Origin of the sequence: Serratia sp. NGAS9, from assembly GCF_009905295.1 — a bacterium.
Lineage (GTDB): Bacteria > Pseudomonadota > Gammaproteobacteria > Enterobacterales > Enterobacteriaceae > Serratia > Serratia bockelmannii.
In genome coordinates this window covers 2,055,552-2,109,482 of record NZ_CP047605.1, presented here as the reverse complement: position 1 = coordinate 2,109,482, position 53,931 = coordinate 2,055,552, and the positions used below count along the sequence as shown (strand labels likewise).

59 protein-coding genes and 1 pseudogene (2 of these 60 running past the window's edge) are annotated in these 53,931 nt (G+C 59.3%); 31 read left to right on the top strand and 29 right to left on the bottom strand.

Features of this window, described 5'->3' with window-relative positions; all coding sequences use genetic code 11:
- From GUC32_RS10225 to GUC32_RS10210, 4 genes are all read right to left on the bottom strand, one after another.
- A protein-coding gene (locus GUC32_RS10225) for a hypothetical protein (RefSeq protein WP_025302556.1) crosses the window boundary here: on the bottom strand, window positions 1-6 show its 5' portion. 267 nt of this gene lie to the left of the window's left edge; 6 of the gene's 273 nt are visible here — the first part of the coding sequence; it begins with the start codon at window positions 4-6; its stop codon lies off the left edge, out of view.
- Window positions 7-79: 73 nt separating this feature from the next.
- Window positions 80-973, bottom strand: coding sequence for an aromatic amino acid DMT transporter YddG (yddG, locus tag GUC32_RS10220; protein WP_369435709.1), 894 nt, complete (start codon window positions 971-973; stop codon window positions 80-82).
- Between the two features lie 91 nt (window positions 974-1,064).
- Complete coding sequence (locus GUC32_RS10215; protein WP_025302554.1) at window positions 1,065-2,435, bottom strand: APC family permease; 1,371 nt, start codon at window positions 2,433-2,435, stop codon at window positions 1,065-1,067.
- A 308-nt stretch (window positions 2,436-2,743) separates the two neighbouring features.
- Complete coding sequence (locus GUC32_RS10210) at window positions 2,744-4,162, bottom strand: glutamine synthetase family protein (protein WP_025302553.1); 1,419 nt, start codon at window positions 4,160-4,162, stop codon at window positions 2,744-2,746.
- Between the two features lie 219 nt (window positions 4,163-4,381).
- On the opposite strand from GUC32_RS10210, the gene puuD reads away from it, so the two are divergent.
- From puuD to GUC32_RS10190, 4 genes are read left to right on the top strand one after another with little or no spacing between them, the layout of a single operon-like run.
- Complete coding sequence (gene puuD, locus GUC32_RS10205; protein WP_025302552.1) at window positions 4,382-5,143, top strand: gamma-glutamyl-gamma-aminobutyrate hydrolase; 762 nt, start codon at window positions 4,382-4,384, stop codon at window positions 5,141-5,143.
- Window positions 5,140-5,697, top strand: a complete 558-nt coding sequence (puuR, locus tag GUC32_RS10200) for an HTH-type transcriptional regulator PuuR (protein ID WP_016928041.1) — start codon at window positions 5,140-5,142, stop codon at window positions 5,695-5,697. Before puuD ends, puuR begins: the two co-directional genes overlap by 4 nt.
- Before the next feature lie 15 nt (window positions 5,698-5,712).
- On the top strand, window positions 5,713-7,209 hold the full coding sequence (puuC, locus tag GUC32_RS10195; RefSeq protein ID WP_060447267.1) for an aldehyde dehydrogenase PuuC: 1,497 nt from the start codon (window positions 5,713-5,715) through the stop codon (window positions 7,207-7,209).
- 11 nt (window positions 7,210-7,220) lie between these two features.
- A complete protein-coding gene (locus GUC32_RS10190) occupies window positions 7,221-8,501 on the top strand; it encodes an FAD-binding oxidoreductase (protein WP_025302550.1) in 1,281 nt (426 codons plus the stop codon).
- 44 nt (window positions 8,502-8,545) lie between these two features.
- Here GUC32_RS10190 and GUC32_RS10185 read toward each other — a convergent pair whose 3' ends face one another.
- Window positions 8,546-9,301, bottom strand: a complete 756-nt coding sequence (locus tag GUC32_RS10185) for an SDR family NAD(P)-dependent oxidoreductase (protein WP_016928044.1) — start codon at window positions 9,299-9,301, stop codon at window positions 8,546-8,548.
- A 315-nt stretch (window positions 9,302-9,616) separates the two neighbouring features.
- On the bottom strand, window positions 9,617-10,045 hold the full coding sequence (locus GUC32_RS10180) for a universal stress protein (RefSeq protein ID WP_025302548.1): 429 nt from the start codon (window positions 10,043-10,045) through the stop codon (window positions 9,617-9,619).
- Window positions 10,046-10,298: 253 nt separating this feature from the next.
- Between GUC32_RS10180 and GUC32_RS10175 the strand changes: the two genes are divergently transcribed.
- A complete protein-coding gene (locus GUC32_RS10175; RefSeq protein ID WP_060447268.1) occupies window positions 10,299-10,976 on the top strand; it encodes an isochorismatase family protein in 678 nt (225 codons plus the stop codon).
- A gap of 213 nt (window positions 10,977-11,189) precedes the next feature.
- Here GUC32_RS10175 and GUC32_RS10170 read toward each other — a convergent pair.
- Window positions 11,190-11,267, bottom strand: a pseudogene (locus GUC32_RS10170).
- 114 nt (window positions 11,268-11,381) lie between these two features.
- Window positions 11,382-11,594, bottom strand: a complete 213-nt coding sequence (gene cspA / locus GUC32_RS10165; protein WP_025302547.1) for an RNA chaperone/antiterminator CspA — start codon at window positions 11,592-11,594, stop codon at window positions 11,382-11,384.
- Between the two features lie 376 nt (window positions 11,595-11,970).
- On the opposite strand from cspA, the gene GUC32_RS10160 reads away from it, so the two are divergent.
- Window positions 11,971-12,588, top strand: coding sequence for a LysE family translocator (locus tag GUC32_RS10160; RefSeq protein WP_060432916.1), 618 nt, complete (start codon window positions 11,971-11,973; stop codon window positions 12,586-12,588).
- Here GUC32_RS10160 and GUC32_RS10155 read toward each other — a convergent pair.
- The 3 genes from GUC32_RS10155 to GUC32_RS10145 all read right to left on the bottom strand — a co-directional run bounded on the left by GUC32_RS10155 (window position 12,578) and on the right by GUC32_RS10145 (window position 14,734).
- A complete protein-coding gene (locus GUC32_RS10155) occupies window positions 12,578-13,222 on the bottom strand; it encodes a Qnr family pentapeptide repeat protein (protein WP_025302545.1) in 645 nt (214 codons plus the stop codon). The two genes, GUC32_RS10160 and GUC32_RS10155, sit on opposite strands and share 11 nt — an antisense overlap.
- 75 nt (window positions 13,223-13,297) lie before the next feature.
- Window positions 13,298-14,371: an SMP-30/gluconolactonase/LRE family protein gene (locus GUC32_RS10150; RefSeq protein ID WP_060447693.1), complete on the bottom strand. Its 1,074-nt coding sequence runs from the start codon at window positions 14,369-14,371 to the stop codon at window positions 13,298-13,300.
- Window positions 14,372-14,524: 153 nt separating this feature from the next.
- Window positions 14,525-14,734 (bottom strand): hypothetical protein, encoded by a 210-nt coding sequence (locus GUC32_RS10145; protein ID WP_004941260.1) that lies wholly within the window; start codon window positions 14,732-14,734, stop codon window positions 14,525-14,527.
- A 140-nt stretch (window positions 14,735-14,874) separates the two neighbouring features.
- Here GUC32_RS10145 and GUC32_RS10140 point away from each other — a divergent pair, with 140 nt between their 5' ends.
- Entirely contained in the window at window positions 14,875-15,225 is a 351-nt protein-coding gene (locus GUC32_RS10140) for a GFA family protein (RefSeq protein ID WP_047575702.1), read from the top strand.
- Window positions 15,226-15,238: 13 nt separating this feature from the next.
- On the opposite strand, the gene GUC32_RS10135 is transcribed toward GUC32_RS10140, so the two are convergent.
- The 5 genes from GUC32_RS10135 to GUC32_RS10115 form a co-directional block, all read right to left on the bottom strand.
- The gene (locus tag GUC32_RS10135) at window positions 15,239-16,411 is read right to left on the bottom strand and encodes a Gfo/Idh/MocA family protein (RefSeq protein ID WP_127146162.1); all 1,173 of its coding nucleotides are present in this window, start codon (window positions 16,409-16,411) and stop codon (window positions 15,239-15,241) included.
- Window positions 16,412-16,425: 14 nt separating this feature from the next.
- Window positions 16,426-17,349 carry a TIM barrel protein gene (locus GUC32_RS10130; RefSeq protein WP_025302541.1) on the bottom strand — a complete coding sequence of 308 codons (924 nt, stop codon included), beginning with the start codon at window positions 17,347-17,349 and terminating at the stop codon, window positions 16,426-16,428.
- Window positions 17,350-17,535: 186 nt separating this feature from the next.
- Window positions 17,536-18,567, bottom strand: coding sequence for a LacI family DNA-binding transcriptional regulator (locus GUC32_RS10125; RefSeq protein ID WP_038629231.1), 1,032 nt, complete (start codon window positions 18,565-18,567; stop codon window positions 17,536-17,538).
- A gap of 72 nt (window positions 18,568-18,639) precedes the next feature.
- A complete protein-coding gene (locus GUC32_RS10120) occupies window positions 18,640-19,056 on the bottom strand; it encodes a DUF2000 domain-containing protein (RefSeq protein ID WP_004941246.1) in 417 nt (138 codons plus the stop codon).
- A 98-nt stretch (window positions 19,057-19,154) separates the two neighbouring features.
- Window positions 19,155-19,613, bottom strand: coding sequence for a hypothetical protein (locus GUC32_RS10115; protein ID WP_043141449.1), 459 nt, complete (start codon window positions 19,611-19,613; stop codon window positions 19,155-19,157).
- Between the two features lie 232 nt (window positions 19,614-19,845).
- Between GUC32_RS10115 and GUC32_RS10110 the strand changes: the two genes are divergently transcribed.
- Window positions 19,846-21,057: a CynX/NimT family MFS transporter gene (locus tag GUC32_RS10110; protein WP_043141453.1), complete on the top strand. Its 1,212-nt coding sequence runs from the start codon at window positions 19,846-19,848 to the stop codon at window positions 21,055-21,057.
- Window positions 21,058-21,121: 64 nt separating this feature from the next.
- Here the strand turns inward: GUC32_RS10110 and GUC32_RS10105 are convergent, their stop codons facing one another.
- Window positions 21,122-21,259, bottom strand: coding sequence for a hypothetical protein (locus GUC32_RS10105; protein WP_162837928.1), 138 nt, complete (start codon window positions 21,257-21,259; stop codon window positions 21,122-21,124).
- A gap of 294 nt (window positions 21,260-21,553) precedes the next feature.
- On the opposite strand from GUC32_RS10105, the gene GUC32_RS10100 reads away from it, so the two are divergent.
- Window positions 21,554-22,672, top strand: coding sequence for an AI-2E family transporter (locus GUC32_RS10100; protein ID WP_025302537.1), 1,119 nt, complete (start codon window positions 21,554-21,556; stop codon window positions 22,670-22,672).
- A 93-nt stretch (window positions 22,673-22,765) separates the two neighbouring features.
- Entirely contained in the window at window positions 22,766-22,978 is a 213-nt protein-coding gene (locus GUC32_RS10095) for a hypothetical protein (protein WP_089195803.1), read from the top strand.
- Here GUC32_RS10095 and GUC32_RS10090 read toward each other — a convergent pair.
- Entirely contained in the window at window positions 22,975-23,394 is a 420-nt protein-coding gene (locus GUC32_RS10090; protein ID WP_197764828.1) for a GNAT family N-acetyltransferase, read from the bottom strand. The two genes, GUC32_RS10095 and GUC32_RS10090, sit on opposite strands and share 4 nt — an antisense overlap.
- Window positions 23,395-23,540: 146 nt before the next feature.
- Between GUC32_RS10090 and GUC32_RS10085 the strand changes: the two genes are divergently transcribed.
- A complete protein-coding gene (locus tag GUC32_RS10085; protein ID WP_025302534.1) occupies window positions 23,541-23,831 on the top strand; it encodes a hypothetical protein in 291 nt (96 codons plus the stop codon).
- A gap of 168 nt (window positions 23,832-23,999) precedes the next feature.
- Entirely contained in the window at window positions 24,000-24,392 is a 393-nt protein-coding gene (locus tag GUC32_RS10080; protein ID WP_369435708.1) for a GNAT family N-acetyltransferase, read from the top strand.
- 260 nt (window positions 24,393-24,652) lie between these two features.
- Here the strand turns inward: GUC32_RS10080 and tolA are convergent, their stop codons facing one another.
- Window positions 24,653-25,093, bottom strand: a complete 441-nt coding sequence (gene tolA, locus GUC32_RS10075) for a cell envelope integrity protein TolA (protein ID WP_060433870.1) — start codon at window positions 25,091-25,093, stop codon at window positions 24,653-24,655.
- Between the two features lie 346 nt (window positions 25,094-25,439).
- Between tolA and GUC32_RS10070 the strand changes: the two genes are divergently transcribed.
- The 3 genes from GUC32_RS10070 (at window position 25,440) to uspF (ending at window position 26,581) form a co-directional block, all read left to right on the top strand.
- Window positions 25,440-25,673 carry a YgdI/YgdR family lipoprotein gene (locus GUC32_RS10070; RefSeq protein WP_019454814.1) on the top strand — a complete coding sequence of 78 codons (234 nt, stop codon included), beginning with the start codon at window positions 25,440-25,442 and terminating at the stop codon, window positions 25,671-25,673.
- A 12-nt stretch (window positions 25,674-25,685) separates the two neighbouring features.
- Window positions 25,686-25,913, top strand: coding sequence for a YgdI/YgdR family lipoprotein (locus GUC32_RS10065; protein WP_025302531.1), 228 nt, complete (start codon window positions 25,686-25,688; stop codon window positions 25,911-25,913).
- 218 nt (window positions 25,914-26,131) lie between these two features.
- Window positions 26,132-26,581: a universal stress protein UspF gene (gene uspF / locus GUC32_RS10060; RefSeq protein ID WP_025302530.1), complete on the top strand. Its 450-nt coding sequence runs from the start codon at window positions 26,132-26,134 to the stop codon at window positions 26,579-26,581.
- 131 nt (window positions 26,582-26,712) lie between these two features.
- On the opposite strand, the gene tnpA is transcribed toward uspF, so the two are convergent.
- The 3 genes from tnpA to icd form a co-directional block, all read right to left on the bottom strand.
- Window positions 26,713-27,171 (bottom strand): IS200/IS605-like element IS1541B family transposase, encoded by a 459-nt coding sequence (tnpA, locus tag GUC32_RS10055; RefSeq protein WP_141997679.1) that lies wholly within the window; start codon window positions 27,169-27,171, stop codon window positions 26,713-26,715.
- 464 nt (window positions 27,172-27,635) lie between these two features.
- On the bottom strand, window positions 27,636-28,535 hold the full coding sequence (locus GUC32_RS10050; RefSeq protein ID WP_025302529.1) for an HNH endonuclease: 900 nt from the start codon (window positions 28,533-28,535) through the stop codon (window positions 27,636-27,638).
- Between the two features lie 210 nt (window positions 28,536-28,745).
- Complete coding sequence (gene icd / locus GUC32_RS10045; protein WP_015377612.1) at window positions 28,746-29,999, bottom strand: NADP-dependent isocitrate dehydrogenase; 1,254 nt, start codon at window positions 29,997-29,999, stop codon at window positions 28,746-28,748.
- A 131-nt stretch (window positions 30,000-30,130) separates the two neighbouring features.
- On the opposite strand from icd, the gene rluE reads away from it, so the two are divergent.
- From rluE to mnmA, 4 genes are all read left to right on the top strand, one after another.
- A complete protein-coding gene (rluE, locus tag GUC32_RS10040) occupies window positions 30,131-30,757 on the top strand; it encodes a 23S rRNA pseudouridine(2457) synthase RluE (RefSeq protein WP_043141474.1) in 627 nt (208 codons plus the stop codon).
- Window positions 30,758-30,779: 22 nt separating this feature from the next.
- Window positions 30,780-31,118 (top strand): lysozyme inhibitor LprI family protein, encoded by a 339-nt coding sequence (locus GUC32_RS10035; RefSeq protein WP_047727715.1) that lies wholly within the window; start codon window positions 30,780-30,782, stop codon window positions 31,116-31,118.
- A gap of 9 nt (window positions 31,119-31,127) precedes the next feature.
- Window positions 31,128-31,574, top strand: a complete 447-nt coding sequence (locus GUC32_RS10030) for an NUDIX hydrolase (RefSeq protein WP_025302526.1) — start codon at window positions 31,128-31,130, stop codon at window positions 31,572-31,574.
- 106 nt (window positions 31,575-31,680) lie between these two features.
- Window positions 31,681-32,781, top strand: coding sequence for a tRNA 2-thiouridine(34) synthase MnmA (gene mnmA / locus GUC32_RS10025; protein ID WP_197826555.1), 1,101 nt, complete (start codon window positions 31,681-31,683; stop codon window positions 32,779-32,781).
- 49 nt (window positions 32,782-32,830) lie between these two features.
- On the opposite strand, the gene kup is transcribed toward mnmA, so the two are convergent.
- Window positions 32,831-34,699, bottom strand: a complete 1,869-nt coding sequence (gene kup / locus GUC32_RS10020) for a low affinity potassium transporter Kup (protein ID WP_016928067.1) — start codon at window positions 34,697-34,699, stop codon at window positions 32,831-32,833.
- A gap of 331 nt (window positions 34,700-35,030) precedes the next feature.
- On the opposite strand from kup, the gene hflD reads away from it, so the two are divergent.
- Both hflD and purB read left to right on the top strand, forming a co-directional pair.
- Window positions 35,031-35,657, top strand: coding sequence for a high frequency lysogenization protein HflD (gene hflD / locus GUC32_RS10015; RefSeq protein ID WP_025302523.1), 627 nt, complete (start codon window positions 35,031-35,033; stop codon window positions 35,655-35,657).
- A gap of 22 nt (window positions 35,658-35,679) precedes the next feature.
- Complete coding sequence (purB, locus tag GUC32_RS10010; RefSeq protein WP_033652066.1) at window positions 35,680-37,050, top strand: adenylosuccinate lyase; 1,371 nt, start codon at window positions 35,680-35,682, stop codon at window positions 37,048-37,050.
- A gap of 48 nt (window positions 37,051-37,098) precedes the next feature.
- On the opposite strand, the gene GUC32_RS10005 is transcribed toward purB, so the two are convergent.
- From GUC32_RS10005 to GUC32_RS09995, 3 genes are all read right to left on the bottom strand, one after another.
- Complete coding sequence (locus GUC32_RS10005; protein ID WP_025302521.1) at window positions 37,099-37,803, bottom strand: GNAT family N-acetyltransferase; 705 nt, start codon at window positions 37,801-37,803, stop codon at window positions 37,099-37,101.
- Window positions 37,804-37,818: 15 nt separating this feature from the next.
- Window positions 37,819-38,271 (bottom strand): GNAT family N-acetyltransferase, encoded by a 453-nt coding sequence (locus tag GUC32_RS10000; RefSeq protein WP_043141490.1) that lies wholly within the window; start codon window positions 38,269-38,271, stop codon window positions 37,819-37,821.
- 115 nt (window positions 38,272-38,386) lie between these two features.
- A complete protein-coding gene (locus GUC32_RS09995) occupies window positions 38,387-39,901 on the bottom strand; it encodes a PLP-dependent aminotransferase family protein (RefSeq protein ID WP_043141493.1) in 1,515 nt (504 codons plus the stop codon).
- A gap of 138 nt (window positions 39,902-40,039) precedes the next feature.
- On the opposite strand from GUC32_RS09995, the gene GUC32_RS09990 reads away from it, so the two are divergent.
- Entirely contained in the window at window positions 40,040-40,804 is a 765-nt protein-coding gene (locus GUC32_RS09990) for a GntR family transcriptional regulator (RefSeq protein WP_346424075.1), read from the top strand.
- Between the two features lie 4 nt (window positions 40,805-40,808).
- Here GUC32_RS09990 and GUC32_RS09985 read toward each other — a convergent pair whose 3' ends face one another.
- Window positions 40,809-41,828 (bottom strand): ADP-ribosylglycohydrolase family protein, encoded by a 1,020-nt coding sequence (locus GUC32_RS09985; protein WP_025302514.1) that lies wholly within the window; start codon window positions 41,826-41,828, stop codon window positions 40,809-40,811.
- Between the two features lie 378 nt (window positions 41,829-42,206).
- On the opposite strand from GUC32_RS09985, the gene phoP reads away from it, so the two are divergent.
- The 3 genes from phoP (at window position 42,207) to GUC32_RS09970 (ending at window position 45,547) form a co-directional block, all read left to right on the top strand.
- Window positions 42,207-42,878, top strand: a complete 672-nt coding sequence (gene phoP / locus GUC32_RS09980) for a two-component system response regulator PhoP (protein ID WP_025302513.1) — start codon at window positions 42,207-42,209, stop codon at window positions 42,876-42,878.
- Window positions 42,879-42,883: 5 nt separating this feature from the next.
- Window positions 42,884-44,341, top strand: coding sequence for a two-component system sensor histidine kinase PhoQ (gene phoQ / locus GUC32_RS09975; RefSeq protein WP_025160271.1), 1,458 nt, complete (start codon window positions 42,884-42,886; stop codon window positions 44,339-44,341).
- An 84-nt stretch (window positions 44,342-44,425) separates the two neighbouring features.
- Window positions 44,426-45,547 carry a cupin domain-containing protein gene (locus GUC32_RS09970; RefSeq protein ID WP_033638200.1) on the top strand — a complete coding sequence of 374 codons (1,122 nt, stop codon included), beginning with the start codon at window positions 44,426-44,428 and terminating at the stop codon, window positions 45,545-45,547.
- 41 nt (window positions 45,548-45,588) lie between these two features.
- Here GUC32_RS09970 and GUC32_RS09965 read toward each other — a convergent pair whose 3' ends face one another.
- Together GUC32_RS09965 and pepT are read right to left on the bottom strand one after the other, a co-directional pair.
- Complete coding sequence (locus tag GUC32_RS09965) at window positions 45,589-46,677, bottom strand: malate/lactate/ureidoglycolate dehydrogenase (protein WP_043141499.1); 1,089 nt, start codon at window positions 46,675-46,677, stop codon at window positions 45,589-45,591.
- A 90-nt stretch (window positions 46,678-46,767) separates the two neighbouring features.
- On the bottom strand, window positions 46,768-47,997 hold the full coding sequence (gene pepT / locus GUC32_RS09960; RefSeq protein ID WP_004941154.1) for a peptidase T: 1,230 nt from the start codon (window positions 47,995-47,997) through the stop codon (window positions 46,768-46,770).
- Window positions 47,998-48,054: 57 nt separating this feature from the next.
- On the opposite strand from pepT, the gene GUC32_RS09955 reads away from it, so the two are divergent.
- The 6 genes from GUC32_RS09955 to GUC32_RS09930 all read left to right on the top strand — a co-directional run.
- Window positions 48,055-48,327, top strand: coding sequence for a hypothetical protein (locus tag GUC32_RS09955; RefSeq protein ID WP_141997848.1), 273 nt, complete (start codon window positions 48,055-48,057; stop codon window positions 48,325-48,327).
- A 25-nt stretch (window positions 48,328-48,352) separates the two neighbouring features.
- Complete coding sequence (gene potA / locus GUC32_RS09950; protein WP_089195790.1) at window positions 48,353-49,468, top strand: spermidine/putrescine ABC transporter ATP-binding protein PotA; 1,116 nt, start codon at window positions 48,353-48,355, stop codon at window positions 49,466-49,468.
- Window positions 49,452-50,312: a spermidine/putrescine ABC transporter permease PotB gene (potB, locus tag GUC32_RS09945; protein ID WP_025302510.1), complete on the top strand. Its 861-nt coding sequence runs from the start codon at window positions 49,452-49,454 to the stop codon at window positions 50,310-50,312. Before potA ends, potB begins: the two co-directional genes overlap by 17 nt.
- Window positions 50,309-51,091, top strand: a complete 783-nt coding sequence (gene potC, locus GUC32_RS09940) for a spermidine/putrescine ABC transporter permease PotC (RefSeq protein WP_043141506.1) — start codon at window positions 50,309-50,311, stop codon at window positions 51,089-51,091. The genes potB and potC overlap by 4 nt, the downstream gene beginning before the upstream one ends.
- Before the next feature lie 217 nt (window positions 51,092-51,308).
- Complete coding sequence (locus GUC32_RS09935; RefSeq protein WP_025302508.1) at window positions 51,309-52,868, top strand: PTS transporter subunit EIIC; 1,560 nt, start codon at window positions 51,309-51,311, stop codon at window positions 52,866-52,868.
- Window positions 52,869-52,892: 24 nt separating this feature from the next.
- A protein-coding gene (locus tag GUC32_RS09930) for a glycoside hydrolase (protein WP_369435707.1) crosses the window boundary here: on the top strand, window positions 52,893-53,931 show its 5' portion. The gene runs 347 nt beyond the window's last position; only the first 1,039 of its 1,386 coding nucleotides appear in the window; it begins with the start codon at window positions 52,893-52,895; its stop codon lies off the right edge, out of view.

Below are 53,931 nucleotides of genomic sequence, written 5' to 3'. Positions count from 1 at the left end.
TCTCATCGTCGTCGTTCCTTCAGGCAACATGGCTAGTTAAATTCTAGTTCAACATTGCGCCGACGGCGGATAATTTCCGTTAATTTCCGCGAGTTGCCCGCCAACAGATCAGCGAGCCAAGCGTGACCATCGCTACGCCCTGCCAGAAATTGGCGGTCAGCGAGGTGTGCAACACCAGCGCGGCGAACACCGCCGACAGCACCGGGGTGAAATAAGAGACGGTGGCCAGCAGCGTCATGTTGCCGTGCAAAATGCCAACGTTCCAGGCGGCATACCCCGCCCCCATCGCCACTCCGGCGCACAGCAGCGTTACGGTCACGCCAGCGCTGAACTGCATGCCGCTTTCTGCGCTGAAGGCATACTTCAACCACAGCGCCAGCGCGGTCAGCACGATGAACAGCACCATACCGTTGCTGCCCTGGGCGATCTTCTTGGTCAGGTTGCAATACAGCGCCCAGATCACTGCGCCACTGAACGCCAGCGTATAGCTGAGCGGATTGCTGCGCACGTTGGCCAGCATCTGCGCCGGTGACCAGCCGCCCTCGCCGCTCATGATCCAGCCGATGCCGAACAGCGACAGCAGCAGTCCCGGCAGCAGCCACCATTTCGCCTTTTGGCCGTTGAGCGCCAGCGCCATCAGCACGGTGAAACAGGGCCACAGGTAGTTGATCATGCCCACTTCTATCGCCTGCAGGCGGGTATTGGCGTAGCCGAGCGACAGCGACAGGCAGATCTCGTAGCTGACGAACAGCAGGCTGCCGACGATCAGATAAGGCCGCGGAAAGCTGCGCCATTTCGGCACGCCGAGCGCCACCAGCAAAAACACCGCGCTGACGCTGTAGATCATCGCCGCACCGCCTATCGGCCCCAGCCCTTCGCTGACGCTGCGAATAAGGCCAACCACGCTGCTCCACAGCACAATGGCCAACAAACCGAACAGCGTGGCGCGGGTACGCGAGGGCAAAGCGGGCATAAGACAGGTCCAATGGGTTATTTTTTATCAGGTTTTTCACTCTACTGCCGCACGTGCCAAAAAGAAAGGCGGGATACTCCCGCCTGTGAATTTATTGCTGCGGTTGCCGCTCCAACTGCGGCGGCGGCTGGCGAAAGCGTCGGGTCAGCCAGGCCAAATAGCCGAAGCCCAGTGTCGCCCAGATCAGCCCCATGGTCAGCGAGCTTTTCTCCAGGTTCAGCCACAGCACCCCCACCGTCAGCGCCCCCACCAACGGCAGGAACAGGAAGTTGAAGCGATCTTTCCAGCTTTTGTTGCGCCCTTCGCGAATGAAGAAGTGGCTGATCACCGACAGGTTAACGAAGGTAAAGGCTACCAGCGCACCAAAGTTGATCAGCGCCGTGGCGGTCACCAGATCGAACGACAGCGCTGACAGCGCCACCAGCCCGACCATCAGCACGTTCAGCGCCGGGGTGCGCCATTTGGGGTGGATATAGCCGAAGAATTTCTCCGGGAACACGTTGTCACGCCCCATCACGTACAGCAGGCGCGATACGCTGGCGTGCGACGCCAGGCCGGAGGCCAGCGTGTTGATGAAGGTCACGCACAGGAAGATCGACTGGAACAGCTTGCCGCCGACGTACAGCGCGATCTCCGGCAGCGCGGCGTCGGGCTGGTGAAAGCGTTGAATGGACGGGAAAAACAGCTGAATGAAGAACGACACGCTGATAAAGATCACCCCGCCGTACAGCGCGGTCAGGAAGATGGCGCGCGGGATCACCTTGGCGGCGTCGGGCGTCTCTTCACACAGCGTGGTGACCGCGTCAAAACCGAGGAACGAGAAGCACAGGATAGTCGCGCCGGTAATGATCGGCAGCAGATGCGCATTCTCGCTGAGGAACGGCCGCAGGCTCCACACCGTGCCCATCCCCTCGCCGTTGTGCAGGCCGCGCACCACCAGATAGATGAACACTAGAATGATCGCCACCTGCGCCAATACGAACAGGGTATTGAAGTTGGCCACCAAATTGACGCTTTTCAGGTTGATGGCGGTGATAAGGATAACGAAGCCCACGACCCACACCCAGGGCGGCACTTCCGGGAACAGCGCGGTCAGGTAAATCTTCGCCAGCAGCGTATTGATCATCGGCAGGAACAGATAATCAAGCAGCGATGACCACCCCACCAGAAAACCGACGTGCGGGTTGATCGCCTTCTGCGCATAGGTATAGGCAGAGCCGGCGGTGGGAAACTGGCGCACCAGTTTGCCATAGCTGATGGCGGTGAACAGCACGCCGGCCAGCGCCAGCAGATAGGAGGTCGGCACATGGCCGTCGGTGAGGCCGGAGACGATCCCGAAGGTGTCAAACACCGTCATCGGCGTCAGATAGGCCAGGCCCATCATCACCACCTGCCACAGCTTGAGGGATTTGCGCAGCTGCGGTTTGCCCGCCGGGCCGCCGTCGATGGCTTTAATCGTCATGGCATTTCCCCTCTTGGTCCTCTGCTGTCAACCGTGCAACGTCATTCAGAGAGGCCGCAGGGAAACTGCTGCTCAGGCGGCGGTAAAAACGGGTTGGTATCGCTGTCGGGCGGCCGGCGACCGGCCCGTAGGCACTGCGGCACAGACAAACGTCTGCGCAGGGGGCTGACTGAGTCATGGTTATTTCCTCGTCGGCGTCCTGTACGCCGTGATAGAAGAAATTCTGTACCGCAGCGCGCAGCCTCGCCGGCCACAGGAGAGCCGATGAAATGCGCCGGACGCGCGCGGTAGTCGCAGGGTGAGCGGGATCAGGCGTTTTTCAACATCCACTCGATTTCGGTTTCGGTGATCAGGCGCTCGAACTGCACCAGCTCATCAGTTTTGCAGGCCAGATAGACGTGGCTGAAGCGTTCGCCCAACAATGCATTGAGCACCGGCTGATGTTCGAACTCGTACAGCGCGTCGCTCTGGCGGATCGGGAACGGCAGCCCGTCCTGCTCCAGACCGTTGCCGGTCACCGGCTCAGGCAGCGGCAATGCGGTTTCCAGGCCATAAACGATGCCGGCCAGAATGGTCGCCATCACCAGATAAGGATTGGCGTCGGCGCCCGCCACGCGATACTCCACGCGGTGGTTGTCGCGATCGCCGCAGGGAATGCGCAGCGCCACGGTGCGGTTGTTATGCCCCCAGGAAGCCTGGGTCGGCACATACATGCCAGGCTGGAAGCGGCGGTAGGCGTTGACGTTCGGCGCCAGCAGCGCCATCGAAGACGGCATCAGGGCGATCATGCCCGCCAGCGCCTGTTTCAGCAGCGCCGAATCTTCGCCGTCATCGTCGGCGAACACGTTGTTGCCCTGCGCGTTCAGCATGCTGATGTGCACGTGCATGCCGCTGCCGGCGTGCTCCTCATACGGTTTGGCCATAAAGGTCGCCTGCATATTGTGGTTCTCGGCCACCATGCGCACCAGCCGCTTCAGCGCCAGCGCGTGATCGCAGGCCTGCAGCACATCATCAGTATGATGCAGGTTGACCTCGAACTGCCCCGGCGACGCCTCCGCCACCGCGCCGTCCGCCGGAATGCCCTGCAAACGCGCCAGTTCGTCGATCTCGCTCAGCACATCGGCGAAATGGTTCAGGTTATCGACGGAGTACACCTGGCTTTGGGTGTTGCGTTCTTGCGTGCCCGGCGCGCACGGCGGCTGCAGATAGCCTTCCGCGTCACGTTGACGATCGATGAGATAGAACTCCAACTCTACCGCTACCACGGGGGAAAGCCCGCGCTGACGCAAACGCTGCCACACTCGGTTCAGCACATTGCGCGGTTCAACGTCAAAGGGAGTGCCATCTTCATCCAACATGGTGAGCAGCACCTGCGCGATATATTGCGGGTCCGCCGCCGACGGCGTCAGCGTGCCCGGTACCGGCACGCACACGTGATCCGGCTCGCCCAACTCCTGCCCCAACCCGGCCTCTTCCACCACGTTGCCGAGAATATCCATCGCAAATACCGACGCCGGGAAGTAACAGCCCTTCTCCAGTTTGTTCAGGCCGCCGACCGGGATGCGTTTGCCGCGGAAGCTGCCGTTCAGGTCGGTCAACAGTACGTCGACATGTTGGGTTAACGGATAACGTTCCAGATACTTCTTCACTTCGCGCTGGAACGCGCTACTTCGTCTCTCTTCACTGTGCTGAACAAAGTTTTCCACTTCTACGATGTTGGTCTGCATGGTTCACCCGCCGTTTGTGTTTTGCTGTCGTCGATGTTTATTGACCGTATTGTTCAATATAATGCCCACAAATGAAACGTAGATGAAACAAATTTGTTTTGCAAGTGTTACTTTTGGTTTGAATATTGCCCAATCGACTGCTAGATTTATAGAATATTGAACGAAATCGGCGGTGGAGAAGCTTATCGTTCATAATTTCGAACGTACCAAGGGGATAGCATGGACAATATATTTAACAGACCAGTCATTGGCGTCGTCATGTGCAGGTATAGGTTAAACGGGCACCTCACACAGACCTTGCAAGAAAAGTACCTGAATGCCGTTATCACCGCCGGCGGCTTGCCGATCGCCCTGCCGCACGCGCTGGCGGAGCCGGAAATGCTGGCGGAACTGCTGCCGCGCCTCGACGGCATTTTGCTGCCGGGCAGCCCCAGTAATGTGCAGCCGCACCTTTATGGTGAAAACGGCGATGAGCCTGACGCCGATCCTGGCCGAGACGCGTTGAGCCTGGCGCTGATCCGCCAGGCATTCGACAGGCGCATTCCCCTTTTCGCCATTTGCCGCGGCATGCAGGAAATGGTGGTCGCCACTCAAGGCACCCTGCATCGCCGCCTGTACGAACTGCCCGAGCTGCTGGAGCATCGTGAAGATCACGATCTGCCGCTGGAACAGCAATACGCCCCCGCCCACGAAGTCATCGTTCAGGAAGGGGGGCTGCTTTCACAACTGATACCGGATTGCAACAGATTCTGGGTGAACTCGCTGCACGGCCAGGGTGCCAAAACCCTGGGCGCGAGCGTTCGCATCGAGGCGCACGCCGCTGACGGGCTGGTGGAGGCGATCAGCGTGCGCGATCAGCCTTTCGCGCTCGGCGTGCAGTGGCACCCCGAGTGGAACAGCGACGAGTATGCCCTGTCGCGCCTGTTGTTTGATGGTTTCATCACCGCCTGTCGGAACTATCAAAAGGAAAAACGCCCATGAGCGACGTCAGCTTGGCACCGGGAAAACGTCTGTCGCAGATCCGTCAACAATTGGGGTTGTCGCAGCGCCGGGTCGCCGAACTGTCTGGGTTAACCCACAGCGCCATCAGTACTATCGAGCAAGATAAGGTCAGCCCGGCCATCAGCACGCTGCAAAAGTTGCTGACGGTGTACGGTCTGTCGCTGTCGGCGTTTTTCGCCGAGCCGGAAAAACCGGCTGAGCCGCAGATCGTGATAGACAGCGACGACCTGATCGAAATCGGCAGCCAGGGCGTTTCGATGAAGCTGATCCACAACGGCGACCCGAATCGTACGCTGGCAATGATGATCGAGACCTACGAACCGGGCACCACCACCGGCGAGCGCATCAAACACCAAGGGGAAGAGATCGGCACGCTGCTGGAAGGCGAAGTGGTGCTGCAGGTCAATGGCCAGAGCTATCACCTGCTGGCCGGGCAGAGCTACGCCATCAATACCGGCATCCCCCACAGTTTCAGCAACACGTCGGCGCGCATTTGCCGGATTATCAGCGCCCATACGCCGACGACATTCTGATCAACGGAGCCAGGCATGAACTTTCACCATTTGCAGTATTGGCAACAACGGGCGCAGGCCCTGAAGATTGAGCACCAGCTGTTTATCGACGGCCGCTACCAGCCGGCCGCCGCGGGGAAACGTTTCGCCGTCGAAGATCCCGCCGGTCGCCGTGAGCTGGCGCAGGTCGCACGTGGTGAAGCCGCCGACATCGATCGGGCGGTCAGCGCGGCGCGCGGCGCCTTTGAACGCGGCGACTGGGCCCAGGCCGCGCCGGCGCAGCGCAAAGCCACGCTGCTGCGCTTCGCCGAGCTGATGGAACAGCATCACGAAGAGCTGGCGCTGCTGGAAACGCTGGACACCGGCAAACCGATTCGTCACAGCCTGCGCGACGACGTGCCGGGCGCTATCCGCTGCATCCGCTGGTACGCCGAAGCGATCGATAAGGTGTACGGCGAAATCGCCCCCACCGGTCGCGAGGCGCTGGCGCTGATCGAACGCGAGCCGATCGGCGTGGTCGGCGCCATCGTGCCCTGGAACTTTCCGTTGCTGCTGGCCTGCTGGAAGCTCGGCCCGGCGCTGGCCGCCGGCAACAGCGTGGTGCTCAAACCCTCCGAAAAGTCGCCGCTGAGCGCCATCCTGCTCGGCAAACTGGCGCAACAGGCCGGGCTGCCGGACGGCGTGCTGAACGTGGTGCCCGGCTACGGCCACGACGCCGGCAAGGCGCTGGCGCTGCACCGCGACGTCGACGCCCTCACCTTTACCGGCTCTACGCTGGTGGCGAAACAGCTGATGATTTACGCCGGCGAATCGAACATGAAGCGCGTCTGGCTGGAGGCCGGCGGCAAAAGCGCCAACATCGTCTTTGCCGACTGCCCGGATCTGGATCAGGCTGCCCGCAGCGCCGCCGCCGGCATCTTCTACAATCAGGGACAGGTGTGCATCGCCGGCACTCGCCTGCTGGTCGAAGCGAGCATTGAGCAAGCGTTCCTGCAGGCGCTGCGCAAACACGCGGCGGCCTTCGTCCCCGGCGATCCGCTCGATCCCGACACGGTGATGGGCACGCTGATCGACAGCGGCCACTGCGAGAAAGTGGCCGGCTATATCGATCGGGGGCTGAGCCAGGGCGCCGCGTTGTTCCTCGACGGGCGCGACCATCCGCAGGGCGACCACGCCGGCTATCTGGGGCCGACCATCCTCACCCAGGTGAACAACGCCATGAGCGTGGCGCGCGATGAAATCTTCGGCCCGGTGCTGGCGGTGACCACCTTCGACGACGAGCAACAGGCGCTGCAGCTGGCCAACGACAGCGACTACGGCCTCGGCGCCGCGGTCTGGACCCGCGATCTGGCGCGCGCGCACCGCATGGCGCGCCAACTGAAGGCCGGCACGGTGTTCGTCAACAACTACAACGACGGCGACATGACCGTGCCGTTCGGCGGCTACAAGCAGAGCGGCAACGGCCGCGACAAATCGCTGCACGCGCTGGACAAATTTACCGAATTGAAAACCACCTGGATCTCGCTGGAATAAGGGCTTATCTCATGACTGAACACGTAAAAAGCTACTATGCGGCCACGGCCAACGCACATCAGCCCTATCCGCAACTGAATGAATCGATCGAATGCGACGTCTGCGTGATCGGCGGCGGCTATACCGGCCTCTCCTCCGCGCTGTTCCTGGTGGAAGCCGGCTATAACGTGGTGGTGCTGGAAGCGGCGCGCATCGGTTTCGGCGCCAGCGGCCGCAACGGCGGCCAGTTGGTCAACTCTTACAGCCGCGACATCGATGTGATTGAAGAGCGTTACGGCGCGGAAAGCGCCCGCCTGCTCGGCAGCATGATGTTCGAAGGCGCGGAGATCATTCGCAGCCGCATCAGCCGCTACGCCATCGACTGCGACTACCGCCCCGGCGGCATCTTCGCCGCCCTGAACAACAAGCAGTTCCATGCGCTGATCGAGCAAAAGCGCAACTGGGAGCGCTACGGCAATACCCAGCTCGAGCTGCTCGATGCGGATCGGGTGCGTCAGGAGGTCGCCAGCGATCGCTACGTCGGCGCGCTGCTCGATCACAGCGGCGGCCACATCCATCCGCTCAATCTGGCGCTGGGCGAGGCCGAGGCGATCCGCCTGCAGGGTGGGCGCATCTTCGAACAATCGGCGGTGACGAACATTCGCCACGGTGAACCGGCGCTCATCAGCACCGCCAACGGCCAGGTGAAGGCGCGCTTCGTCATCGTCGCCGGCAACGCCTACCTGGGCGATAAGCTGGAGCCGCGGCTGGCCAAGCGCAGCATGCCGTGCGGCACTCAGGTGGTGACCACCGAACCGCTAGCGCCGGAGATCGCGCAGGCGCTGATCCCGCAGAATTACTGCGTGGAGGACTGCAACTACCTGCTGGATTACTACCGCATCACCGCCGATCATCGTCTGCTGTACGGCGGCGGCGTGGTATACGGCGCGCGCGATCCGGACGATATCGATAACCTGATCCGGCCGAAGCTGCTGAAGACCTTCCCACAGCTGAAAGGGGTGCGCATCGACTATCGTTGGACCGGCAACTTCCTGCTGACGCTGTCGCGCATGCCGCAGTTTGGCCGGCTGGAGAATAACGTGTACTACATGCAGGGCTACAGCGGCCACGGCGTGACCTGCACCCATCTGGCGGGCAAGCTGATCGCCGAGCTGATGCGCGGCGACGCCGAACGCTTCGACGCCTTCGCCAAGCTGCCGCACCTGCCGTTCTTCGGTGGACGCAATCTGCAGATCCCGTTCACCGCCATCGGCGCGGCCTACTACACGCTGCGCGACCGCATCGGCGTCTAAAAACAACAGGCCCGGTCATCCTGGCCGGGCCGGTAGGTTAACGCTTAGACGATCTTCGGTTGGCCGTCCGAGGCGGTCGCCCCGCCATCGACCGGAATGTTGGCGCCATTGATAAAGCTGGCGTCGTCGCTGGCCAGAAACGCCATCACCGCCGCCACTTCTTCCGGCTCCGCCGCACGCCCCAGCGCGATGCGCTCATTGAACTTGTCGCGGATCTCCTGCGGCCAGCCGTTGGTCATGTTGGTTTTGACCAGGCTCGGGCAGACCGAGTTGATGCGCACGCCGTCACCGCCGTGATCCAGCGCCATGGCGCGCGTCAGGTTGACCACCGCGCCTTTCGCCGCGCAGTAATAGGCCGCACCCCAGTCGCCACCCAGGCCGGACACCGACGCGGTATTGACGATACAGCCCTTGGTTTTCAGCAGGTGCGGCAAGGCAAATTTGGAACAAAACACCACGCCATCGATATCGACCCCGGCGATGCGACGCCAGTCGTCGATGCTGGTTTCCAGCACGCTGCCCGCCACGTGTACGCCGGCGTTGTTCAGCAGGACGTCGATGCGGCCCAGTTTTTCCGCCACCTCGTTCATCATTTTTTCAACCGCGACGTGATCGGAAACATCGATATGCACCGCCATCGCGCGGCCCTTCGGCAGCGAAGCGGCGACCTTGTCTACCGCTTCCTTGGCCCAGTCGGCCAGCACCACGATGGCGCCCTCGGCGGAGAAACGCCGCGCCGCCGCTTCCCCCATACCATTGCCCGCACCGGTGATAACCACGACTTTATTGTCAAAACGCATGAGACCTCCTCCATGTGAACGTATTTATATAAGTCATACAAATCTCATTACCCCGAGGATAAGACGCAGGCTCCCTGAGAGCCAGTCAAAACGTGCGGTTTATTAACCAAAAGGAGGTATGTCAGTGATTTCAATGCGCTGAGTTAATCTTTATCGGATTTTGGCCAACATATTGATGGAGATAATAAAATTGCGGCCAGTCACTATTTTCCTGGCAGATTGTCAGCAAGCGGGATTATTGCGGATAGACGGTTATGGCTGCTCAGAGATAAGCAATACGAATGAAAAAAGGCAGCCGCCCGCAGGCGGCGGCGACTATTTTTTCTCGATGGGGACAACCAGCAGATCGACGTTCAACTCATTGATCGCCTGACGCGCCGAAGAAACCAGCCGGCTCCAGACATCGTGGTGATGGCCGAAGATCACCAGATCGAACCCTTTCTCTTTCGCAACCCGGTTCAGCTCTTCCGTCAACGCGCCACGGCTGACAATCACCTCTTCGACCGGGTAGGACGACTGCCCTTTGATCGCATTGAGCATATTCTTCACCCGCTCCGAAAAGGTGCGATCGGTGTAGTTGTAATCTCCCACGCCCAGATCGACGTAATAGCCGGCGCGGTGGATGTCGATATAGATCAGGGAAAGTTTGGCATGGAGCGCGGCAGCCAGCCTGGCGCCCTTGCCCAGCAGAAACTCGGCGTCTTCGCTGAGATCCGTGGCGACAACGATATGCTGATAAGCCATGACGGTGGCCCTCCGCGTCAAACCCATGAACAGGATGGCGTTCCTTGCCGCATGTTTCTTATGCACCTTAAGTTTAGCCCAGCGCCGAGCCCTTCGCCTGCGTCAAAATCGTTCCATTTATGGAACGATGTATCCCGACTTCAGGCTCTACCGGATTTCTCTCTTCTCCCTACACTATAGGCAAGTGCTGAGTTTCAGCCTTATCAATCAAAGAAGATACCCACTGACCTCACGACGAGAAAAGGAAAACACCATGATCACTCCAGCCAACTTCAACGGCCAGCGTCCTGTTATTGATGCCAATGACGCAGTCATGCTCCTGATCGACCACCAGAGCGGCCTGTTCCAGACCGTCGCCGATATGCCGATGACCGAGCTGCGCGCCCGCGCCGCCGCCCTCGCCAGCATCGCTACCCTCAGCAAACTGCCGGTGATCACCACCGCCTCGGTGCCGCAGGGCCCCAACGGCCCGCTGATCCCGGAAATTCACCAGAATGCGCCGCACGCGCAGTACGTCGCCCGTAAAGGGGAAATCAACGCCTGGGACAACCCTGACTTCGTAGCGGCGGTCAAGGCCACCGGCCGCAAGACCCTGATCATCGCCGGCACCATCACCAGCGTCTGCATGGCCTTTCCGTCCATCAGCGCGGTGGCCGAAGGCTATAAGGTCTTTGCGGTGATCGACGCCTCCGGCACCTACTCGAAAATGGCGCAGGAAATCACCCTGGCGCGCGTGGTGCAGGCCGGCGTGGTGCCGATCGACACCGCCGGCGTCGCCTCCGAGCTGCAGGGCAGCTGGAACCGCGCCGACGCTCAGCAGTGGGCCGAGGTTTACACCAAAATCTTCCCGGCCTATCAGCTGTTGATCGAGAGCTACCTCAAGGCGCAGGACGTGGTGAAAAACAACGAACTGCTGGACTCGCAGCGTTAAAATCGCGGGCATAAAAAACCCCGGCTAAGGCCGGGGCTATTGATCATGTGCCGGTGGCTTTCCCGGCTGTCATGTTATGGCGTAAGCGTCCATCCAACACTCCAACATTACGCAGCCTAAGCACAACTTTTTCACAACAGAAAAAAAGACTGAAAAGTGGCATTATTATTTATGCGATAATCTGTTTTTCTGTTGCCAATAATAATTAATTATTGGAACGTCATCGAGGAATCGAACCCCAGTCCGCCAACGAATATTTCGCTGCCGCTCTTCCTGCTGAGCTAATGACGTATCGATAAAGACTCCGGGCGAACCCGGAGTTTATTCAGGCTAAAGGTGTTATTTCTTAACTGCTCCGGCTTAAACCCTCATCGCTGTCGTAAGAAACCGCACCTCGACCGAAAATTACAACGCGACCACGTTGCCGGCAGAAGGACCCTTCATACCCTTTTCGATAGTGAACTCAACCTGTTGGCCTTCGTCCAGCGTTTTGAAATCGTTGCTCTGGATAGCAGAGAAGTGTACGAACACGTCTTTGCCGCCGTCTGCCGGGGTGATAAAGCCGAAGCCTTTCCCTGCATCAAACCATTTTACCAAACCCGTCATTTTAGTAGACATAGAGATATTTCCTTTCTATTTTTGCGACGCCATAGGGCGATAGAGGTCTGTTTTTATTGGAAACTTATGGGGCACTAGAGAAGAAAATTCGCGGAAGAAGAGGTATCTGGGGGATATCACTAACACTGAGAACTGCTTTACTAAAACTGCTTTCATAAGGTCTGTATGACAAACCGATGACGCTATTTACCCACAGCTAATTTATTTAAGCAAGATATATTTTAAATTATATTCATATGGCTCATAAATTTATTATCGCAAAAGGCCGCTGACGCCTGTCGCTACGGGCAGGTAAAAAAAGGTTTCGCCCTGCTGGATCACATCGGCGATTCATTATAAAACTAAGGCTAACTCGCTGCTTACAGGCCGTTAACCGATGATCGATATGCCAGCCGTGCTCGCCGTTTTCACCGTCTATATCGTTGGCGTGGTGATCCCCGGCCCCAATTTTGTCGCCGTCGCCCACAAAGCCGTTTCCGCGCGCCGCAGCGAGGCTTTCGCTCTGGTGGCGGGCATTGTCTTGGTCAACCTGTTCTGGGCGAGCAGCGCCCTGCTCGGCGTCGGTATAATTTTCGCCTTGTTCCCCTGGTTGGCGCTAGCGGTAAAAGTGGCCGGCGCCGGCTATTTACTGTGGTTCGGCTATCGGCTTATCGCCCAGGCGGCGCCTTCTTCCGGCCCCTCCACGGTGACCGGGAAAAGCGGTTTTCGCGTCGCCTTTCTGCAGGGCATCGCCACCAACATCGCCAATCCCAAATCCATTGCGTTTTACGCCGCCGTCTTCTCATCAGCGGCGCCCGCCCATGTTTCTACGCCGACCTTCCTCGCCATGCTGTTGGAAGTCGCGGTGATAGCCAGCTTGTGGTACGGGTTGGTGGCGCTGGTGTTGTCGCACGCCCCTGTCGCCGGCGCCTACCGCCGCAGCAAGGCTTGGATCGATCGTGCCTGCGGCACGTTGATCATCGTACTGGGGCTGCGGCAGCTGCTCAGCCGATGATCGCGATCCCGAGCCGCTCCAACAGCTGCGCGGCCTGGTGGCTGTCCATTTTGACGCCCTGCAGATCGGTAGTGCGCAAATCCAACTCGCCCAGTTCCGCGTTGCTCAAATCACACTGGGTGACGTCGGCGGCACGCCAGTCGAAACCGGAGAATTCGCCGCCGGACAGATCGGAGCCGCTGAAGCTGGCGCCGAGCACCTGTGCGCCGTGCCAGCGGTTTTCCCACAGCTCGCATTTCTCCAGCACCACCTTGGCGAAGTTGGCATAGCTCAGGTTGCTTTTGGTGATATAGGCGCTGCAAAACCAGGTGCGGCTGGTGATCATGTTCATAAAGCTGGTGCCGCGAAAATCGGCGCCCTGCGCGCGGCATTCGCGGATCTCGATGCCCAACGCGTTGGCATGACGAAAATCGGCCATCGATAAATCACAGCTTTTAAAACTCGCGTCTTTCAGTATCGCGCGGCTGAAGTTGCCGCCCTGTCGGCTGTCGCGATCGTAGAATTGGCAGCCGATAAATTCGGTGCCGGTCAGATCGGCACCCGAAAAATCACACAGCATAAAGCTGCCGTTTTCAATCTTCTCGCCGGTAAAGCGGTTACGTTCGATCTTCTCACCCTTCAGCGCCAGGCTCATTGCAACACCCCTGTTTATTTATACAGCCAGGGCAGCATTTAATCCTATTCCGACAGGGTTGGCAACCGTCGTCGATCAGCGTGCCTCAGCCGCAGGCCGTGCTAACGCCACCTTGACGATGCTGAACGTCCTGATGCTCTCCGCCTGAGCGACGTCAGCAAACAGTTTGGGGTAACGGGAGTTGACCACCCACACCTCGCCATCGCGCAACGCGGCGCCGGTCGGCCCATCCAATCCCGGCGGCGTGGCGACCGCGGCGACATGGGCGCTGGCCCAGCCGTCGGCCGAGGCGAGCAGCGTCACGTCGCCGGACATGCTCCCCTTTTCAGCCGGAAAAGACTGTACGATCACCAATTCGTTGGCGTTTTTGAGCCGCAGCCCGTCCGGCCCTTTCAGCCGATGCGGCAGCCTGATTTCACTTATCGCAGGCGTGTTATCCAGCGTCACCTTCCACAGCAGCCCGCGGGTGTAGTCCGACGCAATCAGGTAGCCATCCGGGTGATACACGATGCCGTTGAGATAAGGCTGTGTGCCCTGCGCAGCGGCGGGTGCGTCGGCGGGCAGCAGAAGCGATGAGCGCACCAGGATCGACACGTGGCGCGTTGCCCGGTCGATCTTGTAAATCTGCGGCTGGAAGCTGTCGGTTACGTAGATATTTCCCTGCGCATCGAGCGTCAGATCGTTGGCCAGCGTCGGCCCACGGCTTAACGATGAGAGATCGTACGTCTGCTGCAGCGCGCCGGTATCGAGATTGAACTCCAGCACCTGCGCCACGCGATTGCGCGTGCCAGGGGCTGAATGGAGGGAGACGCCCACGTCTTCGTTGCATACCAGCACCCGGTTGCGCTCGGTGTCCACCAGCATGCCGGAGGTGGTAATCAGTCCCTTGTCGGTGGAAAACCGCCGATAGCGGCCATCCGGGTAGACCAGGCCCAGCTGGCCACCGCGCAGGGAGGAGATCAGGAACGCACCGGCGCGCGGCTCCCAGGCGATGCCCTCAGGGTAGGCGCCGGCGGGATCCGGCGAAAACTCGATGCGTTGCGTGGCCTGCGCCTGCATAACGACGCCGAGAAGCAGTGTGGCGCCGGCCAGCTGGGTGACGCGCCGGCGGCGCAACAATAAGAAAGACAAGAGACTGAAGCGGAACATGAGCATGACCCTGATGAGGACTCGGATCGCTAGAGTAGGATCGCGCCGCTTACGGCACCAGCCGGGAAAAAGGCAATGCGCCACTAAAAAAATCGCAGTAATCAGCGCAAAAAAAAACCGCCCGATGCGGGCGGTTGAGGTGACGGCGAACCGTTACTTCAGAGCTTCCTGAATGGCGTCGGCCATTGGGCCGATGTGCTTTTCCGCCGCTTTCAGCTGGAAGTCCACGCCGTTGCCGTCGTTGGTATCCGACAGCGTAGCCTTGATCAGTTCCAGCGCCGCCTGCACCGCCACCAGCCGTTTGTGCTGTTCGTCCGTGACCGGTTCGGCGCCCATATTGGCCGGATAGTAATGTTCTAACATCGCGATCTCCTTTTGATGACGTTAACCCTAACCTACCAGAAAACCGCGCATTTACTAAGGAAACCAAGCCGGGCGCGGCCGAGTGACGATAAATTGCACTATACTGGGCAAACACTCCCCCCTGATACAGGATCATCGCCATGTCATTCCAGGGAAGCTGCCACTGTGGCGCCGTCACCTTCTCCGTAGACGCCGAACTGCCCACCGAAGCCCTCAGCTGCAACTGTTCTATTTGCCGCCGCAAAGGGCTGCTGCTGTCGTTCTTCCCCATCAGCGCTTTCACGCTCAACAGCGGTCAGGACCAGCTCAGCACTTACACTTTCAATCACCACAGGATCCGCCATCAGTTCTGCCGGACCTGCGGTGCCCAGCCCTTCGCCTACGGAACCGCGCCGGACGGCGCCGCGATGTGCGCCGTTAACCTGCGCTGCGTGCCTGACGTCGCGCTGGATGCGTTACAGATCCACCGCTACGACGGGGCCAGCGTCTGAGCGAATCGCGCACTCAGTCGAAGGCAACCCAGCCGGCGTCGGTTTCAGCGGATTGCACGCAGCGCGCCACCCACTTCACGCCCAGTGCGCCAGCCTGCACGTCCGGGTACCAGAAGTCGGCCAGGAAGGCCGCGTCGCGCCGATCGGTGGCGTCCATCGCCAGCGCGAAGCGGCGGTAGAGATTCGACCAGGCTTCAAACAACCCCTCCGCATGACCGCCGCCGATGCGATCGTCCGCCAACGCCGGCGCATCGAGATACGGCATGCCGCGCTCCAGGATCCGCACCGGCTCGCCCTGCACTTCGAAGCGTAGCTGATTGGGTTGTTCATCCCACCACTCCAGGCTAGCCTTTTCACCGACGATGCGCACCTTTTGACCGTGCATCGAACCGCAGTTGACCGCCGAACACCACACGGAGCCGACGGCGCCGTTGTGATACTCCATCAGCACATAGGCGTTGTCCTCCAACGGCGCGCGCGACGGCACAAAGCTTTGCCGGCTGCAGATCAACCGCCGGATCTTCAGCTGCGGCGCCATGGTTTCCGCCAGAAACAGCGTGTGGGTCGCCAGATCGCCCAGCACATAGCTGGGGCCGACAAAGTGCGGATCGACCCGCCAGCGAGTGCTGGGATTATCCTGCTCCACCGGCGCGGCGTGAAAGCCGTGAGCGAACTGCATATTCACCAGCCGGATTTCCCCCAGACGGCCATCGGCAATCATCTGCCGGGCCTGTAAAATCATCTGGTGCCCGGCATAGCCGTAGGTCACGCCGATGACTTTGCGCTGCCGCTCGCACAACGCCGCCAGCGCCTGCGCCTCATCGACGCTGAAACACAGCGGCTTCTCGCACACCACGTGCAATCCCGCCTCCAGCGCCGCCCGGCAAATGGCGTAATGGGTGTTGTTCGGCGTGGCGATCGAGACCGCTTCAATGCCGTCCGCCCGCGCGGCTTCGGCGCGGAACATCTCGGCATAATCCGCATAACAGCGCTCCGCCGCCACGCCCAGACTCCGGCCAAAATCACGCCCGCGTTCGGCGTCAATGTCGAACGCGCCGGCCAACAGAGTAAACGCACCGTCGCGCAAGGCCGCCGAACGATGGATGTAACCGATCTGGCTGGTGCCGCCGCCGCCGACCATGCCCCAGCGCAACGATCTCGCCAAAGGTTTGCTGCCGTTGATCATCGTGTTTCTCCTGATTAAAAGCCGAGGCCGCGCAAGTAGCGCAAGCTGGCGGTGACGTCCTGCAGGCTGCCCTGCACATTGCGCGGATCGCGTTCCTGCTCGATAGTGATCCAGCCCCGGTATCCGCGCTCGGCCAACAGCGCGCGCAGCTGCGGATAATCGATCGCCCCGCTGCCCAACGGGCACATGACACCCTCGGCGCAGGCGGTGAAAAAATCGACGCCGCGCGCCAGCACCTCGCGGAACACCAGCGGATCGACGTCTTTAAAGTGCAGATAATCGAGACGTTCAAAGTGCTTGCTCAGCCAGGCCGCCGGGTCCAGCCCGGCGTAATACAGATGGCCGGTATCCAGGCACAATCCGGCGGTGTGATGCGGAATGTCCGCCGCCAACCGGTCGATTTCGTCGGCGAACTCGATGCAGCCGCCGGCGTGCGGATGCACCACCGGCCGCACGCCGTATTCCCGCCAGGCCAATTCGCTGATGCGCGTAATGTGCCCGATCATCCTCTGCCACTCTGCCTGCGACAAACGCGGCGCTAAATCTGAACGCCCGGCGAACCTGGCGCGTTGCGGATTGCCGAAATCGATAATCACCAAGAACGGCGGCGCGGCGCGATCGCCCTCGGTCGGCTCTGCCCTGGGCGCCCGCGAGAGGTTGCGGCATATCCGATGAGTCAGGGCCAGCAGGCGCTCAATGTTCGCCTCGCTGACCAGATCGTCAAAAATCGTGCCGGCCACCAGCGACAGACGATGCTGCTCCAGCGCGGCGCACAGCGCCTCGCTCTGCGTCGGCAAATAGCCCCACGGCCCCAGCTCGATGCTGCGGTAGCCGGCCGCCGACGCTTCTTGCAGAACCGTGGCGTAGGGCGGCAAATGGGGATTGTTTGGGTCATCCACGCCCCAACTGCAGGGCGCATTGGCGATAGGCAAAGTCATGGCGACGGCTCCTTTCTTGCGGGGAATGCCGGCAGTATCAAACAAAAATTCCAAAACCATCAATAATGAAAATTTTATTTTTTGATAGAGATCGCGCTATTTTTGATGAATTATTTGATAGTTTTTAATCAAATTGAGGCGACGCCTGACTGCGCCATGACCTCGGCAAACACCACTCAGCGGCCGTCAGAGGTTTTCTTTGGTGATCACATCGAAGCGATTAATGATGTGGCGTAATCCCGGTTGTTCATCGGCAGCGAGCAGCGTCTCGACAATCGTGGCGGCCAACTCAGAAATGCGGTGACACAGCAACAGATCCACCGTGCCGTCGAGCAGCGCCATTTCACCGCCCTGCACCGGGCCGTGGCACACCAGCGTGATGTCGCGCTGCCGGCCGCTCTCTCGTAACGCCTGAATAATGCCCTCTACACCGCCGCTCGGCGCGTACAGCGCCGCCAGCTCCGGGTGGTTCGCCAGCAGTTCACGCGTGACCCGGCGCGCCGTTTCCGCGTCCTCGAGGCTGCGCACCGGTTCCAGCACACGCTGGCCGCTCATCTGCTCACGCAGGTAGGAGCGAAAACCGATCTCGCAGGCTTCCTGGCAAGTAAAACGGTTGTCGCCGATGATCACGCCAACATCTCCCTGACGCCGGCACAGACGGTCCACCGCCCAACCGGCGGTGCGGCCCGCTTTTTGATTATCCAGACCGATGTAGCCGGCGCGGCTGGGCACCGATAAATCCGACAGCAGCGCGAAAACGTTGATGCCCGCCTGCGTGGCTTCTTCTACGGCATAGTGGATCAGGGGGTGATCCAGCGCCAACACGCCGATCGCGTCCACCTGGCGGCTCAATTGGCTAATGGCGGCGGCGGTATCGCCGATGGCATTGAGAGAGTGGAAGATGAACTGCGGCGGCTGCCCCGGCTCATGATACGGCGCCGCTTGCACCATCAGTTCATCAGCCAGTTGCGCATAGAAAGAGTGTTCGCGCCGCAGCAGGATAAACCCCATTCTCAGGCGGCGCTCCGGCCTGCCCAGCACCGCCGACAGGCAGTGGGACTTTTCCAACGCGAACCCCAACTTTTTCGCCGCCTCAATCACCCGGCGCTGGGTGGCGGGCCGCACCGACGCGCGTTGGTTGATCACCCGATCGACGGTGGCGATGCCGACCCGCGCCTCTCTGGCGATGGCCGCCATGGTGGTTTTCTTGCCGCTCATGTTCATCTCCATCAACGATTTGATGGAAAAATATCATAGACGTTGCCGCCCCTGATGTGATGCCGTTCGCGATTAACGGTAGACGGAGAACTTCTTGGTAAGCGGCTTAAGCTGTTCAGTGTCGCCGTAGAGCGCCACCGCCACGAAGTCCAACTGCTCGTAGGGGGTATTGGCGGTGTCGGCGATCTGCTGCTCGGCGGAGTGCGACAGCATGGTGGTGGTGAAGAAGTTGGACAGCACGCCCTCCTCCTTGCACTTGAGGATCAGGTTGCTGAGCTGGCTGCTGTTCTTGGCCTGCAGGATGACGATCGGGTAGTGGCTCATATTGGCGCTGACGCCGTCGAGGCTGCTCGGGTAGTGGTGAAACTCGCGCTGCTCGATAAGATCGGTGATGCCCGCCGTCAGATGGCAGGAGGCGTTAAACAGAGTGGCCGGTTCGTGGTTGCGGTTGAGGATGATGTAGAATTTTTTCTCGTTGTCGCTGTACATACTCTTCTCCTTGAATAGACAACCCTTTTTACCCAAGCCAAGGGCGGTTTTCAAGGCGAGATAAGGGCCGCGTCCGGCCCCGTGATGACGTTTCAGCCTCAGATCCCGCCTTCGCCCGGGCCCAGCGGCTGCGCCACCTGATGCAGCACGGTGATGTTCTGCAGGATAGTGCCGCCGTCAATCGGTTTCATCTGGCCGTCGCGATCTTTATAGTGCGTCGGTTTGGCGCCGTGGAAAAACAGGCCAGCGTTAACCTGCACGCCCAGATAGCCTGCGCTGGCCGGCAGGCGCTGCACGTCGGTCCAGGGGTTGGAAACCGGCACGTACTGGAAGCCCTCGCCCGTCTTGGCGTATAGCGGGCGCAGCAGCGTGACAAAGGCCATCATCGGCGACAGCGCTTCTTTAAAGATCTGCACCGGCCGATCGACCGTCATCAAGAAACCCTGCGGTTGCTCCTCAACCGTGTCGAGGCTCAGGCTGCTGCTGATATCATCACCCCGGCCGCCATAGCTCCACTCCATCACCGGCGCTCCATTTTCATTCATCATCTCTGACATACACTGCTCCTTATAAATAAAATTGATCGGGCACGCTCGCTGCGTGCCGGAACAGTAAACCGCTGAACGGACACCCGCGTCCACGCCGGGTGGTACGCTGGCGAACCAAACAACGAGGTGCGCAAAATAAAGCTCGAAATGAATAATTTCCCCGCGTGACAGCGCAGCATTTGAACGACTTCTGTTGTAGCGCAGACGCATAGTGAGGGCGTTACCGCCTCTGGAGAGTGTTATGACCGCGATTAAACCGGACGCCATCGACCGCGTCCTTCCCGCCGCTACGCCCTGGCTAGCCGTCATCAACGTGCTGTTCGCCGGCATCGCCGCGGCGCTGCACGTAGGTAAGGCCACCATCGCGCTACCGGCGCTGCAGGCCGAATTCGGCCGTTCGCTCGAAACGCTGAGCTGGGTCATCTCGGCCTTTCCTTTCGTCGGGGTGTTCGGCGGCATCGCCGCCGGGCTGCTGGTGCGCCGCTGGGGCGATCGGCGCCTGCTGGCGGCGGGGTTACTGATCGTCAGCGCCGCCAGCTTTACCGGCGCCACGCTGCACGACTTCAACGGATTGATCGTCAGCCGCTTTGTCGAAGGCCTCGGCTTCGTGATCGTGGTGGTCGCCTCGCCGGCGGTGCTGAACCGCATCGTCGCCCCGGCGCAGCGCAGCCTGGTGTTCGGCATCTGGAGCACCTTCATGCCGGCGGGCATCGCCATTTCATTGTTTTTCGGCCCCCATCTCGCCGGCTGGCAACAGAGTTGGCAGGCCGGTGCGGCGTTGACGCTGCTGGCCGCCCTGCTGCTGCCGCTGACCACGCCCCGACGCGCCGCCAAGACGCACGTTCCGCCGTTGCAGCTGCGGCATGCGCTGGGCGCGATGCTGCGGGCACGCCAACCGCTGTTGCTGGCGCTGATGTTCACCACTTACAACCTGCAGTTTTTCTCGGTGATGACCTTTCTGCCGATCTTCCTGATGCAGCGCATCGGCCTGTCGCTGGCGGCCGCCGGCGGCATCAGCGCAGCGGCGGTGGCGGCGAACATCATCGGCAACCTCGCCGCCGGGTTCTTGCTGTCGCGCGGTCTGCGGGCCGGTAGCCTGCTCGCGGCCACCAGCCTGGTCATCGGCATATTCGGCATCGGCATTTTCCTGCCGATGACGCCCAACGGCCTGCTGATCCCACTGTGTTTCCTGTTCTGCGCCATCGCTGGCATGCTGCCCGCCACCATTCTGGCCGCCACGCCGGCGGCGACGCCGGAGCCCACGCTGTTGCCTCTGAGCCTGGGGCTGGTGATGCAAGGGAACTATCTCGGCCAGGTGATCGGCCCGGTCGCGCTGAGCGCCATCGTGGCCGCAGCCGGTTGGGTGGCGCCGGCGTGGCTGGTGCTGGCGGCGGCCCTGTTAGGGGCGCTGTTGGCGCTGGCTTTTCTCAGCAGGCGGCATAATGCAGGGTGATAAGCAGAAAAGTCGTTCTGTTTGTTATAAGCGGTACTGAATTTTCCCTGGTGCAGGTGCCTGCCTATCGCGAAGGATAAGGCCAATGATGATCGAGACCCGACAATGACAATGCGCCAGTGGCCGCGAAATACACCAACAGGCCGGCAAAGGCGATCAGTAGCGTTTTCTCGATGACACCGAGTCGTTTGTGTTCAGTCATTTGCATACTCCTTCGTGATATCGGACGAAAGGCCGCCCTCCTAAAAACTAGGAAAGCCTGGCGCAGGCGGCAAGCGCGGCTCACAAAATGAAACACAATCGATAAATTTTGTTAATTATTTAGCCCTCTTTCTTTTCTCGCGCCGCCGCCTGTTCACCCTGCAGCGCCCGCCTTTCCCTTAGTAACCCTATGGTATACGCCGTTAAAAATCCCCTACCGGTTAAGCAAAGGTGATGATAGTGTTGTTTTCATTCAGTTCATCTATGCTGAAAATTCATCTTTTGAGGGACGACTATGATGTCTAAAGGCATTTCCAAGGGATTCTTTATTCTGATCCTGTTCATCGTTACCGCCGCCTTTCTCGACGTGCTGGGGCCTTATTACTCCTCAGTGCTGTGGGCGGTTATTCTGGCGGTGATTTTCCATCCGGTGAAAAAGAAGTTGAAGCAGTACGTCGGCGAACGCAACGGCGTAGTGTCGCTGCTGACGGTGGCGCTGATCTGTCTGATCGTGTTCACGCCATTGGCGATCATCGCCTCATCGCTGGCGATGGAATTCAACGTGATCTACACCAAGCTGCAAACCAACAACAGCCAATTGCCGACCATGCTGGCGGACTTTATGCGTCACCTGCCCGGCTGGGCGCAGCGCTTCCTGGCGGAGCATAACCTCAACAGCGCCGCCGAGATCCAAAAGCAGCTTTCCGACGTGGCGCTTAAGGGCGGGCAATATCTGGCGGGCAGCGTCTTCCTGATCGGCAAAGGCACCTTCAACTTCGTCGTCGGCTTCGGCGTGATGCTCTACCTGCTGTTCTTCCTGCTGAAAGACGGCCCCTATCTGGTGAACCTGGCGCTCGAAGCGCTGCCGCTCTCCCAGCACGTGAAGCACCACCTGTTCGTGAAGTTCGCCGCCGTCTCCCGCGCCACCGTCAAGGGCACGGTGGTGGTCGCCGTGGTGCAAGGTGCGCTCGGCGGGCTGGCATTTTACTTTACCGGCATCGACGGCAGCCTGCTGTGGGGCGCGCTGATGGCGTTCCTGTCGATCATCCCGGCCGTGGGCTCCGCCATCATCTGGGTGCCGGCGGTGATCTACTTCTTCGCTACCGGCATGCTGTGGAAAGCCATTTTCCTGGTGGTATTCTTCGTGGTGGTGATCGGCCTGGTGGACAACATTCTGCGCCCGCTGCTGGTAGGCAAAGACACCAAAATGCCGGACTACCTGATCCTGATCTCCACCCTGGGCGGCATGGAGATTTACGGCATCAACGGCTTCGTCATCGGGCCCTTGATCGCCGCGCTGTTCATCGCCTGCTGGAACATCCTGTCCGGCCGCGACAGCGAGGAGAACATCGAAGAGATCGACGAAGAATTCATCGAGGAAGGCAAAAATCATCCCGACGCGGCGGCGGAGTAACCCTCTCGCAGCGAATCACACAGGGGCCCAATTGGGCCCCTTTTTTTGTCTGTGGTATCCTTGCCCGGCTCACAAGGAAGAACGGGTTTCATTATGCTTATTTTTTACGCCACGTTGGCCATCGCCTTCACTCTGCTGTGCCTGTTAGCCTTTATCTATTGCGCCTATCAGCTGTCAAAACACGGTGACGTCAGGTTTTTGGCCTCGCTTTCGGTGCTGATCTTCGCGCTGCTGGCCTTCTATGCCGCTTATGGTTACGTCAGCACCTGGCTGCAACAGCAGGCGGTCGATGTCCGGCTGTATTAGCGCAGCGGGATGAAAAAGACCTGCTCCGGGTCGCCGTCATCGAGATTGTCAATTTGGCCGCTGGCGACAAACCCGGCGTTCAACAGCAGCCGCTGCATCGGCAGGTTGGAACGATTGGTGGAGGTGAACAGCTTCGGGTGCCGACACTGGGACTTCAACGCCGCAATCAACGCCTGCCCGACGCCCCGGCGGCGATAGCGCTCGCCGACCATCAGCATCTCGACAAAGCCGCAGCCGAAGAAGTGATAGTGCAGCACAGCGTAGCCCATCGCCATGCCCTGTTCCTCGGCAAGATAGCAGACACTCTGTGCGCACCAGGAGCGGATCTGCGCCGCGCGCTGCGGCTCGTCTTCGGCGACGCTGTCGAGGGCGATCAGGGCTGCGGCATCGGTTTCAGTGGCAAGACGAACAAACATGTTTACCCCTTCATTCTGATGGGTGACGGCGACACCGCTTCAACGAAACGGCAACCGAAGCGGGATAACTTTTACATCCCCGCCGAATTTTGTAATCCTATTATAGAGTTACTAAAACACACGCCAAGGAAGGAAAGCTTTTCCCGATGAGAATACCGCAAATCTCCGCCGCCCTGCTGTTTACCCTGCTGCTGGCGGGCTGCCAGTTCCACAAAACCGTGTTCCCGCCGCCGTATATCGGCACCCCGCAAGAGATCAGCACCTACGAAGTGAAAGGGCTGACGTTCGTCACCACCGTCACCTTCAGCGGCCTGTTCGCCGAAGATCTGGTGCGCGAATACGCACAGAAACATCACTATCGCTACTATGTGGTAACGATGCGCAGCAACGGTTTTAAAGATCGGGCCGAGCGCGTGAGCGCGATGATGTATCGGTAATACCAAACAAGTAGCCGGCGCGTTAAACCCAATGATAAAGTGATTTGCGACAAAGAGCTTGCCCGCACCTTAGCCGTAACCTTGTCATCTGCGCGCCAAGACGGGAAATTATCGCTCGTTCTCTCAGGGTAACATTACGATACGCTGCAACGCAGAAAAGGAACCGTTATGCCTTTACTCCCTGCCGTGCACATCGAAACCGAACGGTTGATATTACGTCCTCACAACCTGGCCGATTTCGATGCCTGGTATGCCATGTTTACAGATAAGGAACTGTTCAAATTTATCAGCGCCCCCAATCTTTCACCTGAAGACGGTTGGAATAGACTACTGCGCTATATTGGCCACTGGTCGGTTTTCGGCTATGGGCTGTTCGCCATATTTCGCAAAGTGGACGGACAGTTCCTGGGCGAGACCGGGTTGGCGGATTTTCATCGGGGTCTGGGCAATGACTTCGATGGGAGCCCTGAAGCCGCATGGATTATTGCCCGGGAGGCCCAAGGTCAGGGAGTCGCGCAAGAAGCGGCTGCCGCAGCGCATCAATGGATTGACAGCACGTAATCACCCGCTCAAACAGTTTGCCTTATCGGTGAAAACAATCGGCCTTCCGTTAAAATAGCTCAACATCTGGGTTACCAAATATTTGGCCAATGCGAATACAAAGGAGCATCTTGCTTAAAACTAAGACGGACAATAAAGACTTAAATCTAAATCCACCAGCCGCACAGGCTGGTGGAAGTCACGTGAACACCTAAATTTTTTACTAAAAGATCCCGCTGCACAACACTGCGTTATCCCAACCCCTTATTTCATCTAGCTGCTTAAGGACGCAGTTGCAACGTGATAATTTGGAACGCATTATGGGCCCCTGCCGTCGGCGGCTTAGGGAAGCGCGAATCGGCAATTGCCTTCATGGCGGCGCGGCAAAGATCCGGATCGCCTCCTTCAGTTCGAACACCGATTGGCATACCGTCCGGCGCCAGCGTGATACGCAATGTGCAACGCTTGCCCGAGTAGGCTTCGGCATCTTTCAAATGGCTTTGAATCACGGCCTGCAACTGGGCGATATAGCGTTCTTTCTCTTTTCCCGGTGCCGGCGCCTTTGGGTCGCCAAGATTGGCGAAAAGATCGTCAACCTTTTTATTTTCCGGATTGCTTTGGCTGGGGGCTGTACTCTTGGCACACCCCGTTAATGCCAGTGCGAACATTCCCGCCAATAATATGGCGGCGCCGGTTTTGTAGCCTGAATGCGTAATTTTCATATCCCTGTCCTTATGGATGATTATCAGCCAAATCAACGTGGTATTTGACAAGACCCCCGGTCAATACTTATACAGAATTCACGTAAAACCGCCAATGACATCAAGCTCTGGCGCGCGGAAAATCGTGAGTAGATGATGATATGAAACCCTAACCCCATCGGCGGGCCGTACGCCTGAAGGCCATGACTTATCGACACCCCTCGAATGGGCAATCACTCCATCAATAAATTAAGAAATTCTTAATTTTTTATCGCATTAAAAGCACTTTTAACGCTAGCAATCTGGAGATTCTGCCTATACTTACTTTCCTGCCATTAAATTCATTTAAGTAACCAGGATGGTAAGTATGAAAAGTAAACGACTCTTTGCCGCGCTTCTTACTGCGACCACGGTGATGTTCATGGCGGGCTGCGCTTCCAATCAGGCGATTAAAACAACGGATGGCAAGACTATTGTCACCGACGGCAAGCCTCAAGTCGATAAAGATACCGGGTTAGTCTCCTACCGAAATGCAGAAACGGGCAAAACGGAACAGATCAATCGAGACCAGATTGCAAACATGAGTGAGTTGGATAACTAAAAGGAGCTTCAAATGAAAAAAGCGCTTGTTCTTCCCGCGATCGCCCTGGTTGCTATCGCCACACTGTCAGGCTGCACACGCACCAGCTACGCTATTCATACCCACGATGGCCGAACGCTCATCAGTGACGGTAAACCGAAAGAAACCTCTGCCGGTTTGCTCGGTTATACCGATGCCAATGGCGTTAAACAGCAAATCAACAAGACGGAAGTCAAAGAGGTTTCAGAGATCCCTCATTAAGGTTCCGATAATCTTAGCCCGCTAAAACCTAGGGAGCCCATGGCTCCCTCCCAACTCAAACACCAACCGTGCCTGCCCGCGTTTAATGAGAACGTCGATAACCACCTGACATTTCAGCAGACAACGTTCTCAGGTTTGCCATACGGATCTCCCCTTTCCCGGCGTCGAACGGCTATAATCCAAGAAGTGGAGTTATTTGATAACGATAAGGAGGGAGTATGTACAAAACTATTTTGGTTCCCGTGGATATTACCGAGCCGGAATTAACACAGCAGGTCATCCCGCATGTCAATGCGCTCGCCAGGCTCGAAGACTCCCACGTCCATTTCCTGGCGGTGATCCCGTCTCGCGCCACCTACGCGGCCTTCGGCTTTGCCGCCACCGCGGCGGTGGAAACCAAAGATGAAACTATTGCGGTAGCGACCGAGGGGCTGGCAAAAGCGGCGAAACAATTCAGCGTTCCCGAGGATAGAGTGACCACCCATGTGGCCGTCGGCGATCCCAAAGATCAGATCCTGGAACTCGCTGATGCGCTTAACGCGGAGATTATTGTGATGGGTTCCAACCGCCCTTCTGCAATGACTTACCTCCTCGGCTCGAATGCCACCGCCGTCGTCCGCCACGCCAATTGCCCGGTGCTGGTCGTGCGTGAATCGGCTAACGCTTGATATCTCTTACTCATTTGAACAATAATAAATATCCTCCGGCATAGCCGGAGGTTTTTCATATGCGCCTATAAGGCTCTCTTGCCAGCTGCGCCCTAACAGGCGCATCGCGATCTGACATTTGCTTCTATCGGTTACTTACGACCCGTAAACGGGCTACCTGGATAGGGGATCGACAACTGCTCACCCATCTTATCCTCTTCCAGTTGGTGCTTTATGTATTCTTGTATCTTGGCTGTATTTTTACCCACCGTATCAACGTAATACCCTCGACACCAAAACTCCCTGTTACGGTATTTGAACTTCAAATCCCCAAACTGCTCATAAAGCATCAGGCTGCTCTTGCCCTTCAGATACCCCATAAACCCCGATACACTCATCTTGGGGGGAATTTCCAGAAGCATATGGATGTGATCCACACAACATTCCGCCTCCAGAATATTCACGCTTTTCCATTCACAAAGCTTTCTTAAGATACTGCCAATTGCTCTGCGCTTTTCCCCGTAGAACACCTGTCTTCGGTACTTCGGCGCAAATACTATGTGATATTTACAGTTCCAGCGCGTGTGCGCTAAGCTCTTTTCGTCCCTCATAGGGACCCCCTTTTGATTTCTTGTTGAACGTTCGCAGTTGCCAGACCGCAAACTGTTTTAACAAATCAAAAGGGGTCTTTATAACTGGCTCAAAGCTGAAAGCTTTACGGAACCCCCAGCCTAGCTGGGGGTTTTTGCATACAAAAAACGGGAGCCCTAAGGCTCCCGCTCCCATTCAAGCGCCAAACACGCTTACATGTGTTTAATGATAGCATCGCAAGATTACTAGGCAGCGTTTGAATCTAGAGTGTATGACCAGCGATTTTCAACATTACTGATAACAACATCGATACATGGTCAATGCGATACTATCGGCCATAATCACAGTGACATGCCCCCATGGATTAATACAGTTCGCACTCTAACGAAAGTCCGCTTCTGGCAGAGAACTGCCCATCAGATTGGGATTGGTTCTGTACCGTATCAGGTCTGAACTAATACACTTGAGGGTCCCCCTCAAGCTTTTACTCTTTCTCGAACCCAAACGTCACGCGGTGCCGTTTTAAGTATTTTTTATTCTCCCCAAACAGCCCATCAATTTTTGAGTCCAAGGGAATTTTTAAATCATGAAGCAAACCTGCATATTCTTTCTTGTGCAATAAGCGTCCATTATCATCAAAACTGATCATGCCCCGGTCGAACAATCTGTCCAGGTTAGGAATCAGGGGGAATCCGTTGTAAGGGTCAACTTTCTCTTTGTCATTTGAGATAGACCACGAAACAATATGAGAAGCGGTTAGCATTGACTCAAGCGCAATGCCGGTGACCGCACATTTTCCGCCCCACTTCTTAAATAATTTATCGCGGTAGGGGCCGTGACCAACGCGAGCCTGAATGACGGCTGCTTTAGTGCTTCCTCTCGCCTCTTTTACCGTGGCCGTCTGTTTATTGAAGTCTATTGAAACGTTATCGTTAATAAAACTTGCTATCATTTTTGCTGCAGCCTCGGGTATTTCGCACATGTAAGTCTGCGTACAAAACCCGTTTTCAGCAAAAACTGTTGGCCGACTTAACTCATTAAACACAGTCAGAAATATGTCACTGAACTGCAAAACATCGATCGGGTGCTCTAAAACGGTCAAATCTACTTCTACTCGGGTACCTTCACGCTCCCACTTATCAAAAGATCGATTAGGTGGCCGCGGTGCATCATCAGCATCGGCTGTAGCAGTCGCTACATAGACAATCTCTCGATCCTTATTACAAAAGATGACGTCACCTGCTTTTACATCCTTCACTGTCTCCCAGGAGGCATTACTAAACTTTTTCCCGTGCTTATTCATGCCATATTGTGGAGCCCAGAGGAAATTTTGTTCTTTAACCTCATTAAAACTGCTACCAATATTCACCCAGAAAAAGCTCATTAACACTCCTTGTAGAATTTTATCTCATGCAAAAAAATGCGGCTGCAGGTAGTTTATCGTCCATTTCATTGCAAAGTTTAGACGCAGCTCAACCTTTAGATCTATACGCTCTAAAGCGCCAAAATGGCCGAGTTTTGATAACCGTTGCAGTTTGAATAATAAAAAACGGGAACCATCAGGCTCCCGTTATCATTTAACGCTAAAGCACCATTACATGTGTTTAACGATAGCGTCGCCAAACTCTGAACATTTCAGCAGTTTAGCGCCTTCCATCAGGCGTTCGAAGTCGTAGGTCACGGTCTTGGCAGCGATTGCGCCTTCCATGCCTTTAACAATCAGGTCAGCCGCTTCGAACCAGCCCATGTGGCGCAACATCATCTCTGCGGACAGGATGATGGAGCCTGGGTTCACTTTGTCCTGGCCGGCGTACTTCGGTGCGGTGCCGTGAGTCGCTTCGAACAGCGCGCAGTCGGAGCCGATGTTGGCGCCCGGCGCGATACCGATGCCGCCAACCTGGGCCGCCAGGGCGTCGGAGATGTAGTCGCCGTTCAGGTTCATACAGGCGATCACGTCGTATTCCGCCGGGCGCAGCAGGATTTGCTGCAGGAAGGCGTCGGCGATCACGTCTTTAACCACGATCTCTTTGCCGGTGTTCGGGTTCTTGATCTTCAGCCATGGGCCGCCGTCGATCAGCTCACCGCCGAACTCTTCGCGCGCCAGCTCATAGCCCCAATCCTTGAAGGCACCTTCGGTGAACTTCATGATGTTGCCTTTGTGAACCAGGGTCACGGAGTCGCGGTCGTTGGTGATGGCGTATTCGATCGCCGCACGCACCAGACGCTTGGTCCCTTCTTCGGAGCATGGCTTCACGCCGATACCGCACTGCTCTGGGAAGCGGATTTTCTTCACGCCCATTTCGTCGCGCAGGAATTTGATCACTTTGTCCGCTTCGGCGGAGCCGGCTTTCCACTCGATGCCGGCGTAGATGTCTTCGGCATTTTCGCGGAAGATCACCATGTCGGTCAGCTCAGGCTGTTTCACCGGGCTTGGAGTGCCCTGGTAGTAACGCACCGGGCGCAGGCACACGTACAGGTCCAGCTGCTGGCGCAGGGCCACGTTCAGAGAACGGATGCCGCCGCCGACCGGGGTGGTCAGGGGGCCTTTGATGGCGACGCGGTAGTCGCGGATCAGGTCCAGAGTTTCGTCCGGCAGCCACACGTCTTTACCGTAAACGTGGGTAGATTTTTCGCCGGTGTAGATTTCCATCCAGGAGATTTTACGTTCGCCGTGGTAAGCCTTTTTAACGGCCGCATCAACCACGTGGATCATGGCAGGAGTCACGTCAACGCCAATGCCGTCGCCTTCGATGAACGGGATGATCGGGTTATGAGGAACAACCAGTTTACCCTGGGCGTCAACCGTGATTTTTTTACCTTCTGCCGGAACAACTACTTTGCTTTCCATCAACCTCTCCTTCAAGCGCAATTTTGTTAATGCTTTGTAAGATGCGTGTAGATACTACTTGAATATTCGGTCCGCGCCAATCCGAAACGGATTCGGTTATAATGCGCTTATCATCCGTAATCTCAACTGTTATGAAAAAATTCTCTGTTAGAAATCACAACGTTAAACGATTCAGCAAGCCGAATGCCGCCAAACCCGCCGCGCCGAAGGGGCCGCGTCGAATTGTGTTATTCAACAAGCCCTTCGACGTGCTGCCGCAGTTCACCGATGAAGCCGGCCGCGCCACGCTGAAAGAGTACATCCCCTTCCCCGACGTTTACGCCGCCGGGCGTCTGGATCGCGATAGCGAAGGGCTGCTGGTGCTGACCAACGACGGACAGCTGCAGGCGCAGCTCACCCAGCCGGGCAAGCGCACCGGCAAAATCTATTATGTGCAGGTCGAGGGGGCGCCGCAGGAGAGCGATCTGGCGCCATTGCGCAGCGGCGTCACGCTGAAAGACGGCCCGACGCTACCCGCCGGTGTTGAGTTGGTGGCCGAGCCTCAGTGGCTATGGCCGCGCAACCCGCCGATCCGCGAGCGTAAATCCATCCCCACCAGTTGGCTGAAAATAACCCTGTTCGAAGGGCGAAACCGCCAGGTGCGTCGCATGACGGCGCATATCGGGTTCCCTACCCTGCGCCTGATTCGCTACAGTATGGGTAATCTTTCGCTGGGTTCACTGCAGCCTGGTGAATGGAAAAGCATCGATTCCCTGTAGACCGATAACTGATGGAGGCGCCATGAAATACACGCCGATCGCGCTGCTGCTCGCCGCTCTGGCGGCCCCGTTCGCGGCCCAGGCCGCCAGCTTCGACTGCGCCAAGGCAGCAAACCGCGATGAGCAAGCCATCTGCGCCAACCGCACGCTGAACGATTTGGATGTGCAAATGGCCACCAAGTACCAATTCCTGCGCGGCCTGTTCGCCATGGGCGCGCGTGGCGCGATGCAGGACAGCCAGCAGGCCTGGCTGGCAAAACGCCAGCGGTGCGGCGGCGATACCGCCTGCCTGCTGCAAAGTTATCGCACCCGCATCGCCGAGCTGGACGACATCTACCGGCGCATCGACAAACCGCTGTAAGGAGACCGCATGTTCAAACCGCACGTCACTGTGGCCTGCGTGGTACACGCCGCCGGCAAATTTTTGGTGGTCGAAGAGACCATCAACGGCAAAGCGCTGTGGAACCAGCCGGCCGGCCACCTGGAGGCCGACGAGACGCTGGTGCAGGCCGCCGAGCGCGAGCTGTGGGAAGAGACCGGCATCCGCGCCACGCCGCAGGCGTTCCTGCGCCTGCACCAGTGGATAGCGCCGGATCGCACGCCGTTTCTGCGTTTTTGCTTCGTTATCGAGCTGGAACAGCCGCTGCCGACCGAGCCGCACGACAGCGACATCGATCGCTGCCTGTGGCTGAGCGCCGACGAGATTTTGCAGGCGCCCAACCTGCGTTCCGCGCTGGTGGCGGAGAGCATTCGCAGCTACCAGCAGCCGGAGCGCTATCCGCTGTCGCTGGTCGGCAGCTTCGCCTGGCCGTTTTAAGGGCGCCGAGCAGCACAAGATGACCAGTGCGCCGGCGCGGCCAACGTGGTAAAATCCTGCGCTTGTTTTTATCAGCACGGTTCGTGTTCAAGTTCGTGAGATCCCCATGTCAGACAACAGCCAGAAAAAAGTAATCGTCGGTATGTCCGGCGGCGTCGACTCCTCCGTTACCGCCTATCTGTTACAGCAACAGGGCTATCAGGTCGCTGGGCTGTTCATGAAAAACTGGGAAGAAGACGACGACGAAGAGTACTGCTCCGCCGCGACCGATCTGGCCGACGCGCAAGCGGTCTGCGACAAGCTGGGCATCGAACTGCACACGGTGAACTTCGCGGCGGAATACTGGGACAACGTGTTTGAGCTGTTCCTGGAAGAGTACAAGGCCGGCCGCACGCCGAACCCGGACATCCTGTGCAATAAAGAGATCAAATTCAAAGCCTTCCTGGAGTTTGCCGCCGAAGATCTGGGGGCCGATTTTATCGCCACCGGCCACTACGTGCGTCGCCAGGACGTGGACGGCAAGAGCCGCCTGCTGCGCGGCGTCGACGGCAACAAAGATCAGAGCTACTTCCTCTATACCCTGAGCCACGAGCAGGTGGCGCAAAGCCTGTTCCCGGTCGGGGAGCTGGAGAAGCCGGAGGTGCGCCGCATCGCCGAACAGCTGGAGCTGGTCACCGCCAAGAAGAAAGACTCCACCGGTATCTGCTTTATCGGCGAACGTAAATTCCGCGACTTCCTCGGCCGCTACCTGCCGGCGCAGCCGGGCCCGATCGTCAGCGTCGACGGCCAGACCGTCGGCGAACACCAGGGCCTGATGTATCACACCCTGGGCCAGCGCAAAGGGCTGGGCATCGGCGGTATGAAAGACAGCAGCGAAGATCCGTGGTACGTGGTGGATAAAGACGTGGCCAACAACGTGCTGGTGGTCGCGCAGGGGCACGATCACCCGCGCCTGATGTCCGTCGGCCTTATCGCGCAGCAGTTGCACTGGGTTGATCGTCTGCCGCTGACCGGCCCGTTCCGCTGTACGGTGAAGACCCGCTATCGCCAGCAGGACATCCCTTGCACCGTGACCCCACTCGACAGCGAACGCATCGAAGTGCGTTTCGACGAGCCGGTCTCCGCCGTCACCCCCGGCCAGTCGGCGGTGTTCTATCAGGGCGAAATCTGCCTCGGCGGCGGCATTATCGAACAGCGCCTGACATAATTCGTCTGTTGCAAGAAAAACGCTGCGTTTACCGCAGCGTTTTTTTTATTCAAAATTCCACCTGTGCCCCCAGTTCAATCACCCGATTCGGCGGGATTTCGAACAGATCCGGCGCCCTCAGCGCGTTGCGCTGCAACAGCTGGAATACCTTGCCACGCACGCGCAGATACCAGGGGCGCTTGCCTAATACCAGCGTATCGCGCGACATGAAGAACGAGGTCTCGTTCATGGTGAAGCTCATCCCCTCCAGCCCGCAGCGATAAAGGATGTCCGTCACGTTGGGCGTCTCGCGCCAGCCGTAGCTTGCCACCACCCGCCAAAAGCTCGCCGACAGCTGTTCAATCGCCACCCGCTGTACGTTGTGCACGTACGGCATGTCGGTGGTGACGATGGTCAGCAGCACCACACGCTCATGCAACACCTTGTTGTGCTTCAAGTTGTGCAACAATACCAGCGGCACCGCATGCGGTGTGCGCTCCATAAACACCGCGGTGCCCGGCACCCGCTTCGGCGGCGCTTTCTCCAGCGACTCGATCAGTGCGCTCAGCCCTTCCTGATTGTCGCGCAACCGGCGGATCAGGCGCGAACGCTCGGTCTTCCAGGTCAGCATGATCAGCAGAATCGTCAGCCCAAGCGCCACCGGCAGCCAACCGCCAGTCGCCAACTTGATCAGGTTGGCGCCGAACAGCGGTACGTCGATGCACAGCATGACCAGCAGCATCAGCCCGCCCAGCGCGCGCGGCCAGCCCCAGTTTTTCACCGCCACAATGCTCAGCAAAATCGACGACAGCAGCATGGTGCCGGTCACCACGATGCCGTAAGCCGACGCCAGGTTGCTGGAGTGTTTGAAACTGATAATCACGATCAGCACCGCTGCGAACAGCAGCCAGTTCACCACCGGAATGTAAATCTGCCCGGATTCCTGATCGGAGGTATAGATGATACGCATCGGCGGCAGGTAGCCCAGCCGCACCGCCTGGCGCGTCAGCGAGAACACGCCGGAGATCACCGCCTGCGAGGCGATCACCGTCGCCAGCGTGGCGATCACCAGCAGCGGGATCAGCGCCCAGGTCGGCGCCAGCAGGAAGAACGGGTTGTTGATCGCCGCCGGATTGGCCAGCAACAGCGCCCCCTGGCCGAAATAATTCAACACCAGCGCCGGTGCCACCAGCGTAAACCACGCCAAACGGATCGGCTTTTTACCGAAGTGGCCCATATCGGCGTACAGCGCTTCGGCACCGGTGACCGACAACACCACCATGCCCAGCGCAAAGAATGACACCGCCTTGTATTCGAGGAAGAAATTCACCGCCCAGTAAGGGTTCAGCGCCCGCAGCACGCCGGGGTGATGCAGAATGCCGCCGATGCCCAGCAGCGCGAGTGTCAGGAACCAGATAACCATCGCCGGGGCGAACAATTTGCCGACGCTGCCGGTACCGCGCTTTTGGATCGCGAACAACGCGGTTAGCACCAGCAGCGACAGCGGCACGATAAAGCTGTCCAGCTCGGGGGCGATAATCTGCAGCCCCTCGATGGCCGAGAGCACCGAAATGGCCGGAGTGATCACCCCATCGCCGTAAAAGAAGCTGCCGCCCACCAGCCCGATCAGCACCGCCGCCGGTACCCAGCGTGCATCCAGCTTGCGGATCGCCAGCGACATCAGTGTCAGAATGCCTCCCTCGCCGTCGTTGTCGGCACGCATCACAAAACAAATGTACTTAATTGACACCACCAGCGTCAGCAGCCAGAAAATCAGCGACAAAAAGCCGTAAATCGAGGCCGGCGTCAGGGTGATGCCCTCCTCCGCCGTCAGGCATTCGCGCAAGGTATACAGCGGGCTGGTACCGATATCGCCGTACACCACGCCGATGGCCGCCAGCGTTACCGCCGGCAGTGGCTGCTTGTTTTTTACGTGCATATAGAGGTCTTTATTTAAGGGGTCACGTTGGCAGTATAGATGCAGCCACCGCACTTTATTTGTCGCCGCAACAATAAGTTCGCACCGCCGCGCCGGCGATTTTCGCCGCCTATTTGCGCAGTTCTGCGCCGCACGGCGCATCCGCCTTGCCGCAGGCGTATTAGACGCTGGGTTTACCCTCGATTTTGTGGCATGATCCGCGGCATTCGTTGTCATCGTTGTTACAGCCACGCCCGATCGTTCCCGTTCGCGGCCGCCGCCGTTACCCTGGCGATACACACAACCTTATGCAGTAAGCCATGTACCGTTCACAGCGTTTACAGGAGTATTCGTGGCGAAGAATTATTATGACATCACGCTGGCCATGGCGGGCATCAGCCAGGCGGCGCGTTTGGTTCAGCAGCTGGCCCACGAAGGGCAATGCAATCGCGAAGCCTTTCAGACCTCGCTGAAAAGCCTGCTGCAGATGGACCCGCCCTCCACGCTGGCGGTGTTCGGCGGCGAGGAGCGCAATTTGATGGTCGGCCTCGAAACCCTGATGGGCGTGCTTAACGCCAACAACAAAGGGCCGGGCGCGGAACTGACCCGCTACACCATCAGCCTGATGGTGCTGGAGCGCAAGCTCAACGCCAACAAACAGGCGATGAACACGCTCGGTGAACGCCTCGGCCAACTCGAACGCCAGCTGGCGCACTTCGATCTTGAGTCAGACACCATCATCAGCGCGCTGGCCGGCATTTACGTCGACGTGGTCAGCCCGCTCGGGCCGCGTATCCAGGTAACCGGCTCGCCGGCTATCTTGCAGAACCCGCAGGTGCAGGCCAAGGTTCGCGCCACGCTGCTGGCCGGCATTCGCGCCGCCGTGCTGTGGCAACAGGTTGGCGGCAGCCGCCTGCAGTTAATGTTTTCCCGTAATCGTCTGTTCAAGCAGGCGCAAAATATCGTTGCTCATTGTTAATCGATCCCAGGAGTTGCTACCGATGGAATTATCCTCACTGACCGCCGTTTCCCCCGTTGATGGACGCTACGGTGATAAAGTCAGCGCACTGCGCCCCATTTTCAGCGAATACGGTCTGCTGAAATTCCGCGTACAGGTTGAAGTACGTTGGCTGCAAAAACTGGCCGCCTGCGCAGAAATCAAGGAAGTTCCCGCTTTTGACGCCGACGCAAACGCTTTCCTCGACAAAATCGTCGCTGAATTCAACGAAGAAGACGCTCAGCGTATCAAAACCATCGAGCGCACCACCAACCACGACGTGAAAGCGGTCGAGTATTTCCTGAAGGAAAAAGTGGCGGCGGTGCCTGCGCTGCACGCGGTGTCCGAGTTCATCCACTTCGCCTGCACCTCCGAAGACATCAACAACCTGTCGCACGCGCTGATGCTGCAAAGCGCCCGTCAGGACGTGGTGCTGCCTTACTGGCGTAAAATCATCGATGCGCTGAAAGGGCTGGCGCTGGAATACCGCGATATCCCGCTGCTGTCGCGCACCCATGGCCAGCCGGCGACCCCGTCGACCGTCGGCAAAGAGTTCGCCAACGTGGCTTACCGCATGGAGCGCCAATACCGCCAGCTGGAGCGCGTGGAGATCATGGGTAAAATCAACGGCGCGGTCGGCAACTACAACGCCCACATCGTCGCTTACCCGGAAGTGGACTGGCATCAGTTCAGCGAAGCGTTCGTGACCTCGCTCGGCATCACCTGGAACCCGTACACCACCCAGATCGAGCCGCATGACTACATCGCCGAGCTGTTCGACTGCGTAGCGCGTTTCAACACCATTCTGATCGACTTCGACCGCGACATCTGGGGCTACATCGCCCTGAACCACTTCAAGCAGAAGACCATCGCCGGCGAAATCGGTTCTTCCACCATGCCGCACAAGGTCAACCCGATCGACTTCGAAAACTCCGAAGGCAACCTGGGCCTGGCCAACGCCGTGCTGGGCCACCTGGCGGGCAAACTGCCGGTCTCCCGTTGGCAGCGCGACCTGACCGATTCCACCGTGCTGCGTAACCTGGGCGTGGGCCTGGGCTATGCGCTGATCGCCTACCAGGCCACCCTGAAAGGCATCAGCAAGCTGGAAGTGAATCAGGCACACCTGCTGGACGAACTGGATCACAACTGGGAAGTGCTGGCCGAGCCGATCCAGACCGTGATGCGCCGCTACGGCATCGAGAAGCCTTACGAGAAGTTGAAAGAGCTGACCCGCGGCAAGCGCGTGGACGCTGCCGGCATGCAGGCGTTCATCGATGGCCTGGCGCTGCCGGAAGAAGAGAAAACCCGTCTGAAGGCGATGACCCCTGCCAACTACATCGGCCGCGCCACCACCCTGGTCGACGAGCTGAAGTAAGCGCTTTAGCCCGATAAAAAGGCGGCCCGCGGGCCGCCTTTTTGCTTATTATTCGCCGCGCAACACCTGCAGCCGAGCTATCTGCCGCCCCTGCGCATCGAAGTTGTCCGCGCTCAGCCAGCGCGCCAGCGCCTGTCGTACCGTCGGCCACCGGTCGGCGGTGATGGCGAACCAGTCGGTATCCCGGCTGCGCCCCTTGACGATCACCGCATAGCGGAAGTTACCCTCGTAGCGAAAGCCAAAGCGCAGCGCAGCCTGGCGGGAGGGCGCGTTATGGCTGTCGCACTTCCACTCGCAGCGGCGGTAGCCCAGCGTGTCGAAGGCATAGCGCAGCAGCAGCGCGATAGCCTCGGTGGCGCTGGAGCGCTGTTTCATCAACGGCGACCAGCTGACGTGGCCGATCTCCAGCACGCCATTGGCCTCGTCGATGCGCATCAGCGCCACCGTGCCCACCGGCGCGTCGCTGGCGGCGTCGAACACCGTCAGATTAACCAGCGTCGGGTTGGCCTGCAGCGTTTCCAGATGCTGCAGCATCGCCGCCGGCGTATCGGGCCGCTCGATAGACAGATAGGTCCAGTCGCGGCCGTCCGGCGCCAGTTGAAACGCCTCGAACAGCGCGGCGTAATCCCGCTGCGGCTCGAGCGGCGCCAGCGAGCAGAAACGCCCGCCGAGCGTCGCGCCGCCCGGACGGCGAGCCGGCTGCCAATCCGGCATCGGTTCGCCAATCGGCTGACCATAACGATTCATTGCCATACACGCCTCCTGCGGTTAACGGGTATAAACGATAAACGAGCTTCTTCTGCCGATTTTGTCGTACAGCGAGCGCGCCGGCGCGTTGTACTCCTGGGTCATCCAGTAGACCCGATCGCTGCCGCGCGTCTCTGCCAATCGGTACGCCTGTTCGAACAGCTTTTCCGACACCTTATGGCCACGCGCCTGCGGCGACACATAGAGATCTTCGATATAACAATAGCCGACTGCGCTCCAGGTGGACGGGTGGAACACCAGGTTCATCAGCCCCAGTAGCTGGCCGTCGGCATCCTCCGCCACCAGCCCGTACACCTGTTCATCCTGCCCCAGGCGTTCGAAGGTGCGATCGGTCACCTGCGGCGCCACATCGGCGCGGTAAAAGTCGAGATAGCCCTGCCAGAGCGCCAGCCATTGCGCTTTGTCGTCGCCATTGATTCTGCGGATAGTCACTTCAGGGTTTGATGGGTTCATAGCGCCTCACGGTGTAAGATATTATTTCCATTAGGGAAATAATCGGATAGCGGCAGAATACACCGCATGGCGGCGGTACAATACGGACCAATTCAAAACGCCGAGCAGACCAATTTTAGCCATCGCTTTCCACCGGCAGCGCGTTGAACACCTGCGCCAGCGTGGCGATAAAGCGCACGATCTCATCCGGCGTATAGGCCGAGAAGCCGAGCACCAACGCCCCGCGCTGCGGTGTGCCGGTGTAGAAGTCCGCCAGGCCGTACAGCCGTATCCCCCTTTCGGCGGCCGCCACTACCAGCCGCCGCTCCGTCGCCGCATCCGCCAACGGGCAAACCAGCTGCAGCCCGCCCTGCGGCAGCGCCGGACGCGTCCAGGCAGCAAGGTGACGATGCACCGCGTCGTACAGCACGTCCAGCCGCGCTTTGTACAGCGTGCGCATATTGCGCAGATGCTCAGCGTAGCCGCCCTCGTGCAGGAAGTGGAACAGCGTCATCTGCGCCAGCGCCGACGTGTAGCCGTCCTGAAACTGCCTGGCGGCGACCAATGGCCGCACCAACTGAGGCGGCGCGATCATGAAACCGATGCGCAGCCCCGGAAACAGCGTCTTGCTGAAGGTGCCGATGTACAGCGTACGCCCGCCGCTGTCCAGTCCCTGCAGCGCCGCCTTGGTTTGCCGGTCGTAGTTGAACTCGGCGTCGTAGTCGTCTTCGATGATCCAGGCCCGGCAGCGCTGCGCCCACTGCAACAGCGCCAGCCGCCGCTCGAGGCTCAGCGAATACCCCAGCGGGTAATGATGGGACGGCGTGATGTAAACGCCCCGCCCGCCGCCCGAAGCCTGCATCAACTGCCCGACGTCCAGCCCTTGTTCATCGATGCCGATCGGCCGCGCCTGCAGCCCCGCCGACTGCACCAGTTTTTTTGCCCCCTGGTAACCCGGCTCTTCGACGAATACCGCATCGCCGGGATCGAACAGCACCTGCGTACACAGCGCCAACGCCTGCTGAGAGCTGGTGACCACGATCACCTGTTCCGCCGTCGCCTTGACGCCCCGCTCCCGCTGCAGATAGTGCGCGATCTCCGCGCGCAGCTCCGGCAGCCCTTGCGGATCGGCATACCCCAATAATCGCTCGCCGTGCCGCCGCAGCGCCTGCTTTTCCTGCTGCAGCCATTGCTCGATGGGGAACGCCCGCAGGTCCGCCAGCGAAGGCGTCAGCGAAGCCTGGCGGCAGGTGTGCGGCGTATGGCTGACCGCCAGCAGCGCCCGGCCGCGATCGCTCAGCTCGCGCTCCGCCAGCCGCGCCTCTTGCCCCGTCGCCGTCGTCAGCAGTTCACGGCCGAGCAGCGTGTCACTACGATAACGCACAAAGCTGCCGCGCCCCACCGTTCGGCTGATGAACCCCTCAGCCTCCAGCCGCGCGTAGGTCTGTTCCACCGTGTCGCGCGCCACCGTCAGCCGGGCAGCCAACGCACGGCTCGGCGGCAGCTTCGCCCGCCAGGGCAGTTCTCCGGCGGCAATCAGTTGCAACAGAGCCTGATGCAGCGCCGAGCGCCGGGTCAGGCCTTGTTGCCGCTGCTGCGCGAAGGCGGCCAGGATTGCCGCGTCATCCGCGTAGGGTGGGTGATCACTCATGGGCAGTCTGTTTCTCCGAGCTTAAGGCGATTGCACACTACTCTACCCCATTTCCCCTCTTGGCGGCGGCAGTTGCGCTGCCCGGCGAAATCCCCTTAAATAAGCCATCGCAATGCGGCTACAGGATTTCCGTCGGCTATGAGCAAGGAGACCAACCAGCGTCTGCTGGACAAACTGCAGCAGGATCTGGCCAGCGCGGGCGCGATGCCGCTGTATTTGTGCTTCAACGCCTCGGTGCGCCAGGCTATCGATCAAGGATTGCTGAATGCGGGGGATTTTTTGCCCAGCGAGCGCCTGTTCACCGAACGGCTCGGCATCTCGCGCATCACGGTACGCAAAGCGTTGGCCTGCCTCGAGCAGGACGGCCTCATCGGCCGTTCACGCGGTTACGGCACCTTTATCCAACTGCAACGGCCCGAACCGAAGCTGTTCTATTCTTTGGCAGACGTCAAAGGATTCTCGAGCGAGGTGTTACAGCAGGGGCGCCGGCCAGATACGCAATGGATCAGCCGCGAGCGGGTACCCGCCAGCGCTGAACTGGCGGAAAAGCTGCAGCTGGCGGCCGGAACGCCGATCTACACACTCAAACGCATTCACTTGATCGATCGGCGGCCGATGTCGGTGGCGATGTCCTACGTGGTGGTGGCGGCGATTGCCAACGTCGACGAGATCGGCATCTCGCTGTACGACTACTTCCGGCGCAATAACGTCGAAATGGGATCGCTGCGCAGCCAGGTCAGCGCGGCGATGGCCGACGACGACATCCGCCGGGCGCTGCAATTATCAGAACCGATGCCGCTGCTGATCGTGCGTCAAACGCTGTTCGACCACAGCAAGAAGCCGATCGAATACAGCGAAAGCTTCTGCCGCAGCGACATGTACGAGTTTACCAGCGAAAGCTGATCCGTTATGCCTCGCCCTGCCGGCGGCGGCGAAAGCGCACGAACGCCTGAACGTAAGCCTCGATATCCAGCGGATTCATCCGTTTTAACTCCGCCAGCAACCCGGCTTCGATCGCTTCTGCGCCATGCAACGCGCCGCAAATCGCAGTGGCCATCGCACCGATGGTGTCGGTATCGCCGCCCAGGTTGGCGCACAGCACGGCGCACCGGGTAGGGTCGGTTTGCGCCAGCTGCACCATCGCCAGCGCCGCCGGCACCGACTCGATGGTGCTGACCCCGGCGCCGATCAGTTGATACACCCGCTCGGACGCCTGCTCGGGATCGCTGGCTTCATCCACCACCTGAAACGCCAGCTCGATACGCGCCGCCAACGAGGGGCTGAACGTCGTCTCCTGACGGCGCTGGGCATACTCCGCCACGCCCGGCAGCGCCAGGCGAATCGAGGCCCAGTCCGCGCCCTCCACCGCCCGCGCAACCGCCCAAGCGATCGCGACGGCCCCGGCGACGGCGATGTCAGATTTGTGCGTCGGGCTGGAGGCCAGCCACACCTGCTGACAGAACTCCTCCAGCGGCGCAGACGGCAGCACGCAGCCTAAAGGCGAAATGCGCATCGCCGCACCGTTGGTGATGCCGTTGTTTTCCAACTCGGCGATCGGCGTTCCCGCTTTCTGCTCGCTCAGCGCCAGTTTGGAACTGGGGCCGAGAATGTTCTTGTTGAAGGCGTCAAAACTGTCCACCCAGCGGATCACATTGCGGGCGATCAACTCTGGCACCACCTCGCCTTTCGCTTCCCGCAGCGCATCGGCCAGCGCTAACGCCATCGCGGTATCGTCGGTATATTGCCCGGCCTTGAAGTAGCAGGCGGCCGAGTTCTCCGCCGGCCCATCAAGGAAACCGTCTATCCAACCGAAATGGCGCTTAACCCGCTCGCGCGGCCACAGCTCGGAAGGCATGCCGAGCGCGTCGCCCAGCATCTGTCCGTAAAGTGCGCCCGCTATGCGTTCTGCCTGGGTTAACTGCTTCATCCGTCGCTCCTGAGAAAATATGCCGATACCTCGATAATACCTTATTAGTACCTTTAAAGCTTATCAAGCGCCCCGGTTCACATTTTGCTTTCGCGACAATGCCTGGCGCGTTTAAGTTGCGTTTAACGTTGCCCCGTCGCTGTTTATCCGACGTTTATCAGAAGTTGTCGATAATGTCGGCGAACAAATTGATAACGCTTATTTTAATACATTGCTTCGGTTCTCTTGCGAGCCGGGCGGGTTATACCTACCATAGCCTCAGCACTTTTTGTCAAAATGGTTCAGGTGGCCGCGTTATCCCCTGACACGCCGCAGAGCGTGTTCCCTTTTATCGCGTGGGTGACAGGACGTTCACCCGCACAGTCACAGGAGTTCGCCATGCGAGTACTGGTTGTTGAAGATAATGGTTTGCTGCGCCACCACCTTTCCGTTCAGATGCGCGAGATGGGCCATCAGGTCGACGCGGCCGAAGACGCCAAGGAAGCCGATTATTTCCTGCAGGAACACGCGCCGGATATTGCCATCGTCGATCTCGGCCTGCCGGGCGAAGACGGCCTGAGCCTGATCCGCCGTTGGCGCGCGCACCAGACCAAACTGCCGATCCTGGTGCTGACCGCCCGCGAAAGCTGGCAGGACAAAGTGGCGGTGCTGGAAGCCGGCGCCGACGACTATGTCACCAAGCCGTTCCACCTGGAAGAAGTGATCGCCCGCATGCAGGCGCTGATGCGCCGCAACAGCGGCCTGGCTTCGCAGGTGATCGTGCTGCCCCCGTTCCAGATCGATCTGTCGCGCCGCGAACTGAGCGTCAACGATCGGCAGATCAAGCTGACCGCTTTTGAATACACCATCATCGAGACCCTGATCCGCAACGCCGGCAAGGTGGTGAGCAAGGATTCGTTGATGCTGCAGCTCTACCCGGACGCCGAACTGCGCGAAAGCCACACCATCGACGTGCTGATGGGACGTTTGCGTAAAAAGGTGCAGGCGGAATACCCGCATGAAGTGATCACCACGGTACGTGGCCAGGGTTATCGTTTTGACGCGAAGTGAACATGATGTTCAACAAGAATAAAAAACCGTTTTCGCTGCGCGCCCGCTTCCTGATGGCGACCGCCGGGGTGATCCTGGCGCTGTCGCTCTCTTACGGTTTGGTGGCGGTCGTCGGCTACATCGTCAGCTTCGACAAGACCGCCTTCCGCCTGCTGCGCGGCGAGAGCAACCTGTTCTTCAGCCTGGCGCAGTGGAAAGACAACAAGCTCACCATCGCCATCCCCCCCGATATCGATCTCAACTTCCCGACGCTGGTCTTTATCTACGACGATAAGGGCAACCTGCTCTGGAGCCAGCGCAAAGTGCCGGAGCTGGAGAAGCTGATCAACAAGGAATGGCTGGAAGAGTCCGGCTTCTACGAAATTGACACCGATACCCGCATCAGTAGCGAAGTGCTGGGGGATAACCCCAAGGCACAGGATCAGCTGAAGAATTATGACGATACCGATCAGAACGCGCTGACGCACTCGGTGGCGGTCAACACCTATGCCGCCACGGCGCGGCTGCCGGCGTTGACCATCGTGGTGGTCGACAGCATTCCGCAGGAGCTGCAGCGCTCAGACGTGGTGTGGGAGTGGTTCAGCTACGTGCTGCTGGCCAACCTGCTGCTGGTGGTGCCGCTGCTGTGGCTGGCGGCCTACTGGAGCCTACGGCCGATCAAGGCGCTGGTCAATCAGGTGGGCGAACTGGAGAACGGCGAACGCGATCAGTTGGATGAGAACCCGCCCAGCGAACTGCGCGGCCTGGTGCGCAATCTGAACATTCTGGTGCGCAACGAGCGCCAACGCTACACCAAATATCGCACCACCCTGTCGGATCTGACCCACAGCCTGAAAACGCCGCTGGCGGTGCTGCAAAGCACCCTGCGCTCGCTGCGCAGCGGCAAGCAGACCACCATCGAAGAAGCCGAGCCGATCATGCTGGATCAGATCGGGCGCATCTCTCAGCAAATCGGTTACTACCTGCACCGGGCCAGCATCAACTCCGGCCAGACGGTGCTGACGCGCGAGATCCACTCGGTGCCGGCGCTGCTCGACAGCCTGGTGGTGGCGCTGAACAAGGTTTACCAGCGCAAAGGGGTGGTGATCACGCTGGATATCTCGCCGGAAGTGACCTTTATGGGCGAGAAGAACGACTTTATGGAAGTGATGGGCAACGTGTTGGAAAACGCCTGCAAATACTGCCTGGAGTTCGTGGAAATCACCTCGCTGCACTCAGAGAAAAATCTCACCATCGTCATCGACGACGACGGCCCGGGCATCCCGGAAAGCAAGCGCCAGCTGATCTTCCAGCGCGGCCAGCGGGTGGATACCCTGCGCCCCGGCCAGGGCCTTGGCCTGTCGGTGGCGGCGGAGATCATCGAGCAATACGACGGCGAAATCGTCATCAGCGACAGTCCGCTCGGCGGCGCGCGCATGCAGGTCACCTTCGCCCGCCAGCACGACACCCACCACAACGAGTAAATTATGCCGCTGCGGCCCCGATCCACGGGGCCAAACTTCCGTTATAATCGCACTCAGGCTCACTCCTCTATCCTGGAATAGAACATGGATTATCAATTAGATCTGGACTGGAACGATTTTTTGCAACGCTATTGGCAAAAGCGTCCGGTGATTCTGAAGCGCGGCTTCAAAAACTTTATCGATCCGATCTCCCCGGATGAGCTGGCCGGGCTGGCGATGGAAAACGAAGTGGACAGCCGCCTGGTCAGCCACCAGGACGGCCGTTGGCAGGTTGCGCACGGCCCCTTCGAGAGCTTCGATCACCTGAGCGAAAACAACTGGTCGCTGCTGGTGCAGGCGGTGGACCACTGGCATGAGCCTTCCGCCGCGCTGATGCGCCCGTTCCGCCAGCTGCCGGACTGGCGGATGGATGACCTGATGATCTCCTTCTCGGTGCCGGGTGGCGGCGTCGGCCCGCACCTCGATCAGTACGACGTGTTCATCATTCAGGGCACTGGCCGCCGCCGCTGGCGCGTCGGGGAAAAAACGCCGCTGAAACAGCACTGCCCGCACCCAGATCTGCTGCAGGTCGAACCGTTCGACGCCATCATCGACGAAGAGATGGAGCCGGGCGACATTCTCTACATTCCGCCGGGCTTCCCGCATGAAGGCTACGCGCTGGAAAACGCGCTCAATTACTCGGTGGGCTTCCGCGCGCCGAACGGCCGCGAGCTGGTGAGCGGCTTCGCCGATTACGTGCTGGCGCGCGAGCTGGGCAGCAAACGCTACGGCGATCCGGACGTTAAACTGCGCGAACACCCGGCGGAGATCCTGCCGCAGGAAGTGGACGCCTTACGGCAGATGATGCTGGATCTGGTGCAACAGCCAGAACACTTCCAGCACTGGTTCGGCGAGTTTATCTCCCAATCGCGCCACGAGCTGGATCTGGCGCCGCCGGAGCCGCCGTATCAGGCCGGGGAAATCTACGAACTGCTGCAACAGGGTGAAGCGCTGCAGCGCCTGGGCGGGTTGCGCGTGCTGCGGGTCGGCGATCGCTGCTTCGTCAACGGCGAACTGATCGACACCGACCAACTGCAGGCCGCAGACGCCCTGTGCCAAAACTTCAGCGTCGACGCCGCCCTGCTCGGCGACGCGGTGGACGATCCGTCATTCCTGGCGCTGCTGACCGCGCTGGTCAACAGCGGCTATTGGTACTTTAACGACTGATTGCGAGTACGCGAACAAGCCACCCTGCCGGGTGGCTTTTTTTATGCCTGCCGCGCCTGCGCGCGAAAGCCGGCCAGCGCTTCATTCGCCATGCCCGCCTGCTCCGCCGCCGCGCAAATCTGCCGCCAGGTATTGGCGTCTATCGGTATGCCCTGCTCCAGCCGCGTCGCGCGGTTGGCCTCTTCCCATTCTCCCGGCACCGCGATCGGCTGTTCGCCGCTCGGCGGCGACGCCTTCACCCAGCCGATAAACGCTTCGGCCTCGGCCTGCATTTGCGGGGCGTCGAAGGCCTGAGGATCGAGGATCAGGGTCGTCATGCAGTTGAAGATGGCGTCGCTGTCGGCTTTCAGCGTAGCGTCGTGGGTGGTGCGGCCGCCGGAGAGCGCGCCGCCGAGGATCTCGCACATCGCCGCCAGCGCATAGCCTTTGTGCAAGCCGAACGGCAACAGTGACCCGAACGGCGCTTCGTGCATCACCTTCGGTTCGGTGGTGGGTTGCCCGTGTTCGTCGATCAGATAGCCCGGCGCCACCGACAGCCCTTTGTTATAGGCCACCCGGGTCTTGCCGAAGGCGATGCCGCTGGTGGCGAAATCCAACAGCAGCGGCGTTCGGCCCGGCCGCGGGAAAATGGCGCAGAACGGGTTGGTGCCGAAGCGGCGATCGCTGCCGCCGAACGGCGCCACCATCGGATCGCCCACCACGTTGACGAAGTGAATCGAGATAAAACCGGCGCGGGCACACTGTTCCGCCCAATGGCCGATGCGGCCGATATGGTGCGCATTGTGCAGCGCCACCGCCGCCAGGCCCAGCTTGCCGGCGCGTTCAATGCCCAGCGCCATCGCTTCGCTGGCCACCACCTGGCCGAAGCCGCGCGCGCCGTCGAGCGTCAGCACCGCGCCAGCGTCGCGCACCACTTCGGCGTGCTGATTGAGCTGTAATTGCCCCTGCGCCAACGACGCCATGTAGCTGGGGATCATGCCGACGCCGTGCGAATCGTGCCCGGCCAGATTGGCCTGCACCAGATGATCGGCCACCAGCTCGGCTTCGCGCGCCGTACTGCCGGCCTGGCGCCAAATCGCCTGAACGAACTGCGCCAAATGCGGGCTGGCGATACGGTATTCGGTGCTCATCATGCGGTCCTTATGCGTGGGGAATGTACCTCCACACTATGAGCAACGCCTTGTTGCGGCAAGCGATTATGCCGATCGCAAGCGTCCCGTTTACCGCGCCCGCTCGGCGGCCAGCGCCGCGATGCGCATGATCACCGCCACCGCTTGCTCCATACCTTCCAGCGTCACGAACTCGTGCTTGCCGTGGTAGTTGTAGCCACCGGTGAACAGGTTCGGGCACGGCAGGCCGCGAAACGACAGCTGCGCGCCGTCGGTGCCGCCGCGGATTGGTTTCATCACCGGTTCGATGTCGCAGTCGCGCATCGCCTGCTGCGCCAGCGCAATCACGTGCGGGTGCTCCGCCACCTGTTCGCGCATGTTGTAATAGCTGTCTTCGATGCTCACTTCGATATAGCAATCGCGGGGCAGGCCTTTGCCGACCTCGCGAGCGATGTCCACCATCTTGCGCTTACGCGCCTCAAACCCCTCACGCTCGAAGTCGCGCAGGATATAGTGCATTTCGGCGCGCTCCACGCTGCCCTTGATGCTGCTGAGGTGATAAAAGCCCTGGTAGCCTTCGGTGGTCTCCGGCGCTTCGTCCGCCGGCAGTGCCTGATGAATGCGGGTCGCCAGCGACAGCGCGTTGACCATCACGCCCTTGGCGCTGCCGGGGTGCACGCTGTTACCGAGGATTTTGATCGTCACCGAGGCGGCGTTGAAGTTCTCGCACTCCAACTCGCCGACGCCGCCGCCGTCCACGGTGTAAGCCCATTCGGCATTGAAGGCCGCCACGTCGAACAGCTGCGCCCCTTTGCCCACCTCCTCGTCCGGGGTGAAGGCCACGCGGATGTCGCCGTGCGGGATTTTGCGCGCGCGCAGGCGCACCATGGCGGTGAGGATCTCGGCGATGCCGGCCTTGTCGTCGGCGCCCAGCAGCGTTTTGCCATCGGTGGTGATCAGCGTCTGCCCCAGCATCTGGTGCAGGATCGGGAACATCACCGGCGACAGCACTTCATCACCGATGCCGAGCGCAATGTCGCCGCCGCGATAGTTCTCGACGATCTGCGGATTGACGTGTTTGCCGCTGAAATCCGGCGAAGTATCCAGATGGGCGATAAAACCGACCGCCGGCACCGGCCAGGCGACGTTACCCGGCCAGGTGCCCATCACGCAGCCGTGTTCGCTGAGCGACACCCGCTCGAAGCCGAGCGCGATCATTTCCTGCTGCAACGCACGCGCCAGCTTCAACTGCCCGTCGGTGCTCGGCACATGCTTTACGTTCGCTTTGGACTGGGTGTCGAAAGAGACGTAGTTGAAAAAGCGGTCAAGTAATTTGTCCATGGTAGCGGCCCCTCAGAATATCGCGTTTCATTATGCGGAACCGATCAGGATCAAATATTGCGTCAGGTCATTTTTAACCAGAATTCGCCAATATCATTAATCTTTGTGATGATTTCTGAGAGGAATAATGCTGTCATCACAGGGTCATTTGTCGCTATCATGATGAAAAACGCGGCATCTGGGCCGGATCGGCTTTCAATTCCGGCATTCAGCGTCTATCATGCGCGCTCGAAAAATTTCCATTGGCGTAACTGGTTTGAGCTTCATTTGATCAGCGGGCATCCCGCAAGCTCCGGCAGTCTTTTCCAGTTGCGGTTCTATCTGCATTAGCCCACGGGATAGAGTAATACGATAAATGACTGAGACATCCTCTCCGACTCCCCTTGTTGAACTGCATGCCCTGAGCAAAGCGTTCGATGGCAAAACCATCATTGCCGATCTGGATCTGACGATTAATCACGGCGAATTCCTCACCATTCTCGGCCCCTCCGGCTGTGGCAAAACCACGGTGCTGCGCCTGATCGCCGGTCTGGAAGACGCCGATCGGGGCCGCATCGCGCTCGACGGCCAGGACATCACCGCCATTCCGGCCGAACATCGCCACGTCAACACCGTGTTTCAGAGCTACGCTCTGTTTCCGCACATGTCAGTGTTCGACAACGTCGCCTTCGGCCTGCGCATGCAAAAGGTGCCAGCGGCGGAACTGACGCCGCGCGTCGAAGAGGCGCTGCGCATGGTGCAGCTGGATACGTTCGCCAAGCGCCGGCCGGGCCAGCTCTCCGGTGGCCAACAGCAGCGCGTGGCCATCGCCCGCGCGGTGGTCAACAAGCCGAAAGTGCTGCTGCTGGACGAATCGCTGTCGGCGCTGGACTACAAGCTGCGCAAGCAGATGCAGAACGAGCTGAAGGCGCTGCAGCGCAAGCTGGGCATCACCTTCGTGTTCGTCACCCACGATCAGGAAGAAGCGCTGACCATGTCGGACCGCATCGTGGTGATGCGCGAAGGCCGCATCGAGCAGGACGGCACGCCGCGTGAGATCTACGAAGAGCCGAAGAATCTGTTCGTCGCCAGCTTCATCGGCGAGATTAACATCTTCGACGCGGTGGTTTTGGAACGCCTCGATTCACAGCGGGTGCGCGCCAACGTCGAAGGCCGCGAGTGCGACATCTATGCCGATCTGCCGGTGGAGCCGGGCCAAAAGCTGAAGGTGCTGCTGCGCCCGGAAGATCTGCGGGTGGAAGAAGTGAACGACAGCGCGCAGCACGACGGGCTGATCGGTTACGTGCGTGAGCGCAACTACAAAGGCATGACGCTGGAGTCGGTGGTCGAGCTGGAGAACGGCAAAACGGTGATGGTCAGCGAGTTCTTCAACGAAGACGATCCGGACGTCGATCACTCGCTCAACCAGAAGATGGCGGTGACCTGGGTCGAAAGCTGGGAGGTGGTGCTGGCCGATGAAGAAATCGCGTAAAGTCTTCCAGAATGTGGTGATCGTCGGCGTCGTCGCCTGGCTGCTGTTGTTCGTGTTCATGCCGAACCTGATGATCATCGGCACCAGCTTCCTGACCCGCGACGACGCCAATCTGGTGCAGATGGTGTTCACGCTGGATAACTACCGGCGCTTGTTCGACCCGTTGTACGCCCAGGTGCTGCTGCACTCGCTGAACATGGCGCTGATCGCCACCCTGTGCTGCCTGGTGATCGGCTATCCGTTCGCCTTTATCCTGGCGCGCTTGCCGCAGAAGGTGCGGCCGCTGCTGCTGTTTCTGCTGATCGTGCCCTTCTGGACCAACTCGCTGATCCGCATCTACGGCCTGAAGCTGTTTCTCAGCACCCGCGGCTATCTCAACGACGCGCTGCTGTGGATCGGCGTCATCGACAAGCCGCTGCGCATCATGTACACCTCGGAAGCGGTGATCCTCGGCCTGGTGTATATTCTGCTGCCGTTTATGGTGATGCCGCTCTACTCCAGCATCGAAAAGCTCGATAAATCCTGCCTGGAGGCGGCGCGCGATCTCGGCGCCAGCAAGCTGCAGACCTTTATCCGCATCATCGTGCCGCTGACCATGCCGGGCATTATCGCCGGCTGCCTGCTGGTGGTGCTGCCGGCGATGGGGCTGTTCTTCGTCGCCGATCTGATGGGCGGCGCCAAGAATCTATTGATCGGCAACGTGATTAAAAGCCAGTTCCTCAATATCCGCGACTGGCCGTTCGGCGCGGCCACCAGCATCTGCCTGACGCTGGTGATGGGGCTGTTGCTGCTGGTCTATTACCGGGCCGCCCGCCTGCTGAACAAGAAGGAGGATCTGGCATGATCGGACGTCTGCTACGCGGCGGCTTTATGACGCTGGTATACGCCTATCTGTATATCCCGATCGTCATCCTGATCGTCAACTCCTTCAACGCTTCGCGCTTTGGCATCAACTGGCAAGGATTCACCACCAAGTGGTACGCCACGCTGCTGAATAACGACAGCCTGCTGCAGGCCGCGGGGCACTCGCTGACCATGGCGGTGCTCTCCGCTACCTTCGCCACCCTGATCGGCTCGCTGACCGCGGTGGCGCTGTACCGCTACCGCTTCCGCGGCAAGCCGTTCGTCGGCGGCATGCTGTTCGTGGTGATGATGTCGCCGGACATCGTAATGGCCATCTCGCTGCTGGTGCTGTTCATGCTGCTGGGCATTTCGCTCGGCTTCTGGTCGCTGCTGTTCTCGCACATCACCTTCTGCCTGCCGTTCGTGGTAGTGACCGTCTACGCGCGCCTGAAAGGCTTCGACGTGAAGATGCTGGAAGCCGCGCGCGATCTCGGCGCAAGCGAGTTCACCATCCTGCGCAAAATCATCCTGCCGCTGGCGATGCCGGCGGTGGCGGCCGGTTGGCTGCTGAGCTTTACCCTGTCGATGGACGACGTGGTCGTCTCCTCCTTTGTCACCGGGCCGAGCTACGAGATTTTGCCGCTGAAGATTTACTCGATGGTGAAAGTCGGCGTCTCGCCGGAGGTCAACGCGCTGGCCACCATTTTGCTGCTGCTGTCGCTGGTGCTGGTGATCGCCAGCCAGTGGGTGATGCGCGATCGCTCGCCCAAGGCAGAATAATCCTTCCCGCCGGGCGCTGCCGCGCCCGGTTGTGATCCCCTTCACAACCGGCACCGGTTGTCACTCAGTGAGCATCGGTGCCTATTTCCGCCCCGCCGATTGCAGCGGCGAAAACTTCCCCCTATAACTGAATCCAGGCAAGGTGCCTTATTTTTCTCGCTTTCAGGGAGTTTATTCAGCAACGTCGTCATCCATTAAAATATAAAAAGGAACTGCCATGAAAGGTATTATCGATAATATCTTAAACAAGCTGCAGCTTTTCTCCAAAGCCATGATGGGGCCGATATTTTTCCTGCCGGTAATCGGTCTGATTCTGGCGCTCAGTTCTATTCTTACCAATGCCACATTAATCAATGAACATTCCGCCGTCTTCTCTATCGGTAAAATGATCGGCGATACCTTCTGGCCGTTATTCGGCAATCTCGGGCTGATTTTCTGTATCGGTATTACCTACGGCCTGGCCAAAGACAAGAAAAGCGAAGCGGCGCTGGTCGCGGTGATGTGCTTTATCATGTTCCTCGGCGCCAATTCGTCTTATCTGCAATTCAGCGGCCACGTCGCGGCCAAGATCAACGGTGAGTATTACGGCACCGGGCAAACGGAACTGCTGGGATTTACCGTGGTAGATATGGGCATTTTCCTCGGTCTTATCCTCGGCGTCACGATTGCCTGGGTGCATAACCGCCTGTGCAACGTCGAACTCAACGGCGTGTTCTCGGTCTACGGCGGCGCCAAGCTGGTGCTGATTGCCATGACGCCGATCATCATGCTGTACGCCGTCGCCTTCAGCTACCTGTGGCCGGCTATCTCACAGGGCCTGATCGCGCTTACCGGCTTTATGAAAAGCGCCGGCTCGCTCGGGGTATTCGTCTACGGCTTCTTCGAGAAATTTCTGATCCCCACCGGGCTGCACCACTTTATCTGGTCGCCGTTCCAGCTCACCAGTATCGGCGGTTCGATCGTACAAGACGGCCAGACCGTCTCCGGCTCGCAGGCGATTTTCCTGGCCTACATGCGCGACCCAAGCATCTCGCCGCTGATGAACGAGGCGCTGCGTTTCTCGCAGCAAGGGATGGTGACCATCTTCGGCCTGTCGGGCGCGGCATTGGCTTTCTATCACACCGCCAAACCGGAAAAGAAAATGCTGGCCAAGGCGATTCTGATCCCGGCCATCACCACCTCGATCCTGGTCGGCATCACCGAGCCGATAGAGTTCACCTTCCTGTTTATCTCTCCGCTGTTGTGGGTGATCCACGCCGTGTTGACCGCGCTCTCGCAGGTAGCCTGCAACCTGTTCCAGGTGCGCCCCTGGGGCGCCAGCGGGCTGGTCGAGTTCCTGGCCTACAACCTGCCGCTGCCGGTCTCTCTCACCCGCTGGCCGCTGTATGTGGTCATCGGGCTGGTGCAGTTTGCGGTGTATTACCTGGTGTTCAAAACGCTGGTGCTGAAGCTCAATCTGAAAACGCCGGGCCGTGAAGATGATCAGGACGTCAAACTCTATTCCAAACAGGATTACCGGAACCGTAAAAATACCCCGGACGAGCCAAGCGGCATCATTATTCGCGCGCTGGGTGGCAAGGAAAACATTATTTCCGTCGATAACTGCTTTACCCGGCTGCGGGTGGAATTAAAGGATATGGCGCGGGTGGATGAGGCCGCGTTGAAAAGTACCGGCGCCAAAGGCGTGGTGAAGAATCGCCGTGAAGTGCAGGTGATTTACGGCGTCACGGTCGGCAAGGTCAAAAATCAGGTAGAGAAATATTTAGCGGCACTCTAACGCTTTATTAATGGGAGATATCGAATGAAATTAACCGTTCTCGGCGGCGGCGGCGTGCGTTCCCCGTTCCTCGCCAAATCCATCGCCTATAACGCCCATCGCATCGGCATTACCGAAGTGGTGTTTATGGATACCGATGAGCGCCATCTGGCGATCTACGGCGCCCTCGCGCAGGGCGTATTCCAGCGCATTCGCGGCGACATTGCTTTCAGCCTCAGCAGCGATCCGCGCCAGGCGCTGCAAGACGCCGATTACATCATCACCACCCTGCGCATCGGCGGCGAGGAAGGCCGCATCCATGACGAGCGCATCGCGCTCAATCACCAGTTGCTCGGGCAAGAAACCACCGGCGCCGGCGGCTTCGCCATGGCGATGCGTTCAATTCCGGCGATCCTCGACTATTGCCGCCTGATCGAGCAGCTTTCCTCGCCGGCGGCGGTCTTGTTCAACTTCACCAATCCTTCCGGCATGGTGACCGAGGCGATCATCAAATCCGGCTTCCAGCGCCGGGTCTACGGCATCTGCGACGCCCCCAGCGAGTTTATCCGCGAACTGGCCGAGCTGCTGGACTGCCGCGAAGACCAACTGAGCGTCGACTGCTTCGGCCTCAACCATCTTTCCTGGTTCCGCAATGCGCGCGTCAACGGCGAGCCGGTCACGGAACAGTTGCTGGCGGATCCGCGCCTGTATCGCGATACCTGCATGAAATACTTCTCGCCGGAGCTGGTGGCGCTGTCGGACAATTTGATGCTCAACGAGTATCTCTACTATTACTACTACCGTGAGCAGGCGATCGCCGCCATCGTCGCGGGCGGCGAGACCCGCGGCGAACAAATCGCGGCGATCAACCGCCAAATGCTGTCAGAGTTAGGCGAGCTGGACATCCCCCACCAGTTGGAACACGCCTTCTCTGTCTACTTCAGCCATTATCTGCAGCGCGAAAACTCCTACATGCAGCGCGAGTCCAACCAGGGCAAGGTGAAAAAACGTGAGATGCTGACGCTGCAACAGTTTATCGAGCAGCCGGACAGCGGCGGCTATGCCGGGGTGGCGATCGACATTC

What these genes read in the sequence shown, in the direction of transcription:
- yddG (WP_369435709.1), bottom strand. Translation starts at nt 973, where the DNA reads ATGCCCGCTTTGCCCTCGCGTACCCGCGCCACGCTGTTCGGTTTGTTG.
- GUC32_RS10215 (WP_025302554.1), bottom strand. Translation starts at nt 2,435, where the DNA reads ATGACGATTAAAGCCATCGACGGCGGCCCGGCGGGCAAACCGCAGCTG.
- GUC32_RS10210 (WP_025302553.1), bottom strand. Translation starts at nt 4,162, where the DNA reads ATGCAGACCAACATCGTAGAAGTGGAAAACTTTGTTCAGCACAGTGAA.
- puuD (WP_025302552.1), top strand. Translation starts at nt 4,382, where the DNA reads ATGGACAATATATTTAACAGACCAGTCATTGGCGTCGTCATGTGCAGG.
- puuR (WP_016928041.1), top strand. Translation starts at nt 5,140, where the DNA reads ATGAGCGACGTCAGCTTGGCACCGGGAAAACGTCTGTCGCAGATCCGT.
- puuC (WP_060447267.1), top strand. Translation starts at nt 5,713, where the DNA reads ATGAACTTTCACCATTTGCAGTATTGGCAACAACGGGCGCAGGCCCTG.
- GUC32_RS10190 (WP_025302550.1), top strand. Translation starts at nt 7,221, where the DNA reads ATGACTGAACACGTAAAAAGCTACTATGCGGCCACGGCCAACGCACAT.
- GUC32_RS10185 (WP_016928044.1), bottom strand. Translation starts at nt 9,301, where the DNA reads ATGCGTTTTGACAATAAAGTCGTGGTTATCACCGGTGCGGGCAATGGT.
- GUC32_RS10180 (WP_025302548.1), bottom strand. Translation starts at nt 10,045, where the DNA reads ATGGCTTATCAGCATATCGTTGTCGCCACGGATCTCAGCGAAGACGCC.
- GUC32_RS10175 (WP_060447268.1), top strand. Translation starts at nt 10,299, where the DNA reads ATGATCACTCCAGCCAACTTCAACGGCCAGCGTCCTGTTATTGATGCC.
- cspA (WP_025302547.1), bottom strand. Translation starts at nt 11,594, where the DNA reads ATGTCTACTAAAATGACGGGTTTGGTAAAATGGTTTGATGCAGGGAAA.
- GUC32_RS10160 (WP_060432916.1), top strand. Translation starts at nt 11,971, where the DNA reads ATGATCGATATGCCAGCCGTGCTCGCCGTTTTCACCGTCTATATCGTT.
- GUC32_RS10155 (WP_025302545.1), bottom strand. Translation starts at nt 13,222, where the DNA reads ATGAGCCTGGCGCTGAAGGGTGAGAAGATCGAACGTAACCGCTTTACC.
- GUC32_RS10150 (WP_060447693.1), bottom strand. Translation starts at nt 14,371, where the DNA reads ATGTTCCGCTTCAGTCTCTTGTCTTTCTTATTGTTGCGCCGCCGGCGC.
- GUC32_RS10145 (WP_004941260.1), bottom strand. Translation starts at nt 14,734, where the DNA reads ATGTTAGAACATTACTATCCGGCCAATATGGGCGCCGAACCGGTCACG.
- GUC32_RS10140 (WP_047575702.1), top strand. Translation starts at nt 14,875, where the DNA reads ATGTCATTCCAGGGAAGCTGCCACTGTGGCGCCGTCACCTTCTCCGTA.
- GUC32_RS10135 (WP_127146162.1), bottom strand. Translation starts at nt 16,411, where the DNA reads ATGATCAACGGCAGCAAACCTTTGGCGAGATCGTTGCGCTGGGGCATG.
- GUC32_RS10130 (WP_025302541.1), bottom strand. Translation starts at nt 17,349, where the DNA reads ATGACTTTGCCTATCGCCAATGCGCCCTGCAGTTGGGGCGTGGATGAC.
- GUC32_RS10125 (WP_038629231.1), bottom strand. Translation starts at nt 18,567, where the DNA reads ATGAGCGGCAAGAAAACCACCATGGCGGCCATCGCCAGAGAGGCGCGG.
- GUC32_RS10120 (WP_004941246.1), bottom strand. Translation starts at nt 19,056, where the DNA reads ATGTACAGCGACAACGAGAAAAAATTCTACATCATCCTCAACCGCAAC.
- GUC32_RS10115 (WP_043141449.1), bottom strand. Translation starts at nt 19,613, where the DNA reads ATGTCAGAGATGATGAATGAAAATGGAGCGCCGGTGATGGAGTGGAGC.
- GUC32_RS10110 (WP_043141453.1), top strand. Translation starts at nt 19,846, where the DNA reads ATGACCGCGATTAAACCGGACGCCATCGACCGCGTCCTTCCCGCCGCT.
- GUC32_RS10105 (WP_162837928.1), bottom strand. Translation starts at nt 21,259, where the DNA reads ATGACTGAACACAAACGACTCGGTGTCATCGAGAAAACGCTACTGATC.
- GUC32_RS10100 (WP_025302537.1), top strand. Translation starts at nt 21,554, where the DNA reads ATGATGTCTAAAGGCATTTCCAAGGGATTCTTTATTCTGATCCTGTTC.
- GUC32_RS10095 (WP_089195803.1), top strand. Translation starts at nt 22,766, where the DNA reads ATGCTTATTTTTTACGCCACGTTGGCCATCGCCTTCACTCTGCTGTGC.
- GUC32_RS10090 (WP_197764828.1), bottom strand. Translation starts at nt 23,394, where the DNA reads ATGTTTGTTCGTCTTGCCACTGAAACCGATGCCGCAGCCCTGATCGCC.
- GUC32_RS10085 (WP_025302534.1), top strand. Translation starts at nt 23,541, where the DNA reads ATGAGAATACCGCAAATCTCCGCCGCCCTGCTGTTTACCCTGCTGCTG.
- GUC32_RS10080 (WP_369435708.1), top strand. Translation starts at nt 24,000, where the DNA reads ATGCCTTTACTCCCTGCCGTGCACATCGAAACCGAACGGTTGATATTA.
- tolA (WP_060433870.1), bottom strand. Translation starts at nt 25,093, where the DNA reads ATGAAAATTACGCATTCAGGCTACAAAACCGGCGCCGCCATATTATTG.
- GUC32_RS10070 (WP_019454814.1), top strand. Translation starts at nt 25,440, where the DNA reads ATGAAAAGTAAACGACTCTTTGCCGCGCTTCTTACTGCGACCACGGTG.
- GUC32_RS10065 (WP_025302531.1), top strand. Translation starts at nt 25,686, where the DNA reads ATGAAAAAAGCGCTTGTTCTTCCCGCGATCGCCCTGGTTGCTATCGCC.
- uspF (WP_025302530.1), top strand. Translation starts at nt 26,132, where the DNA reads ATGTACAAAACTATTTTGGTTCCCGTGGATATTACCGAGCCGGAATTA.
- tnpA (WP_141997679.1), bottom strand. Translation starts at nt 27,171, where the DNA reads ATGAGGGACGAAAAGAGCTTAGCGCACACGCGCTGGAACTGTAAATAT.
- GUC32_RS10050 (WP_025302529.1), bottom strand. Translation starts at nt 28,535, where the DNA reads ATGAGCTTTTTCTGGGTGAATATTGGTAGCAGTTTTAATGAGGTTAAA.
- icd (WP_015377612.1), bottom strand. Translation starts at nt 29,999, where the DNA reads ATGGAAAGCAAAGTAGTTGTTCCGGCAGAAGGTAAAAAAATCACGGTT.
- rluE (WP_043141474.1), top strand. Translation starts at nt 30,131, where the DNA reads ATGAAAAAATTCTCTGTTAGAAATCACAACGTTAAACGATTCAGCAAG.
- GUC32_RS10035 (WP_047727715.1), top strand. Translation starts at nt 30,780, where the DNA reads ATGAAATACACGCCGATCGCGCTGCTGCTCGCCGCTCTGGCGGCCCCG.
- GUC32_RS10030 (WP_025302526.1), top strand. Translation starts at nt 31,128, where the DNA reads ATGTTCAAACCGCACGTCACTGTGGCCTGCGTGGTACACGCCGCCGGC.
- mnmA (WP_197826555.1), top strand. Translation starts at nt 31,681, where the DNA reads ATGTCAGACAACAGCCAGAAAAAAGTAATCGTCGGTATGTCCGGCGGC.
- kup (WP_016928067.1), bottom strand. Translation starts at nt 34,699, where the DNA reads ATGCACGTAAAAAACAAGCAGCCACTGCCGGCGGTAACGCTGGCGGCC.
- purB (WP_033652066.1), top strand. Translation starts at nt 35,680, where the DNA reads ATGGAATTATCCTCACTGACCGCCGTTTCCCCCGTTGATGGACGCTAC.
- GUC32_RS10005 (WP_025302521.1), bottom strand. Translation starts at nt 37,803, where the DNA reads ATGGCAATGAATCGTTATGGTCAGCCGATTGGCGAACCGATGCCGGAT.
- GUC32_RS10000 (WP_043141490.1), bottom strand. Translation starts at nt 38,271, where the DNA reads ATGAACCCATCAAACCCTGAAGTGACTATCCGCAGAATCAATGGCGAC.
- GUC32_RS09995 (WP_043141493.1), bottom strand. Translation starts at nt 39,901, where the DNA reads ATGAGTGATCACCCACCCTACGCGGATGACGCGGCAATCCTGGCCGCC.
- GUC32_RS09990 (WP_346424075.1), top strand. Translation starts at nt 40,040, where the DNA reads ATGAGCAAGGAGACCAACCAGCGTCTGCTGGACAAACTGCAGCAGGAT.
- GUC32_RS09985 (WP_025302514.1), bottom strand. Translation starts at nt 41,828, where the DNA reads ATGAAGCAGTTAACCCAGGCAGAACGCATAGCGGGCGCACTTTACGGA.
- phoP (WP_025302513.1), top strand. Translation starts at nt 42,207, where the DNA reads ATGCGAGTACTGGTTGTTGAAGATAATGGTTTGCTGCGCCACCACCTT.
- phoQ (WP_025160271.1), top strand. Translation starts at nt 42,884, where the DNA reads ATGTTCAACAAGAATAAAAAACCGTTTTCGCTGCGCGCCCGCTTCCTG.
- GUC32_RS09970 (WP_033638200.1), top strand. Translation starts at nt 44,426, where the DNA reads ATGGATTATCAATTAGATCTGGACTGGAACGATTTTTTGCAACGCTAT.
- GUC32_RS09965 (WP_043141499.1), bottom strand. Translation starts at nt 46,677, where the DNA reads ATGAGCACCGAATACCGTATCGCCAGCCCGCATTTGGCGCAGTTCGTT.
- pepT (WP_004941154.1), bottom strand. Translation starts at nt 47,997, where the DNA reads ATGGACAAATTACTTGACCGCTTTTTCAACTACGTCTCTTTCGACACC.
- potA (WP_089195790.1), top strand. Translation starts at nt 48,353, where the DNA reads ATGACTGAGACATCCTCTCCGACTCCCCTTGTTGAACTGCATGCCCTG.
- potB (WP_025302510.1), top strand. Translation starts at nt 49,452, where the DNA reads ATGAAGAAATCGCGTAAAGTCTTCCAGAATGTGGTGATCGTCGGCGTC.
- potC (WP_043141506.1), top strand. Translation starts at nt 50,309, where the DNA reads ATGATCGGACGTCTGCTACGCGGCGGCTTTATGACGCTGGTATACGCC.
- GUC32_RS09935 (WP_025302508.1), top strand. Translation starts at nt 51,309, where the DNA reads ATGAAAGGTATTATCGATAATATCTTAAACAAGCTGCAGCTTTTCTCC.